At 70.3% G+C, this 56,631-nt stretch carries 51 protein-coding genes, 5 pseudogenes and 1 riboswitch (2 of these 57 running past the window's edge); of the genes and pseudogenes, 33 read left to right on the forward strand and 23 right to left on the reverse strand.

All coding sequences use genetic code 11. The features are described 5' to 3' along the window. Positions 1-1,023: the 3' portion of a hypothetical protein gene (locus OG520_RS37450; protein WP_406016089.1), read on the forward strand. 477 nt of this gene lie to the left of the window's left edge; 1,023 of the gene's 1,500 nt are visible here — the last part of the coding sequence; its start codon lies beyond the left edge, outside the window; it ends in the stop codon at positions 1,021-1,023. 141 nt (positions 1,024-1,164) lie between these two features. Here OG520_RS37450 and OG520_RS37455 read toward each other — a convergent pair whose 3' ends face one another. After that, on the reverse strand, positions 1,165-2,634 hold the full coding sequence (locus OG520_RS37455) for a PP2C family protein-serine/threonine phosphatase (RefSeq protein WP_406016090.1): 1,470 nt from the start codon (positions 2,632-2,634) through the stop codon (positions 1,165-1,167). Positions 2,635-3,024: 390 nt separating this feature from the next. Between OG520_RS37455 and rpmG the strand changes: the two genes are divergently transcribed. After that, entirely contained in the window at positions 3,025-3,189 is a 165-nt protein-coding gene (gene rpmG, locus OG520_RS37460) for a 50S ribosomal protein L33 (protein WP_399331675.1), read from the forward strand. A 192-nt stretch (positions 3,190-3,381) separates the two neighbouring features. On the opposite strand, the gene OG520_RS37465 is transcribed toward rpmG, so the two are convergent. Continuing rightward, complete coding sequence (locus OG520_RS37465) at positions 3,382-4,056, reverse strand: YoaK family protein (RefSeq protein ID WP_406016091.1); 675 nt, start codon at positions 4,054-4,056, stop codon at positions 3,382-3,384. Positions 4,057-4,178: 122 nt separating this feature from the next. Between OG520_RS37465 and OG520_RS37470 the strand changes: the two genes are divergently transcribed. From OG520_RS37470 to OG520_RS37480, 3 genes are all read left to right on the forward strand, one after another. Continuing rightward, positions 4,179-4,916, forward strand: a complete 738-nt coding sequence (locus OG520_RS37470; protein WP_406016092.1) for a tyrosine-protein phosphatase — start codon at positions 4,179-4,181, stop codon at positions 4,914-4,916. Positions 4,917-5,048: 132 nt separating this feature from the next. Then, complete coding sequence (locus OG520_RS37475; RefSeq protein ID WP_406016093.1) at positions 5,049-5,825, forward strand: DUF4389 domain-containing protein; 777 nt, start codon at positions 5,049-5,051, stop codon at positions 5,823-5,825. Between the two features lie 43 nt (positions 5,826-5,868). Further along, on the forward strand, positions 5,869-6,384 hold the full coding sequence (locus OG520_RS37480) for a DinB family protein (protein ID WP_406016094.1): 516 nt from the start codon (positions 5,869-5,871) through the stop codon (positions 6,382-6,384). Positions 6,385-6,460: 76 nt separating this feature from the next. Here the strand turns inward: OG520_RS37480 and OG520_RS37485 are convergent, their stop codons facing one another. Next, complete coding sequence (locus OG520_RS37485) at positions 6,461-7,015, reverse strand: cupin domain-containing protein (protein ID WP_406016095.1); 555 nt, start codon at positions 7,013-7,015, stop codon at positions 6,461-6,463. A 524-nt stretch (positions 7,016-7,539) separates the two neighbouring features. On the opposite strand from OG520_RS37485, the gene OG520_RS37490 reads away from it, so the two are divergent. The 3 genes from OG520_RS37490 to OG520_RS37500 all read left to right on the forward strand — a co-directional run bounded on the left by OG520_RS37490 (position 7,540) and on the right by OG520_RS37500 (position 8,822). Beyond that, the gene (locus OG520_RS37490; protein WP_389982268.1) at positions 7,540-8,055 is read left to right on the forward strand and encodes a lytic polysaccharide monooxygenase auxiliary activity family 9 protein; all 516 of its coding nucleotides are present in this window, start codon (positions 7,540-7,542) and stop codon (positions 8,053-8,055) included. A 111-nt stretch (positions 8,056-8,166) separates the two neighbouring features. Next, positions 8,167-8,502: an alpha-L-fucosidase gene (locus OG520_RS37495; RefSeq protein ID WP_406016096.1), complete on the forward strand. Its 336-nt coding sequence runs from the start codon at positions 8,167-8,169 to the stop codon at positions 8,500-8,502. Next, positions 8,499-8,822 (forward strand): discoidin domain-containing protein, encoded by a 324-nt coding sequence (locus tag OG520_RS37500; RefSeq protein ID WP_406016097.1) that lies wholly within the window; start codon positions 8,499-8,501, stop codon positions 8,820-8,822. Before OG520_RS37495 ends, OG520_RS37500 begins: the two co-directional genes overlap by 4 nt. A gap of 100 nt (positions 8,823-8,922) precedes the next feature. Here the strand turns inward: OG520_RS37500 and OG520_RS37505 are convergent, their stop codons facing one another. Continuing rightward, the gene (locus tag OG520_RS37505; RefSeq protein WP_406016098.1) at positions 8,923-9,642 is read right to left on the reverse strand and encodes a hypothetical protein; all 720 of its coding nucleotides are present in this window, start codon (positions 9,640-9,642) and stop codon (positions 8,923-8,925) included. Between the two features lie 343 nt (positions 9,643-9,985). Between OG520_RS37505 and OG520_RS37510 the strand changes: the two genes are divergently transcribed. Then, positions 9,986-10,645 (forward strand): HAD family hydrolase, encoded by a 660-nt coding sequence (locus OG520_RS37510; RefSeq protein WP_406016099.1) that lies wholly within the window; start codon positions 9,986-9,988, stop codon positions 10,643-10,645. 374 nt (positions 10,646-11,019) lie between these two features. Here OG520_RS37510 and OG520_RS37515 read toward each other — a convergent pair whose 3' ends face one another. After that, positions 11,020-11,142 carry a hypothetical protein gene (locus OG520_RS37515; protein WP_406016100.1) on the reverse strand — a complete coding sequence of 41 codons (123 nt, stop codon included), beginning with the start codon at positions 11,140-11,142 and terminating at the stop codon, positions 11,020-11,022. 455 nt (positions 11,143-11,597) lie between these two features. Between OG520_RS37515 and OG520_RS37520 the strand changes: the two genes are divergently transcribed. The 4 genes from OG520_RS37520 (at position 11,598) to OG520_RS37535 (ending at position 16,384) form a co-directional block, all read left to right on the forward strand. Continuing rightward, complete coding sequence (locus OG520_RS37520; protein ID WP_406016101.1) at positions 11,598-14,132, forward strand: ATP-dependent Clp protease ATP-binding subunit; 2,535 nt, start codon at positions 11,598-11,600, stop codon at positions 14,130-14,132. 293 nt (positions 14,133-14,425) lie between these two features. Then, a complete protein-coding gene (locus tag OG520_RS37525; RefSeq protein WP_399332657.1) occupies positions 14,426-15,205 on the forward strand; it encodes a S1 family peptidase in 780 nt (259 codons plus the stop codon). A gap of 260 nt (positions 15,206-15,465) precedes the next feature. Further along, entirely contained in the window at positions 15,466-16,143 is a 678-nt protein-coding gene (locus tag OG520_RS37530) for a TNT domain-containing protein (protein WP_406016102.1), read from the forward strand. A 7-nt stretch (positions 16,144-16,150) separates the two neighbouring features. Continuing rightward, positions 16,151-16,384: a hypothetical protein gene (locus tag OG520_RS37535; RefSeq protein WP_266424303.1), complete on the forward strand. Its 234-nt coding sequence runs from the start codon at positions 16,151-16,153 to the stop codon at positions 16,382-16,384. A gap of 117 nt (positions 16,385-16,501) precedes the next feature. Here OG520_RS37535 and OG520_RS37540 read toward each other — a convergent pair whose 3' ends face one another. Next, positions 16,502-17,986 (reverse strand): hypothetical protein, encoded by a 1,485-nt coding sequence (locus OG520_RS37540; RefSeq protein ID WP_406016103.1) that lies wholly within the window; start codon positions 17,984-17,986, stop codon positions 16,502-16,504. A 308-nt stretch (positions 17,987-18,294) separates the two neighbouring features. On the opposite strand from OG520_RS37540, the pseudogene OG520_RS37545 reads away from it, so the two are divergent. The 6 genes and pseudogenes from OG520_RS37545 to OG520_RS37570 all read left to right on the forward strand — a co-directional run bounded on the left by OG520_RS37545 (position 18,295) and on the right by OG520_RS37570 (position 27,534). Continuing rightward, positions 18,295-19,472 (forward strand): annotated as a pseudogene (locus OG520_RS37545) (IS30 family transposase). A gap of 796 nt (positions 19,473-20,268) precedes the next feature. Further along, positions 20,269-20,772: a hypothetical protein gene (locus OG520_RS37550; protein WP_399332651.1), complete on the forward strand. Its 504-nt coding sequence runs from the start codon at positions 20,269-20,271 to the stop codon at positions 20,770-20,772. After that, on the forward strand, positions 20,742-22,160 hold the full coding sequence (locus tag OG520_RS37555; protein ID WP_406016104.1) for a hypothetical protein: 1,419 nt from the start codon (positions 20,742-20,744) through the stop codon (positions 22,158-22,160). The genes OG520_RS37550 and OG520_RS37555 overlap by 31 nt, the downstream gene beginning before the upstream one ends. After that, a complete protein-coding gene (locus tag OG520_RS37560) occupies positions 22,157-23,599 on the forward strand; it encodes a VWA domain-containing protein (RefSeq protein ID WP_406016105.1) in 1,443 nt (480 codons plus the stop codon). Before OG520_RS37555 ends, OG520_RS37560 begins: the two co-directional genes overlap by 4 nt. A 30-nt stretch (positions 23,600-23,629) precedes the next feature. Beyond that, positions 23,630-24,742 carry an AAA family ATPase gene (locus OG520_RS37565; protein ID WP_406016106.1) on the forward strand — a complete coding sequence of 371 codons (1,113 nt, stop codon included), beginning with the start codon at positions 23,630-23,632 and terminating at the stop codon, positions 24,740-24,742. Continuing rightward, positions 24,739-27,534: a hypothetical protein gene (locus tag OG520_RS37570; protein WP_406016107.1), complete on the forward strand. Its 2,796-nt coding sequence runs from the start codon at positions 24,739-24,741 to the stop codon at positions 27,532-27,534. Before OG520_RS37565 ends, OG520_RS37570 begins: the two co-directional genes overlap by 4 nt. A gap of 257 nt (positions 27,535-27,791) precedes the next feature. Here the strand turns inward: OG520_RS37570 and OG520_RS37575 are convergent, their stop codons facing one another. Beyond that, positions 27,792-28,229, reverse strand: a complete 438-nt coding sequence (locus OG520_RS37575; RefSeq protein WP_399332641.1) for a GNAT family N-acetyltransferase — start codon at positions 28,227-28,229, stop codon at positions 27,792-27,794. A gap of 149 nt (positions 28,230-28,378) precedes the next feature. Here OG520_RS37575 and OG520_RS37580 point away from each other — a divergent pair, with 149 nt between their 5' ends. Further along, a complete protein-coding gene (locus OG520_RS37580; protein WP_399332639.1) occupies positions 28,379-28,936 on the forward strand; it encodes a GNAT family N-acetyltransferase in 558 nt (185 codons plus the stop codon). A 51-nt stretch (positions 28,937-28,987) separates the two neighbouring features. Here the strand turns inward: OG520_RS37580 and OG520_RS37585 are convergent, their stop codons facing one another. From OG520_RS37585 to OG520_RS37600, 4 genes and pseudogenes are all read right to left on the reverse strand, one after another. Then, complete coding sequence (locus tag OG520_RS37585) at positions 28,988-30,223, reverse strand: MFS transporter (RefSeq protein ID WP_406016108.1); 1,236 nt, start codon at positions 30,221-30,223, stop codon at positions 28,988-28,990. Positions 30,224-30,325: 102 nt separating this feature from the next. Continuing rightward, positions 30,326-30,946, reverse strand: a complete 621-nt coding sequence (locus tag OG520_RS37590) for an MFS transporter (protein WP_406016109.1) — start codon at positions 30,944-30,946, stop codon at positions 30,326-30,328. A 74-nt stretch (positions 30,947-31,020) separates the two neighbouring features. After that, a pseudogene (locus tag OG520_RS37595) lies at positions 31,021-31,218 on the reverse strand (MFS transporter); the annotation flags it as partial. Positions 31,219-31,460: 242 nt separating this feature from the next. Next, the gene (locus OG520_RS37600; protein ID WP_406016110.1) at positions 31,461-31,952 is read right to left on the reverse strand and encodes a GNAT family N-acetyltransferase; all 492 of its coding nucleotides are present in this window, start codon (positions 31,950-31,952) and stop codon (positions 31,461-31,463) included. A 26-nt stretch (positions 31,953-31,978) separates the two neighbouring features. Between OG520_RS37600 and OG520_RS37605 the strand changes: the two genes are divergently transcribed. The 5 genes from OG520_RS37605 (at position 31,979) to OG520_RS37625 (ending at position 36,538) form a co-directional block, all read left to right on the forward strand. Continuing rightward, positions 31,979-32,500, forward strand: a complete 522-nt coding sequence (locus OG520_RS37605; protein ID WP_406016111.1) for a CGNR zinc finger domain-containing protein — start codon at positions 31,979-31,981, stop codon at positions 32,498-32,500. A 248-nt stretch (positions 32,501-32,748) separates the two neighbouring features. Beyond that, the gene (locus OG520_RS37610; protein WP_406016112.1) at positions 32,749-33,153 is read left to right on the forward strand and encodes a serine hydrolase; all 405 of its coding nucleotides are present in this window, start codon (positions 32,749-32,751) and stop codon (positions 33,151-33,153) included. Positions 33,154-33,165: 12 nt separating this feature from the next. Next, complete coding sequence (locus OG520_RS37615) at positions 33,166-34,401, forward strand: GNAT family N-acetyltransferase (protein ID WP_406016113.1); 1,236 nt, start codon at positions 33,166-33,168, stop codon at positions 34,399-34,401. Between the two features lie 182 nt (positions 34,402-34,583). After that, a complete protein-coding gene (locus tag OG520_RS37620) occupies positions 34,584-35,393 on the forward strand; it encodes an aminoglycoside N(3)-acetyltransferase (RefSeq protein WP_406016114.1) in 810 nt (269 codons plus the stop codon). Between the two features lie 422 nt (positions 35,394-35,815). Beyond that, positions 35,816-36,538, forward strand: coding sequence for a VOC family protein (locus OG520_RS37625; protein WP_399332621.1), 723 nt, complete (start codon positions 35,816-35,818; stop codon positions 36,536-36,538). A 118-nt stretch (positions 36,539-36,656) separates the two neighbouring features. Here OG520_RS37625 and OG520_RS37630 read toward each other — a convergent pair. Beyond that, positions 36,657-36,791: pseudogene (locus tag OG520_RS37630) on the reverse strand (hypothetical protein); the annotation flags it as partial. Positions 36,792-36,880: 89 nt separating this feature from the next. Here OG520_RS37630 and OG520_RS37635 point away from each other — a divergent pair. After that, positions 36,881-37,153, forward strand: a pseudogene (locus tag OG520_RS37635) (zinc-binding dehydrogenase); the annotation flags it as partial. Between the two features lie 279 nt (positions 37,154-37,432). Continuing rightward, positions 37,433-39,736, forward strand: coding sequence for an ATP-binding protein (locus OG520_RS37640; RefSeq protein WP_406016654.1), 2,304 nt, complete (start codon positions 37,433-37,435; stop codon positions 39,734-39,736). A gap of 38 nt (positions 39,737-39,774) precedes the next feature. On the opposite strand, the gene OG520_RS37645 is transcribed toward OG520_RS37640, so the two are convergent. Then, positions 39,775-40,242, reverse strand: coding sequence for a hypothetical protein (locus tag OG520_RS37645; RefSeq protein WP_399332619.1), 468 nt, complete (start codon positions 40,240-40,242; stop codon positions 39,775-39,777). 350 nt (positions 40,243-40,592) lie between these two features. On the opposite strand from OG520_RS37645, the gene OG520_RS37650 reads away from it, so the two are divergent. Both OG520_RS37650 and OG520_RS37655 read left to right on the forward strand, forming a co-directional pair. After that, positions 40,593-41,930, forward strand: a complete 1,338-nt coding sequence (locus tag OG520_RS37650) for a sensor domain-containing protein (RefSeq protein ID WP_406016115.1) — start codon at positions 40,593-40,595, stop codon at positions 41,928-41,930. Positions 41,931-41,983: 53 nt separating this feature from the next. Next, the gene (locus OG520_RS37655) at positions 41,984-42,655 is read left to right on the forward strand and encodes a LuxR C-terminal-related transcriptional regulator (protein ID WP_406016655.1); all 672 of its coding nucleotides are present in this window, start codon (positions 41,984-41,986) and stop codon (positions 42,653-42,655) included. Here OG520_RS37655 and OG520_RS37660 read toward each other — a convergent pair. Continuing rightward, the gene (locus tag OG520_RS37660; protein ID WP_406016116.1) at positions 42,639-43,376 is read right to left on the reverse strand and encodes a hypothetical protein; all 738 of its coding nucleotides are present in this window, start codon (positions 43,374-43,376) and stop codon (positions 42,639-42,641) included. The two genes, OG520_RS37655 and OG520_RS37660, sit on opposite strands and share 17 nt — an antisense overlap. A gap of 248 nt (positions 43,377-43,624) precedes the next feature. On the opposite strand from OG520_RS37660, the gene OG520_RS37665 reads away from it, so the two are divergent. After that, positions 43,625-43,858 carry a helix-turn-helix domain-containing protein gene (locus OG520_RS37665; RefSeq protein ID WP_406016656.1) on the forward strand — a complete coding sequence of 78 codons (234 nt, stop codon included), beginning with the start codon at positions 43,625-43,627 and terminating at the stop codon, positions 43,856-43,858. Between the two features lie 658 nt (positions 43,859-44,516). Here the strand turns inward: OG520_RS37665 and OG520_RS37670 are convergent. Beyond that, positions 44,517-45,017 carry a DUF1203 domain-containing protein gene (locus OG520_RS37670; protein ID WP_406016117.1) on the reverse strand — a complete coding sequence of 167 codons (501 nt, stop codon included), beginning with the start codon at positions 45,015-45,017 and terminating at the stop codon, positions 44,517-44,519. Between the two features lie 488 nt (positions 45,018-45,505). After that, a riboswitch (ZMP/ZTP riboswitch) is annotated at positions 45,506-45,591 on the forward strand. Positions 45,592-45,612: 21 nt separating this feature from the next. Between OG520_RS37670 and OG520_RS37675 the strand changes: the two are divergent. Beyond that, positions 45,613-46,021 (forward strand): annotated as a pseudogene (locus OG520_RS37675) (tetrahydrofolate dehydrogenase/cyclohydrolase catalytic domain-containing protein); the annotation flags it as partial. Positions 46,022-46,092: 71 nt separating this feature from the next. On the opposite strand, the gene OG520_RS37680 reads toward OG520_RS37675, so the two are convergent. Further along, positions 46,093-46,680, reverse strand: a complete 588-nt coding sequence (locus OG520_RS37680; RefSeq protein ID WP_399332601.1) for a TetR/AcrR family transcriptional regulator — start codon at positions 46,678-46,680, stop codon at positions 46,093-46,095. Between the two features lie 58 nt (positions 46,681-46,738). Between OG520_RS37680 and OG520_RS37685 the strand changes: the two genes are divergently transcribed. Both OG520_RS37685 and OG520_RS37690 read left to right on the forward strand, forming a co-directional pair. Continuing rightward, complete coding sequence (locus OG520_RS37685) at positions 46,739-47,599, forward strand: alpha/beta fold hydrolase (RefSeq protein ID WP_406016118.1); 861 nt, start codon at positions 46,739-46,741, stop codon at positions 47,597-47,599. A gap of 192 nt (positions 47,600-47,791) precedes the next feature. After that, positions 47,792-48,568: a hypothetical protein gene (locus OG520_RS37690; protein ID WP_406016119.1), complete on the forward strand. Its 777-nt coding sequence runs from the start codon at positions 47,792-47,794 to the stop codon at positions 48,566-48,568. 237 nt (positions 48,569-48,805) lie between these two features. On the opposite strand, the gene OG520_RS37695 is transcribed toward OG520_RS37690, so the two are convergent. The 7 genes from OG520_RS37695 to OG520_RS37725 all read right to left on the reverse strand — a co-directional run. Beyond that, on the reverse strand, positions 48,806-50,413 hold the full coding sequence (locus tag OG520_RS37695) for an MDR family MFS transporter (protein ID WP_406016120.1): 1,608 nt from the start codon (positions 50,411-50,413) through the stop codon (positions 48,806-48,808). A gap of 94 nt (positions 50,414-50,507) precedes the next feature. Beyond that, complete coding sequence (locus OG520_RS37700) at positions 50,508-51,113, reverse strand: TetR family transcriptional regulator (protein WP_399332593.1); 606 nt, start codon at positions 51,111-51,113, stop codon at positions 50,508-50,510. 91 nt (positions 51,114-51,204) lie between these two features. Further along, a complete protein-coding gene (locus tag OG520_RS37705) occupies positions 51,205-52,116 on the reverse strand; it encodes an SDR family NAD(P)-dependent oxidoreductase (protein WP_406016121.1) in 912 nt (303 codons plus the stop codon). After that, complete coding sequence (locus OG520_RS37710) at positions 52,113-53,738, reverse strand: flavin-containing monooxygenase (protein ID WP_406016122.1); 1,626 nt, start codon at positions 53,736-53,738, stop codon at positions 52,113-52,115. The genes OG520_RS37705 and OG520_RS37710 overlap by 4 nt, the downstream gene beginning before the upstream one ends. A 28-nt stretch (positions 53,739-53,766) precedes the next feature. Continuing rightward, positions 53,767-54,720, reverse strand: a complete 954-nt coding sequence (locus OG520_RS37715) for an alpha/beta hydrolase (RefSeq protein WP_406016123.1) — start codon at positions 54,718-54,720, stop codon at positions 53,767-53,769. A 327-nt stretch (positions 54,721-55,047) separates the two neighbouring features. Further along, positions 55,048-56,148, reverse strand: coding sequence for a helix-turn-helix domain-containing protein (locus tag OG520_RS37720; protein WP_406016124.1), 1,101 nt, complete (start codon positions 56,146-56,148; stop codon positions 55,048-55,050). Between the two features lie 433 nt (positions 56,149-56,581). Further along, on the reverse strand, positions 56,582-56,631 hold the 3' portion of the coding sequence (locus tag OG520_RS37725; protein ID WP_406016125.1) for an NUDIX domain-containing protein. The gene runs 454 nt beyond the window's last position; 50 of the gene's 504 nt are visible here — the last part of the coding sequence; the start codon falls outside the window, past its right edge; its stop codon occupies positions 56,582-56,584.

Raw genomic sequence — 56,631 nt, forward strand, 5'->3', positions numbered from 1 at the left:
GACGCGCCACGGATCGACGACCCGTTGTACGCGGACCCGGCCGGTTTCGACCGGTACGAGGCCGCGCCCATCGGATCGGACGAGATCGAGGCGCTCGAACGCTCCGTCGAGGTGTTTCGCGCCTGGGACGCCTCGCGGGGCGGCGGACTCCAGCGCAAGGCCGTGGTGGGCCAGCTCAACGAGGTGGGCGGCATGCTCGCCTACCGCCATCCCGACCATCTCCAGCGCCGGCTGTGGGGTGTCGCGGCCAACCTCGCGGTACTCGCGGGATGGATGTCCCACGACATCGGCCTCGAACCGACCGCCCAGAAGTACTTCGTCATCGCGGCGCACGCGGCGCGCGAGGGCGGCGACCGTCCCCGCGCGGGCGAGGCGCTCTCCAGGGCGGCCCGTCAGATGGTCCACCTCGGCCGTCCCGACGACGCCCTGGACCTGATGAAGCTCGCCAAGTCCGGCTCCGGGGACATGGTGCTGCCGCGCACCCAGGCGATGCTGCACACCATCGAGGCGTGGGCGCAGGCGTCCATGGGCCGCGGGCAGGCGATGCGGCGCACGCTCGGCAAGGCCGAGGAACTCTTCACCTCGGACAAGAGCGATGTGCCGCCGCCGAGCTGGATGCAGATGTTCGACGAGGCGGATATGCACGGCATGCAGGCCCTGGCGTTCCGTACGCTCGCCGAACACGATCCATCGGTGGCGATCGTGGCTCAGCGCCATGCCAAACAGGCGCTGGAGCTGCGGGCCAACGGACGCCAGCGGTCCAAGATCTTCGACTACATCTCGCTCGCCTCGGCATGCTTCATCGCCGACGATCCCGAGCAGGCCGACCGGTACGCGCGACTCGCCCTGGTGACGATGGGGGAGACCTCCTCGCACCGCACCTGGGACCGGCTGCGCGAAATGTACCGGCTCACGGGCCGGTTCGCGGGCTACGCGAAGATCCAGGATCTGCGTGAGGAGATCGAGCTCTCCCTGCCGCAGAGCTCCATCATCAAGCAGCCCAGGCGGTCCTCGCAGATCTGAGACGGGGGCGTCGCGATGAAGGGGCGCCGAACACAGACCGTCCGAACACCGCACCCGTAGGCGGGGCAGCCCTCCTGCGTCATTGCGCCGTGTCCGGTGTTCCGTGTGTCCGAGTGGTTCTGTGCGCGTGCCGCCGTGCTGCTACGCCCCGATGCGGGCGATCAGTACACAGGCGTCGTCCAGGCGCTCGGTGTCGCCGAACTCCGTGATGACGGTCCGCAGGCACTCCTGTGCCGAACGGGCCTGCGCGAACCGAGGTGCCAGAGCAAGCAGCGCGTCCGGGCCCGCACCCCGGTCGCTGTGACGGTTCAGCCCGTCGGTGTGCAGTACCAGCACGTCGCCGGGCAGCAGGCGCACCTCGTCCTGCTCGTACGCGACCCCGGAGGCCGCACCGAGCAGGACCCCGTCCGGTGCGGGCAGCGGCCGCCCCGCTCCGTCGCGGAACAGCAACGGTGCGGGGTGCCCGGCCTGCGCCCAGGCAAGGGTGCCGGTGGCCGGATCGACACGGCAGCACACTGCGCTGCCGAGAGCGGATTGGACGGAGGATTCCAGTAACTGATTGAGGTGCCCCATCAGAGCACCCGGCTCGATGCCGGCCACGGCCATTCCGCGCAGCGCGCCCAGCAGCATCGCCATGGCCGAGGTGGCCTGGATGCCGTGGCCGGTCAGATCGCCGACCGTGAGGACGGTCCTGCCGTCCGGCATTTCCAGCGCGTCGTACCAGTCGCCGCCGATGAGCGAAGTCGACTCCGACGGAAGGTAGTGGGCGGCGATGTCCAGCGCGCCGGGCCCCTGTGAGGGAGGCCGCAGCGATCCCCGCCACGGGGGCAGTACGGCCTCCTGGAGCTCGACCGCCAGACGGTGCTCGGTCCGTGCCCGGTGCTCCCGGCGGCGCAGTGAGTCATGGGTCCGGCGTAGCGCCTGCTGGCTGCGCCGCAGCTCACTGACGTCGCGCAGGACGGCCCACATGGAGGCGGTGCACCCGTCCGAGTCGAGGACGGGCTCACCCATCATGTGGAGTGTGCGCATCCGGCCGTCCGTCCGCAGGATGCGGAACTCACCGTCTATCGGCTTTCCGTCCACCAGACAGTCCGTCACCAAGGAGGTGAGCAGGGGCTGGTCCTCGGGAAGGAGCATGGACGGGAGCTCGTCCAGCGAAAGCGGACCGGCTTCGGGGGACCTGCCGAAGATCTGGAACAGCTCCTCGGACCAGCTGACTTCGTCGGTGAGCAGATTCCACTCCGCGCTGCCCACGCGGCCGATCAGCGATCCTGGTTGCGGATCGTCGTGACGCTCCGGTGCGCCTTCTTCCGCCGAGTCCTGCGCTGCCTCCTGCGCCGAGGCCGCCGCGAGGTGCCCGGAGGTCGGGGACGGCAGGCCCTCCCGGAGCTGTCCCAGGTGCGTGCCGAGATCGTCGAGATGATGGACCGCGAGATCGCAGAGCGCCCGTTGCCAGCGCAGCTGCGGGTCTTCCTCGTCGATCAGCACCGTGTCCCGCCGCACGGCATCCACATCACCACGGAGCCGAAGGGTCCGGTTGATCAGCGCATCGACGGCGTCGCGCTCGGGTGGCTGTGGGGCGGGGCGGTCCGCGGACAGATGGGGCGGCATCTCGTACTCCGATACTGGCGCGGCACGACCAAGTCTGAAAGGTGGACCGAAGACGACTGTGGCACAGCCTGTGGGGGCCCGTAAGGGATTTGGCAACACTCGATGCGTTCTTGCTTCTGTCATATGCCACAGGCTGCACGGGGCGCCGATCCGTCGAACAGCCTTGCTGCCGACGGACGTTGACGCAAGTCATCCGGCGTGTGGGGACGGTTGTGCGCCCGCGCGCGTCGTTCTCGCGTCACGCGCCCGGCCCGATCGGAGGCATATGCGCGGCGTCGCAGGTGCCGGGCGGGAATGCGGTTCGGGTCGGCCGCGTTACAGCACCAGAACGAAAACGAAACCCATTCCCACTGGAGGGGGTGGGATCGGTGCAAGAGTCTGGAGGTGCCCATGGCCCGCAGTGAGTCCCGCCCCGTCGTGACGCTCCGGTCGACAGCCGGAACCGGGCAGAGCTACGTGACGCGCAAGAGCCGTCGGAACGACCCCGACCGTCTGGTGCTGCGCAAGTTCGATCCCGTGGTGGGGCGGCATGTGCTCTTCCGTGAGGAGCGCTGACCGCGGATCTGCCGGAAGGCCTCATTCCGTGCTGTGGATCACAGTGCGGGGTGCGCATTTCCGGGAACGGGAAGCGGTGGTTTATCGTTCACCTATATGTGGATGTCGCGCACCGCGCCCACCCGCAAGCCGCCCCGGCTGGATTCCCCCGATCCGGCCGGGGCTTTCCTCTGCGCCCGAGCTCCGTCGTGGTCAGCCCCCGGACGGCCTTCGGCGCAACGTCTCGACGAGCAGCGCGCCCGCCGCCGACAGCGCGGCCGGCGCTGCTGCCGCGCCCGGCCACAGGCGTACGGCCAGCGCGGTCACGGCCGCGCCCACCACGACCGCGATCAGCCTGCCGGCCACCCAGCGGTCCCGGTGCTCCCACGACCGCAGAGCCGCCCTGCCGACGAGGGCCGTGAGCGTGCCGGTGAAGTAGTTGGTGGGCGTCGCGCGGATACGGCCCTGGATGCCCATGGCCGCGGCGACGAGCCCCAGCAGCCCCAGCCGGTCCCCGTCGGAAGCGACCGGGCCCAGCGCCCACAGCACGGCCCCCGCCGTCAGCAGGACCACCTCGATCAGCAGCGTCACCGGCAGCGGCCACCGCAATCGCTCGTTCATCCACGCGCCGCAGGTGACACCGATGCCGTAGGTGACCAGCGCGGTGATCACCCGCAGCGCCACCCCGTGTTCTCCGGCACCGGTGGCGGAGATGCCGAGCAGTACCAGATTTCCGGTCATCACCCCGGCGAAGACCTGGCCGACGCAGATGAAGGCGAATGCGTCGGCCGCGCCGGAAGCGGCCGACAGAAGCAGCAGGGACCATTCGCCCTGTGGATCGAGCCCGGCGCTGACGGCGGGAGCGGAGGGGCGCGTGGGAGTGGACACGCCTGCATTCTCGGCTCGGGCCCCGCCGGGATCACGACTCGCGGCCCGCACGGCGCGCCGGGGCGGTCCCGTATTGGCGGGGCGCTGACACGTCCCGCCGCATCCCTTTAGAGTCCTCCGTCGTGAACAGACATTTGGCGTTCGAGCGACTGCACAACTTCCGCGACGTCGGGGGCTATCCGGGGGAGGGCGGTCGACCGGTTCGCCAGGGACGGCTCTACCGGTCCGATTCGCTGGGCAAACTGCGTGGCGAGGACTGGGACCGGTTCCTGACCCTGGGGATCGGCACGGTCATCGACCTGCGGTACGACTGGGAGATCGCCGCCAAGGGGCGAGTGCCCGAGGCGCCGGGACTGCGTTACCACCACCTCAGCATCGAGCACCGGCCCTACGACCAGGCCGCACTGGGCCCGGAGGTGGAGACCGGGCGCTTCCTGGCCGACCGGTACGCCGAGGTCGCCCACGACGGAGCCGTCGAACTCCGCCGCGCCCTGGAAGTGATCGCCGCCGAGGACAGCGGACCTGTCGTCTTCCACTGCGCCTCGGGCAAGGACCGGACCGGGCTGCTTGCCGCACTGGTCCTGTCCCTGCTCGGTGTGGCCGAGGACGACATCGTCGCCGACTTCGCGCTCACCGGGCTCGCCACCGAACGGCTCCTGGCCGACTGGCGGGCGGACCACCCCGGCCAGGAACCGGTCTGGCCCGGATACGGCCGGGCGCCCGCAGACATCATGCGGTTCTTCCTGGCCGACCTCGCCGCGGCACACGGCTCCGTCCACGCCTACGCCACCGAATTCCTCGGTGCCGAGGAGGAATTGGTGGAGGCCCTGCGCGGCAACCTGCTCGAACCCACCGGGTGAGTCCGGGTGCCCCGGCCGCGGGCCGGGGCACCCGATCGGCCCGCGGCCGATTGCGGGTCGTTCCCTTCCGGCCCAGCGTGGGGTCACGCCGTACGCGCGATGGCGTACGGATCACCGCCGACGAGGAGCGACATGGCTGACGCCCAGTGGAGTCCGGGCCCGAGGGCATGGATCGCCGGCGAGTGGCTTCCCGTGCTGGACATCGTCGAGCCGCCACGACAGCGCCGGCTCACCGTGCTGGTGCGGTTGCTCCTGCTGATCCCGCACTTCATCGTGCTCTTCTTCCTGCACATCGCGGCCGTGGTGACTGTCGTCGTGGGCTGGTTCGCCGCGTTGTTCCTGGGCCGGCTGCCCGGACCGGTCTTCCGATTCCTCGCCGGATACCTCGGCTACCAGGTGCGGGTCGGCGCGAGCAGCATGCTGCTCGTGGACCGCTATCCGCCGTTCGCCCTCGACCCACCGCCGGACTACCCGGTCCGGATCGAAGTCCGGCCGACCGGCCTCAACCGCCTCGCCGTCTTCTTCCGCCTGATCCTGATGATTCCGGCGGCCGTCGTGCAGAGTCTCGCCCTGGCCGGCTGGTGGGCGGTGGCGATCGTCTGGTGGCTGATCACCCTGATCCTGGGGCGCATGCCCCGCCCGCTCTTCGGGGCAACGGCCGCCGTGCTCCGCTACGAAATGCGCTTCAGCGCCTACGCCCTGATGCTCACCCCGGCCTACCCCAAGGGCTTCTTCGGCGACGACGACCTCTCCGTACCGCAGCAGCAGGCACGCTCCGCCACGCGGCCCCTCGTCATGAGCGGCGCGGGGAAGGGGCTGCTCATCCTGTTCCTGGTGCTCGGGGTGGCCGCCTCCATCACCACATCCACCACGACCACCTGGTCGAACGAGCCCACCGACGGCATGTGAAAACCCTGTTCGGGTTCCACCGCGGACGAGGCATGATCATGCCATGACATGGACAGCACCCGAGGTGACGCGCATACCCGGTTCACTCGTGGCCGGCGAGCGGGAGATGCTCACGGGCTATCTCGCATGGTTCCGCAGCTGCCTGCTGCACAAGTGCGCGGGCCTGACCGGGGAGCAACTCGCCGAACAGACCGTATCGCCGTCGAACCTCACCCTTCTGGGACTGATCCGCCACATGGCGAAGGTCGAACGCGTCTGGTTCCGGGAGCGGTTCGCCGGCCAGGCGTTCGATCCCATGTACGACCCCGAGAAGGGTAAGGACGCGGACTTCGAGGACCTGGACCCGGCCCGCGCGGCCGAGGACTATGCCCGCCTCGTCGAGGAATGCCGGCTCGCGGACGAGATCGTCGCCGAGGCCTCGCTGGACGACACCTTCGTCCATGGCGGCGAGGAGTACTCGCTGCGGCTGATCCACTTGCACATGATCGGGGAGTACGCGCGCCACACCGGCCACGCCGATCTGGTGCGCGAGGGCGTCGACGGTGAGACGGGGTGGTGACGCGCCGCTGAGCCGGGCTCGGCGCGGCCGAGTGCGCCGGAGGGACGGACCCGGCCGAGTCGGGCCCGGCGGTTCGTCATCCGACGTCGGGCCCGTCGCCCAGCACGTACAGCTCGGGCAGATTGACGACGATCGCCTCCTGCGTGCTGCGGGCGATCACCACGACCGCCTCTTCGTCGGTGCTGGGATTCTCCTCGCGATGCGGCACGAACGGCGGAACGAAGATGTAGTCGCCGGGGGAGGCGCGGATCCGGACCTCCTCGGCCACACCGCTCGAATCGTCGAGGAACACGAACTCCGGGTGCCCCTTGATCACATGGATCGCCGTCTCGGAGTCGCCGTGGTGATGGTTGGACGAAGCCGTCCGTGCCGCCACATGGGTCTGGCCCATCCAGATACGCCGCGAGCCGACCCTGCTGCCGCTGATCGCGGCGAACCGCCGCATGCCGCCCGTCTGCGCGGTGTCGCCGTCGAGCGTGTCGGCACGGATGTGGTGGAGCCGGGCGTGCAGCGGGAGTCCTCGGCCGTCGGTGTCGGCGTCCCCGTCGTCGTGGCCGGGAAGATCGGGGTGGAAGGCGTCGCGGCCGGCGGAGCCGGTCGGGCCGGGTGGAGGAGCGGGGTGGGAGGCCATGGCATTCCTGCTCGTCGGGGGCGGGCACGGTCGGCGCCGCACCACGGAGTCCGGCCGGGTCGTGCCGGCCTGCCCCGTGAGTCCGGCACCGCGCGGTCAGAGCGTATGCCGTGCGTCGGCACGGGGCGAGGAGTCGAGCAGGGCGGCGACGTCAGGCGTGCCTGATGCGTCTGCGTGCCTTCGGCCCCGCGGTGCACTGCATCCTCGGCGCCATCCGTGAGGGGCACCCCACCACTCCGCTGCGGCGCGGGCCGGCCACTCGCCGCCGAGCGTGCCTGAGGCGCCGTACGCCCGGTGAACGGCGGCACCGTACGACGCCGACATCTTGACGTGGACGCGTCGATGGGTATGGTCTAGTCCAAGTGCAGTGCCCTGCCGGACGTCCGAGAGTCCCGGGCGTACGCGGCAGTGGTTCCTGCCGTGCCCTTCGCACTTCTTGGCCCCCACACTGGAGAGGCCGGTCTGCCACTGCCGGGCCCCCATAGCCCGCTCGTGTGCGGCGACGCCTCATGTGAAGGAGAAGCATGCACGCGAAAAGGAAGACCGCCGCAGTCATCGGTGCCTTACTCGCACCCGTACTGGTCCTGACCCTTCCGGTTGGTTCCGCCAGTGCCCACGGGTACATCTCGTCGCCACCGAGCCGCCAGGCCCAGTGCGCCGCCGGGACCGTGAGCTGTGGAGAAATCAAGTACGAGCCGCAGAGCGTGGAAGGTCCCAAGGGGCTGACCAGTTGCAGCGGCGGCAACAGCCGGTTCGCCGAACTCGACGACGACTCCAAGGGCTGGACGGTCACCCCGGTCGGCCGCAGCACGTCCTTCCAGTGGGTGCTGACCGCCCGGCACGCCACGAGCACCTGGCAGTACTTTGCGGGCGGGCGGAAGATCGCCGAGTTCGACGACAACGGCGCGCAGCCCGGCGCCACGGTCACCCACCAGGTCGACTTCGGTGGACTGACGGGCCGGCAGAAGGTCCTCGCGGTGTGGAACATCGCGGACACCGCCAACGCCTTCTACGCCTGCATCGATGTGAACGTCGGCTGACCGGCGAGCCCGGCCGGCGGTGCGTCGGAGCCCTCACCCGCTTGTGCGGGGCTTCGGCGCACCGCCGCCGACGTATCGCAGCCGTGATCCGTCGCGTGTGACGAGGGGGTGGTGGTCCCGCCCGAGGGCGGCGACCTCGCCTCCCGGGACGTCCTCACCGCCCACCACCCGAACTGCCTCGCCTGGTATCCGGCGGAGTCGGACGTCTCCATCCGGCCCGGCTGGTTCTGGCACGCCTCCCGGGGCAGCCAGGTGAAGACGCCCGCCAAGCTGCTCGACCTCTACTGCACGTCGGTCGGCCGCAACTCCGTACTGCTGCTGAACGTGCCGCCCAACAGGGATGGCCGGATCAGCGATCCCGGCACCGCCGCGCCGACGTCCTTCGGGCAGACCGTACGCGCCACCTACGGCAGCAACCTGCTGGTTCCCCCGGCGGCTCCCCGATGACGGACGAACGGCTGACCTCCGCGTGGAGCCCGGCCGGCGACGCGCACTCGAAGGAGACGGTCCTGGAGTCCCCGCAACCGGTCACGTTCGACCGGGTCGTGCTCCAGGAGGACATCACCCGCGGGCAACGTGTCGAGTCCTTCGCCGTGGACATCTGGGACGGCACCACGTGGAAGACCGTCGTGCAGGCGGGCACCATCGGGTACAAGCGCATCGAGTACCTGAGCGCGCCCGCCACCGCGTCCAAGGTCCGTCTGCGCGTCCTCGGCGCCCGCGCCAACCCGCCCGTGGCGAAGCTGGGACTGTACAAGGCTTCCTGACCTTCCTCGGCATCGGGCGGAGCGGACGGCTGCCGTTCCGTCCGATGCCGTCCCACGCCGTGCCGTTGCGAACGCCCCGGCGCCACGCAGCCGGGTGCGGCTACGCCGTGGGGCCTTCCCAGTCATGGACACGCCGGGCCTGCGGAACACCGGAGAGGGGCGCGGAAGGGGGCGCGGGAGCGCCGCTGGTGACGTGCCCGGTGCGGGTCCGTAGCCCCGGATCGTCATCGAGCGGCTGCGTGTCGGTCCAGTAGATGCTGAGCATCGTGCGGAGTGTCGTCGGGTGCTGGCCGGGGCCGGTGGGCACGGTCAGCCGGTCGAGATGCTGCCACAGCTCGTGGTCCACCTGCTCGGCGCCGCCGCCGTTGCGGGCATGGACCGCTTGATGGCGTTGGACGGCAACGGCGAGTTCGCGGAGCGTCTCCCGGCTCTGCTGTCCGGCGCTGTGGCTCTGTGCGCGGTTCACATTCCGTTGCTCCTGGCCCAGTTCGGTGATGGCCCGCTGGACGCGCTGGTGGAAGTTCGCGGTACGGCGGCGCAGTGACTCGAAATCGGCACGTGTGGCGAACCATTCGCGCTTGCCGGCCTCGCCCAGGGCAAAGCACTCGATGCGGAACTCCTCGCGCTCGGTCTTGCGGCGGCGCAGGACGCTCGCGGTCCGTTCGTGGACATGCGTGAGGATCTTCCGGGCTCGCGGCAGATTGTCGGGGTGGATGATCGCCGCCCACGTTCTGGCGTCACGGGTGGGCGGGTGAATGTTCGAGGTGAGCAACTGCTCGAATTCTTTGTCGTCGAGCTGCGCGAGGTCCTGGGCGTCCACTACTGGCCTCCAAGCCGGTGTTGGGCGGTATGTGTCCAGCGTGGCGTATGGCAATGACAAGCAGGTAGAAATCCGGAAATAGAACGCGCCAAGGCTGGCGGCTGCAACCGGCCCATTCGTGACGGTGCGTCAGCGAGAAAGATCGCCAGGGCGGCGTACACACCACGGATGCGACGCGATCGACGGGCGGGGATCCGAGAACACGCCGCTCTCGGAAAGGCACGAAGCCATCCTCCGCATGTCCGAAACTGAACCCGACCGAAGCCGCTCACCGGGCGTTTCGCCTCCTCGTGGAGTGGGTCGCCGAACCAGACGGGGGAGAGCCATCGCTAGACTGCCGCCCATGACTCAGAGCCCCGTCGAACTGGTGATCTTCGACTGCGACGGTGTCCTCGTGGACAGCGAGCGGATATGCGTCAAAGTGGACGCGATAGTCACGGCTGACCTGGGATGCCCGTTCACCGAAGCCGAGATCATCGAGCGGTTCGTGGGCTCGTCCGACGAGGTCTACACGGCAGCCGTGGAGGAACGGCTCGGACGACGGCTGGAGAAGGACTGGCAGCGGAAGTACGAGCATCTGTACCGGACGGCCTTCGACGCCGAACTGACCGCTGTCGACGGCATCGCAGAGGTTCTGAACGCGCTCACCACACCTGCCTGCGTCGCATCGAACGGCGACCACGACGGCATCAGACGAAACCTGGAGATCGTCGCCCTGAGCGATCACTTCGCGGGGAACATCTTCAGCGCCCACGACGTCGCGACCGGCAAGCCCGCTCCCGATCTCTTCCTTCATGCTGCCCGTTCCATGGGCGTGGACCCCGGGCGCTGCGCGGTGATCGAGGACAGTGCGTACGGAGTTCAGGCAGCTCGCGCCGCCGGGATGCGGGCCTTCGGCTACTGCGGCGGTCTCACACCGGCCTCGCGGCTCGAAGGACCGGGCACCACCGTGTTCGACGACATGCGTGAACTGCCCGAGCTGCTGGCGGCCGCGACCCACTGAGGCCGCGGCACGTTCGAGCCGGCCGGAGGGCGAGATGCGGGTGCGCCTGCCGCTACCGCGCTCGCGGCGCCCGGTGCGGTACTCGACGATCACGCCGATACGCAGTGCGTACGAGACGAGGGCCACCGCGACCCCCACCACAACCCGTGGAAGGCGCCGACCACCAGCGCGAAGGTGACCGGGACGATGGCGGCCTGCACCAGCATGTGAGCGGTGGGGTGTCCGCGTGGACCCGGGCGCCGCCCCTGGCGGCGCAGTACGCGTACGAGGTGCGGGTGACCACGACGGCGAGCACCGAGGCGAGCAGCGCGTTGTTGAGGAGCATGCCGATCAGGACGTCGGGCCAGTTGGACGGCTCCATGGCGACGAGCGCCTCACTCGCCTCCGCCGCCCAGCGTCCAGGCCAACTTGAGGACGGGCACGGCGAAGACGACCGCCGACAGCACGATGCGGCCGGGGCCGCCCTTGAGATCCTCCGACTTCTCCTTGTCGCTCATGGCTCAAGTCTTGGCGGGGTCCGGGCGGTGGGCGAGGCGGCGGTCGGCTGGGATCGGGACTCAGACGGCGCGGCCGCACCGCTCCCCATGTCCTGCGCCGCTCACCGACGGCAGCGAGGGCAGCGCACACGATGCACGTCCCGGCAGGCACGCGCCGAGTCCGACCGGGCGGTCGGTCCGGGTGTCACCCGATCGGCGTACTCCCGGCCGGTTCGTCACCGGGCCGGCAAGTCCGTGACGCCGTGGTGTGCGCTGACCGCGGGCGATGGGCGAGCTTCCGCGCCGTTGCGTGACGGAGCATGCGTTGGTCTAGTGAAATCACCTGCCCATGGGGGCCACCCGGCGAGCTCGACGAGCCGTGAGCCCCGGGCACCCCGCGTCCGGGTCCGGCGCAGGGCGATCCCGGCCGGCCATCCCTCGCGCGCTCCCCCAACCGCACTCACTGGACGGTGACCATGACCATGTCCTCCTTCGGCTCCCTCGGCGGCCCGGACCCGTTCTCGGAAATGCTCAACCGGTTCTTCGGGATGTCCCCGGCGTCCTCACCGCCACAGGTGCAGCGGGTCCCCATCGGGCGGCTGCTGACCGATTCGGCCCGCGAGCTGATAGGCCGGGCGACCACGCGCGCGACCGACGACGGCAGCCGGGACCTGGACACCGAGCACCTGTTGTGGGCCGCCACCCAGGTGGACCCGGCCCGCACCCTGCTCCAACAGGCCGGGGCGGACCCCGACGAGCTGGGCAAACGGATCGCCGAAATCCTGCCGGGGGAGAGCGCCACTCCGTCCGCGGAGCCGAGCCTGACACCCGCCGCCAAACGCGTACTGCTCCAGGCATACGAGCGCTCCCAGGCAGCCGGAGTCTCCTACATCGGGCCGGAGCACATCCTCGGTGCGCTGCTGGACACCCAGGATTCCGGTGCGGCCAAACTGCTCGCCGCATACGGAACGGACACCGGCAAGCTGCGGCGCGAGGCGGAGAACGCCGCACGGGCCGACGGCACCCCGGCGGCCGGCACGAGCGACACCCCCACCCTCGATCAGTACGGACGCGATCTGACCGAGGAGGCGAAGGCCGGGAAGCTCGATCCCGTGGTCGGCCGGGCCGAGGAGATCGAGCAGACCGTGGAGGTCCTCTCACGGCGTTCCAAGAACAATCCTGTACTGATCGGTGAGCCCGGTGTCGGCAAGACCGCGATCGTGGAGGGAATCGCCCAGCGCATCGTGGCCGGAGACGTCCCCCGTACTCTCAAGGACAAGCGAGTGATCGCGCTGGACCTCTCCGGTCTGGTGGCGGGTTCCCAGTACCGCGGCCAGTTCGAGGAACGGCTCAAGAACGTCATCGACGAGGTCAGCGCCGCCGCGGACTCGACGATCCTGTTCATCGACGAGCTGCACACCGTGGTCGGCGCCGGGGCATCGGGCGAGGGCGCGATGGACGCGGGCAATATGCTCAAACCCGCACTGGCGCGCGGTGAGCTGCATGTCGTCGGAGCGACGACCATCGACGAGTACCGCAAGCACATCGAGAAGGACGCCGCCCTGGAACGCCGCTTCCAGCCCGTGATGGTGCCCGAACCGACGGTCGAGGAGACCATCCAGATCCTGGAGGGCCTGCGCGACTCCTACGAGGCCCACCACCAGGTCCGCTTCGCGGACGACGCCCTGGTGGCGGCCGCAGAGCTGTCCGACCGCTACATCAGCGACCGCTTCCTGCCGGACAAGGCCATCGACCTCATGGACCAGGCAGGCGCCAGGGTACGACTGCGGTCGCTCGGCAGGTCCACCGAAGTCGTCTCCCGCGAGGACACGCTCGCCAAGCTGAAGCGGGAGAAGGACGAAGCGGTCGCGTCCGAGGACTTCGAGAAGGCCTCCGGGCTGAAAGGGCAGATCGCGGAGACCGAGGCCGAACTCACAGGCATCGAGGAACGCCGTGAGGGCGTCATGGACGTCACCACCGCCGACATCGCCGATGTCGTCTCCCGCCGCACCGGCATCCCGGTCACGCAGCTCACCGCCAGCGAGAAGGAGAAGCTCCTCAAGCTGGAGGACGCACTGCACTCCCGCGTGGTCGGCCAGGACGAGGCGGTCACCGCGATCGCGCAGGCGGTGCGCCGCAACCGGGCCGGAATGGGCGACCCCGACCGCCCCGTCGGCTCCTTCCTCTTCCTCGGACCAACCGGTGTCGGGAAGACCGAACTCGCCAAGGCGCTCGCCGAGTTGCTGTTCGGCGACGAGAAACGCATGGCTCGCTTCGACATGAGCGAATTCCAGGAGAAGCACACCGTCTCGCGGCTCGTCGGCGCACCGCCCGGATACGTCGGCCACGAGGAGGCCGGCCAGCTGACGGAGAAGGTACGCCGCCAGCCGTACAGCGTGCTGCTGTTCGACGAGGTGGAAAAGGCCCACCCCGACGTCTTCAACACGCTGCTGCAAGTCCTCGACGACGGACGCCTGACCGACGCACAGGGGCGAACGGTGGACTTCCGCCACACCGTCGTCATCATGACGTCCAACATCGGCGCCCATCGCATCCTCGCCCACAAGGGTGATGTCTCCGAGATCCGCGACGACCTCATGGGCGACCTGCGGGGCCACTTCCCGCCCGAGTTCCTCAACCGCGTCGACGAGACGATCATCTTCCACGGCCTCGACAAGGACGATCTCGGCCGCATCGTCGACCTCATGCTGGACGGCAGCAAACGCCGCGTACGGGCCCAGGGTATGGAGCTGGAAGTCACCGAGGCGGCGAAGAAGCTCCTTGTCGCGCACGGCCACCAGCCGGAGTTCGGGGCCCGCCCGCTGCGCCGCACGATCCAGACCGAACTCGACAACCGCATCGCCTCGCTGCTGCTGAGCGGCGAAGCGGAACCGGGCGACACCATCGTCGCCGACGTCAAGGACAACGCTCTGGTCTGCTCGATCGGCCGCCCGGAGACCTCCGCCGGGGCAACGGCCGAGGCCGGGACCACGACGGCCGCAGCCGAATAGGCCCCGCCGCCCCGGACCACAGGGCTGCCGCGCAGTTCACGCAGCTGCGCGGCAGCCCTGCGCGTCGGGAGGGCTCCGCGACCGGACATGTGCTCGACGCGACGCCGCAGCATCGTACTTGCCGAGGGGCGCTCGCTACGGCACGGGAACTGCCCCGGCAGGCCTCATCGGCTTCCGGGCGCAGAAACGACTCCGACCGGATCGGCCGATCATGGAACCCGCTGCCTGATGTCCCCATCCTCCTCCACACGACGCGCGGTCACCGGCCGCGCAGTGTGCCCCGGGGGGATCACATGCTCACGTTCAACAGGCGTACCGCCGCTGCCGCGCTGGCCGCCTCCGTACTCACCGCGGCCGGGCTCGCGGCCACCGCGACACCGGCCGCCGCCGTCCACGGCGGTCGGAACACCACCGTGGTGGACCATCCGTACGCCATGCTCATAGAGACTCCGGACGGCGAGCAGTTCTGCGGCGGCACCCTGGTGGCTCCCACCAAGGTGCTCACCGCCGCACACTGCATCAAGGACGCGGCCGCGCCCCGCGACCTGTTGGTCATCGGCGGGCGCACCGAGCTGAGCAGCACCAAGGGGACGGTCCGGCACGTCGCATCGGTCAAGATCCACCCGAGGTTCGCCGAGACCACGCTCACCTACGACGCGGCGGTGATCACCCTCTCCAAGCCGATGCCCTACGCACCGCTCAAGTCGGCGGGCCCCAAGGACTCGGCTCTCTACGCCTCCGGAAAGACCGCGAAGACCGTGGGCTGGGGCAAGACCGCCACCGACACCCCCGGAAAGCGGCTGAAATCGGCCACACTGACCCTGGCACCGCTCAAGGGCTGTGCGCCCTTCACCGACCCGGGCGAGTCCGCCGCACTCAAGGTGTGCGGGATCCCGGCCGCCGGGACCCACGACAGCGTCTGCCGTGGCGACTCCGGTGGTCCACTGGTCGCCGGCGGGAAGGTGATCGGTGTGGTCTCCACGGGCAACAAGTACTGCGACGACCAGTACCCGGTCTCCGTCTTCACCCGGGTCAGCGCCATCGCCGCCGGGCTCGGCCTCCCGGTCGCGTGACCCGGTTGACGAAGGGACAGGGCTGTCCCCGCCGCGCGCCCGGTCGTCGATCCCGGCACCCATGAACCAGCGACGGCGCAAGAAGCTCTCCCGGCGGCCGCCATCCCGAAACGGTCGCCCTCCTCGTCGCAGCGGGAGCCACCGCGGAGCCCGACAGGATGGCCGGTTTTCAGCGGCACGACGCGGACGCTGTGGGTGAATGAATAGTTACTCTTCGTCAGTTACCGTGAATGATCTTCAGCACCCGAGGGGACACCTGAATGAACCGCATGCGCAACGTGCTTGCCGTGCTCGGCATCACCGCCGGACTCATCGCGGCCCCCGCCGCGAGCGCCTCGGCGAAGCCGGAGGACCGGTCGTCTTCGTCCAAGGTCCGCCATGAGCCCTGCACCGGTGAGTTCCGCGGCGATGCCCGACTCGGTCCCAAGTGGCTTCCGAACACCCGGTTGGCACCCGTGGGCCCGCTCCTCAAGGGATACAAGCGCACCGGAAACCTGTCCCCGCAGGCCTTCCTGAAGAAGTACTGGGAAGGCCCCGCCGACTCCGGCAGCTGGAAGTACCCGCCCAACGACGGATTCGGTCAGGTCAACGGGCAGATCGACAAGGAGCCGACCAAGCTGCGTCCGGGCCGGCGTCTGGACCGCTTCGGCTCCGAGTACGGCGGCTACCTGGCACCCGCCGGTGACGCTTACGCCGAGCGCGCGCTGCCGCCGCAGAACCTCAACACCCGTGACGCAGCCGTCGCTTGTGACTACCGCGTCTACAAGGTGGCCAAGCCCTTCTGGGTGTGGCAGGGCAGCATCGCCCCGTGGTTCGAGCAGCCGGGCGGCGGTCAGCAGATCAAGCTGGACGCGGTCTTCCTCGACCCGGGCCAGGGTCAGCGGCTGAACGTCAAGTGGTTGCTGGAGCACGACTACCTCACGTCCGCCGGCGCATAGCCTCGGCGTGGACCGCCGGGAGCTGTACGCGGCGCTGAGCCGGGCAGGCGTGGCCGACGGCTACTACCGCATCGAGGGCGTCCACGAACCGGTCCCCACTCCCACGGACTTCCTGTTCCTGCGGCAGGCACCCGACGGGGTGTGGGAGACCGGTGCGTACGAACGCGGCACCTACGAGGTCATCGCACGGCACCCGAGCGAACAGGCTGCCTGCGAGCATCTGTTGCGCCTTCTCCTCTGAGGAGCCGGCGGAGTGGGATGAGCGCCCGCGAGCGAGGTGAGGGCCGACGTCCGATTGGTGATCGGCCCCCGGCGTACGTCCGGCCGCGCGTCCCGCGCGCGACCGGACGTACGGGTGTCAGCTCTCCGTGTGGACGCCGGTCAGCGCCGCACCGAAGTAGCCCTTGGCGTCGCGGACGGTGATTCCGGCGCTCTTGCCGCAGAGGTTGACCGAGCCGCTCAGGACGGGCCCGGAGGCCGAGCCGCGGGCGACCCACACACAGCCGTCGCTGTTCTCGGTGGGCACGCCGACGATCGTCTCGGCCCTGCCGTCCTTGTTGAGGTCGGCAAGGTGCACCGCGGCACCGAACTGGTCCCCGGTCTCGGCGGCGCCCGGCACGCCCGCGGTGTCCTGGGTGTATCCGGCCGCCTTCGCCGTGGTCAGGCCGGAGGCGGAACCGCGCAGCAGCACGGCCGTGCCGGCCGACTTGCGCGTGCCGACCGCCTCCTCGGGGGAGCCGATGAGAACGTCGGCGTAGCCATCGGCGTTCACGTCTCCGATGCTGAGCGACTGGCCGAACCGGTCGGCGTTCTCCGCGACGCCGGGGACCCCCGCCGTGTCCTGGTGGAAGATCTTCGGGCGCTGGGCGGTGGTGATGCCCTGCGCGCTGCCGTACAGCACCTGGATCTCGCCACCGCGGTGCGCCGATCCCGTGCCGCCGGAAAGGGAGTCGTCATCGGCGATGCCGGTGACGAGGTCCCCGTAGCCGTCGCCGTTGACATCTCCGATACGGCCGGAATGGCCGTCGGCGTAGGGGAGTTCGACGGGCCTGGCGCCGAGGCCGTCTTCGCCGGGAGGGCCGTTGTCGATGTACACCGATCCGCGGAGGTCGTCGTCCGAGGGGCCCGGCAGCCAGAACCGCTCCGCCCTGCCGTCGTGATTCACATCGCCCATCACCACGCCGCGGGTTTCGCCCATGCGCCATTCCCGGTAGTTGGAGGCGCCCTTTCCGGTGCGGGAGAAGGGGCCGGTGTACGAGGCCCCTTCGCACCGGGAGCCGATGGAGACCTCCGGGGCGCCGTCACCGTTCATGTCCCCGGTGGCCAGGGACATGCCGAAGCCGCAGTACGTGCGTCCATCCCCGTAACCGGCGGGCGGTGAGATGCTCGCGCCGCCCTTCAGCCCACCGGAGCCGCCCCACACCACGGTCACGGAGCCCCGGCCGTCCTTGCCGCCGACATCCTCGCCCTGCGCACCCACCAGCAGGTCCGCGTAGCCGTCCCGGTCCAGGTCGGCGCTGGCCACGGTCCGGCCGAAGCCGTCCCATGCCTCGGGATCGCCCGGGATCCCGGACGTCGCCTGCGTGATGACGGTCCGGCGCGTGGCACTGACCGAAGAGGCCGAACCGTAGAGAATGACGACCGCTCCGGCCTCCGCCACGCTGCCATTGGCCGCGGACGGAGCACCGACGGCCAGGTCGCGGTAGCCGTCGCCGTTGAAGTCGTCCTGGACGGCTGCGGTGTTGGCTCCCTTGTAGGGGGCTGCGGCGGAAGACGCTGTCGGGACCAGCGGGACGGCAACGACAGCTGTGATCACGGCAGCAGCCGTGACAGATCTGCGCAACGGGACTCCTTGACTCATTGACTCAAGCAACGAAACGTCCCCCTCGACACGGCGGGTTCTAGCGATCCCCGCAACACCCTGGATTTCAGGGAGTTGCGGGGATCGTGGATTTTGAGGAGTTGAAGGCGCGGTTCTTCGAGGCGCTGGACCGGGAGAACGGGAGTGTCTCGGGTGCTGCTCGGGCGGTTGGGGTGAGCCGACACACGGCGGCGGGCTGGGCGCGGAAGGCCGGCGTCCGTGGTCGTGGGAAGACGGGCACCAGTGGGCATCCGGGGCGGGCGGAGTACGACCGGCTTCGCGCGTCGGGGGTGCGACGACGGGATGCCGCGGCGCAGGTCGGGGTCCACGAGCGCACAGCCAAGGACTGGGACCGCGGGATCCGGAAGATCGGCAACGCGCGCCTGCACCCCGATGGGCGAAGGATCGACTACACAACGGGCATGACCAGCACCGTCGCCGTCACGTCGGCGCCCTCTCTTGCGGCAGTCGAAGCCGAGCTGCACCCACGGTTCCTGACGGTGGCCGAGCGGGAGTTGATCGCCGACATGCGTCGTGAGGGCCGCTCACTGCGGGCGATCGGACGGGCACCGGGCCGGCCGGCATCCACCGTCAAACGTGAGATCGATGCCCGTTGCGTCGAGGGCGTCTATCAGCCCCACCGGGCACAGCGGGCCTGGGCGAAGAGCCGGGCACGCCCCAAGCAGTCCAAGCTCGCCCACGACGGTCCGCTGCGCGAGTACGTCGCGGGCAGACTGCAGCAGCAGTGGTCACCCGAGCAGATCTGTCACGCTCTGGTCATGGAGTTCCCCGACGACGAGGGTATGCGGGTGAGTCCGGAGACGGTCTACCAGGCGATCTATGTCCAGGCCCGTGGCGGGCTGCGGCGCGAGATCGCACTCGCGCTGCGCACCGGGCGCACCCGCCGCAAGCCACACCGTGGCCCGGAGCAGCGCACTCGCCGGTTCGTCGACGAGATGGTGATGATCTCCGAGCGGCCTGCCGAGGTCGAGGACCGGGCGGTGCCCGGCCACTGGGAGGGCGATCTGATCGTCGGCCCCCGCAGCGAGAGCGCGATCGTGACGTTGGTCGAGCGTTCCACCCGCTACGTCATGCTCGGGCATCTGCCCGGCGGACACACCGCCGAGGAGGTCCGTGACGTGCTGGTGCCCTTGATCCAGACCCTGCCCGCGCACCTGCGCGGCTCGCTGACCTGGGACCAGGGCTGCGAGATGGCCGCGCACAAGCAGTTCACCGTCGCCACGGGAGTACCGGTCTACTTCTGCGATCCGCACTCCCCTGGCAGCGCGGATCGAACGAGAACACCAACGGTCTGCTGCGGCAGTACTTCCCCAAGAGCACCGACCTGTCCGTGCACAGCGCCGCAGACCTCGAACACGTCGCTCAGCAACTCAACGGCCGACCACGCAAAACGCTCGGCTGGAGAACCCCAGCCGAGCGCCTGCGTGATCTACTGACGACCGCATAGGCCATCAGGTGTTGCGAGGACCCCGAGAATCCGCCCACGCGAGGGGCTCAAAAGGTTGTACGGACCCGGAGCGCCGGGTCGGCGCGACCGTCCCGAGCGCCCGGCGAAGCGCCACAGCCCTTTCTCCTGGGTGGGCAATACGTTCCGATGGTGAACATCGCGACCCGAACGGGTGATTGACCCCTCAGCCGGTGCGACGCCGCGCTGGTGTGCGGCTATCTCTGCTGCTTGTGATCGAGAACTTGCTGCGTGCCGCCACGGCGGTCGCTCTCACCGCCCTGCCCCTGACCATGACGAGCCCGGCATCCGCCGGAGAAAGCCCGGTCGTATCGCGGGCGACCCCATGCGCCGCCGTCGTGGCGCCTGCCGGACATGTCTGTGTGCCCTCGCCGAAGCAGTGCATCACGACGCCGTGCCCCCAGTACGACTTCGTCGCCATCCCGTTCTACCCGCTGCCTCCGGGCGGAGGGATCGTGGCCCCCCGAGGAGCAGCCCGCACTCCCTGACACCTGCCCGGGGCACGGCGCGCTCCGCTTCGCGCCTCGTGCCCCGGGGCCCTCGCGAAGCGGGCCGCACCGTCGACACCCACGCTCAGGGTCCCAGGACGAGTGCCGCAGTCGGCGTGCGGAGCACGGCTCGGGACCGGGGCAGCGGGCTCCACGCGTTTCCGATGCCCAGCCAGGTGCGGGGACCGTCGCGCGTCCGCGACCGGGCGTTGTCAGTGGTCGCAGGTACGTTCGGTCGTGTTCTGCCGTTGTGGCGCGGAAGTCGCCCTGGTGCACAGAGGAGTGGTGCGTTGTCAGACTGGGAGAGGTCGAGCACGGCACGGGTGACAGCACCCGCACGACCGCGCAAGCTGGCCAAAGTCCCGTTCGTCGAGCTGGCCGACGGACGCCTGCAGGGTGTGGTGTCCAGCGGCTCGGACATCGGCCGGGTCTATGTGTCGTCGGTCGCCGCCGGCACCTACACGTTCGCCTGCAGCACCAACAACAACCGGCCGTGCGGCGGTGCGCGGGGGTCTTTCTGCAATCACATCCGGGCCCTGGTCAACGAGGCGGTGCTGCAGTACGGCGCCGAGCGCGTCGCCCGCTACCTGAAAGTCGAGTCTGCTGACGGGGAGCCGAGCGCGCACACCATCACCGCCGGCATGAGCGACGCACGTCCGCCACAGGGCGACAGCAAGGCCGCCGCCCCCGTCTTCAGCCGGTTCCTGCGCCACCTCGCCTACCTCGAACTCACCCCGACCACCGCACCGTTGCCGGAGATGCAGTGGTTCCCGCCGACCAGGGCGGTGGCATGATGCGCACCGACCTGCTCTCGGAGACCATCACCGGGCTCGATGAAGCCCTCACGGCCTTCGACGCCTTCGACCGGGCGCTCGTCGCCGGTCTGCTCCGTCCGCAACCCGACCGGACCGCCGGGCTGACCGGACTCGCCCACGCGGTCGCCGGGACCCCGCTCGCCGCCAGGGTCGCCGAGGCGGCGGAGAGGGCGGCGGGCGGAGCCGCGAGCGAGGACCACTTCGTCGCCCTCGCCGCCGCACGCACCGCACTCCTCGGTTCCGTCCACGACGCACTGATGACCCGCATCGAGGAGGCGACCGGCCGACCCCGCAGCGAGGAGACCGTCCCGTCGCCCACCGGGCAGCAGGCGGCGAACCTGCTCGCCGCCGCCCGCTCCTGGCTGTCCGATCTGGCGCGCTCCGGGTGGCAGGGCATCGACCACGACGTGGTCTCCGGGGCGGCGCCGGTCGTCTCCGCGATGCTTCCGGACCCCGCGCTGCGCCGCCTGGCGACGCTCCTCGACGGATTCGCCGCCGAACTTGCCGCGTCCTGTCCGGGCACGTCCCTGGAGCGGATCCCGGCACGACGCTGGGCCGACCTGTGGGCACGCGCGCTGCTGCTGACGCTGCCCGGTGCGGCCGATGTGCCGGTGACCGGTACGGCCACCGGCCGCCTCCTGCCCCTCGGCGTCGACGTCCATGAACACGCGACCGCCGTACAGGCCCAGGTCCACGCGGTGTTCGAGCCCGCGGACGGTGCGTCGCCCCGCCTGGTGCGTGCCGGAATATCGGTACCGAAGCCCGACACGGTCGTCGGAGCGGGGCTCTGGCAACTGCTCCGCCCTCACATGTCGCTCCTGGCAGCCGTCAGTGAAGGCCGCTCGATGAACCTCACCGACATGCCGGTCACCGCCGAGGGCGACCTGGTCTGGAGCGACGAGCACGCACGCCGGGGCGAGCCCGCCGACGCCTTCGCCACCGCCCGCGTCGCGCTGCCCACCGCCGCCGACGCGGCGACCGCACCCCTGGACCGGCACCCGGCGCGCATCGCCGTCCCCGTGTTCCTGGAGGGCTACGCCGCCCACAAGGACGACGACGCACTGACGTTCACCCTCGCCGGAGAGCCTCTCGCCGTCGACACCGACCGCATTCCGACCGCCGGACCGCTCACCCCCGAGGCCGTCGCGGCATCCGGCGCGTGCATCGGACTGCTCCGCTGGGACGCCGGGACGTACCGCGTCCAGCCCCTGGCCGTCGAGACGACCGTACGGAAGAAGGCTGTCGCGATCCACGCCGGGGGATGGGCCGGCGGCACGACCGACAAGGCCGGAGTCAAGGCCGAGAAGGCCGCCACCGACGCCGTGACCGTGCTGCGGGAGCGTGCGGGGAGGCTGCTGCGGAAATGACGGAGCACACGACGGAACGAACCACCGAGAAAGCGACCCCGCGGACCCCGGAGTCGGACCCCCAGGACAACCGCCGCCAGGTGCTGTACTGGCGGCTCCTCGCCCGGCTCTTCGACCAGGAGGAACAGGGCACGCTGGAATCCGCGAGCCTCGCCGTCGTCGAGGACATCGGCCTGCCCTCCGCACTGCTGGACCCGCAGGTCTCCGTCGACTCGATCGTGCAGCGCCACCCGGAGCTGGTCGCCGAGTTCGACGGCCTGATGGCACGCGCCCCCGACGCCGACGACGCACGCGACCGGGCCGCCGAAGTGCGACGGGCGGCGCTGGTGTCGAAGGTGCTGCTCAACGTCTTCGCCTCCGGCTCGGGCACGGTCACCGCCGGACAGCTGGCGCGCTGGCAGTCCGACGCGGGCTGGCTGGAGCGCGCGCTCGGCTGCAAACCCGGCGAGCTGCGTGGTGGCCGTGCCGGGGGACGGACCGCAGGGCCTGGTGCAAGCCCGACCGGCAGCGGCGGTGGCGGCACGACCCCCGACCTCAGCCGGCTGATTCCGGCCATCGGCCCGGAACTCGGCACGATCGAGGCCGACCTCGTCAAGCGGATGCACCTGCGCGAGGTACTGGCCGACCCCCGGCTCGCCGCGCAGCTGACCCCGAGCATGTCGCTCATCGAACAGCTGCTGCGCGACAAGAACAACCTGTCCGGCGTGGCCCTGGCCAACGCCAAGGACCTGATCCGCCGCTTCGTCGACGAGGTCGCCGAAGTGCTGCGCACCCAGGTCGAGAAGGCCACGGTGGGCGCCCTGGACCGTTCCGTCCCGCCCAAGCGGGTGTTCCGGAACCTCGACCTCGACCGCACGATCTGGAAGAACCTCACCAACTGGAGCCCGGAGGAGGAGCGGCTCTACGTCGACCGTCTCTACTACCGGCACACGGTCCGCAAGACGACACCCCAGCGGCTGATCGTCGTCGTGGACCAGTCGGGCTCGATGGTCGACTCGATGGTGAACTGCACCATCCTGGCGTCGATCTTCGCCGGGCTGCCGAAGGTGGACGTCCACCTGATCGCGTACGACACACAGGCCCTCGACCTCACGCCCTGGGTGCACGACCCCTTCGAGACCCTGTTGCGCACCAACCTCGGGGGCGGCACCGACGGCACGGTGGCCATGGCACTGACCCAGCAGAAGATCGCCGAGCCCCGCAATACCGTCGTGGTGTGGATCTCCGACTTCTACGAATGGCAGACCGAGCCACTGTTCGAGAGCATGGTCGCCATTCACCGCTCGGGAGCCAAGTTCATCCCCGTCGGCTCGGTCACCAGCTCCGGCCGCGGCAGTGTCAACCCGTGGTTCCGCGAACGCTTCAAGGACCTCGGTACGCCGGTGCTCTCCGGCCACATCCGCAAGCTCGTCCACGAGCTCAAGACATTCCTCGCCTAGAGACGTTCAGACGCTTAGAAAGGCCCTGTCATGTCCGACCTGTTGCGCGCCCCCGCCGAGATCAAGTACGCCGAGGAACTGGAGTGGCTCGAATCCATCGACGACAGCCCCAAGCCCTTCTCCTGGCGGCTGTCCCCGAAGATGGTCCGCCTGTTCGTCCTGGGGTCCGAGCGCTCCGACGGCCTGGACCGGAAGATCTCGCAGAAGTGGTACGGCGACCGCAGCTTCGTCGAGCGCTCCATCGTCACGCTCGCCTCCGACCGGGGCCTGCTGCTCATAGGTGACCCCGGCACGGGCAAGAGCTGGCTGGCCGAGCTGTTGTCCGCCGCGATCTGCCGCAATTCCACGCTGGTCGTGCAGGGCACGGCCGGCACCACCGAGGACCACATCAAGTACTCCTGGAACGTGTCGATGGTCATCGCCAAGGGCCAGTCGCGGGAATCGATGATCCCCTCGCCGATCATGACCGCGATGGAATCCGGCGCCATCGGCCGTTTCGAGGAACTCACCCGCTCCACCAGCGACGTGCAGGACGCGCTGATCTCGATCCTGTCCGAGAAGTACATCTCGGTTCCCGAACTGGACAGCGACGGCATCGTCTTCGCCAAGCCCGGCTTCTCGATCATCGCCACCGCGAACAGTCGTGACCGTGGCGTCAACGATCTGTCCTCGGCGCTCAAACGCCGCTTCAACTTCGTCCGCATCCCGGTGGTGACGAACAAGAAGAGCGAGGTGGAGATCGTCCGCTTCCGCACCGAGGAACTGCTGCGCCGTCACCAGATCGAACTGGAAGTGCCGCCGACACTCCTCGACGTACTGCTGCAGAGCTTCGCCGACCTGCGGGCCTCGGCGGCAGCGGCCGGCAGCGACGACGAGAAGCTGGAGTCCGCGCTGTCCACCGCGGAGCAGATCGGCGTGCTCGAGGACGCGGTGCTGCACAGCAATTTCTTCGGCGAGCGTGCCCTGACCGCCCGCACGCTGGCCTCCTCGCTCGTCGGGTCGCTGGCCCGGCGCGAGCCCGAGGACCTGGCCATCCTCAACAAGTACCTGCACGGCGTCGTCGAGCCGCGCAGCAAGGAAGAGGGCGGATCCTGGCCGGAGTTCCTGGAGGGCGGCCGCGACGCGATCGCCACCCTGTCATGAGCAGCACCCACGAGGGGACCTTCGAAGGACTGCGCGCCCAACTGCAGGAGGCCGCCGCGTCGTTCGCCGACGGGCCCGACGCCCTGGAGGGCATCCTCCTCGGCATCGTCGACGACGTCGACCACGCGGTCCGCGAGCCCCTCGAGATCTTCCCCGTCTGCCATCACTCGCCCGCCTCGGCGATCGCGATGGCCCGCCGGCTGCGGGAGAAGCAGCCCAAGGTCGTGTACCTCGAACTGTGCGAGGACATGGCACCGCTACTGACCGAACTGCGCAACTGCAAGCTGCCGGTGGCGGTCCAGTCGTTCGCGACCGAGGTCGACGGCTTCCCGGCCGAGTGGTCCCCGCTGTCGGTGGTCGCACCGATCACCGAGGCCTCCGCCGAGTACCAGGCGATCGCCTACGCACTGGACACGCCGGGCGTCGAACTGGTCCTCGTCGACCGCTCCTCGGACCACGTCTTCCAGTGGGACGCGCGCGGAACGGAGACCGCCGAGCCGGCCGACCCGGACGCACCTCCCGTCGAGGAGGAGGCCGCGCTGCACGGCGACGCCGTCGGCGTGGAGATCGGAGATCTGCGACCGCGCTTCGCCGAGCTGGAGGAACACCTGCTGCGCCACGGCAAGGTGCGGCACTGGTCGGAATGGTGGCACCAGTACGTCGAACTGCCGCTCGGCGACAGCGACCACGACACCTACCGCCAGGTCATGCTTCTGATCGGAAGCCTCTTCCGGCGACTCGCACCGGGCGACCCCCACCGGGTCCGCGTGGACGAGGACCGCGAACGCCATATGTGGACCAGGATGCGCGAGCACCTGGCCGCGACCGGTGCCGATCCTGCGGACTGCCTCTATGTCTGCGGCGCCTTCCACGCGGCCAGCCGCGTGGCGGAGTTCGGCGTGCACGGCACGGACACCTTCGAGATCAGCCCGCCCAGCGCCACCACGTGGCAACACGGCCTGATTCCGTCCAGCCACGCGGCGATCGAGGCGCAATTCGGCCTCGCCGCAGGCTCGGTGTCGATCGCCGCCACCATGTGGGCGAAGAACGTCAGACGTACGCGCGTGGAGCCGTACCGCCTGGCGGGACAGGCGGGCACGAAGAAATCGCGGGCCAGGAAGGCCGCGGCGGATCCCGTACCGGATCTCCCGCCCTCGGACAAGCTCACCGGCTTCCTGCGGCAACCGCCCGCCCTGGACCGGCTGGACGAGGCCGAACTGCTCGGCTGGTCGGTGGAGATCGTGCGCGCTGCGCGCCGCAACGGATACCTCGCCTCCACCGCCGACGCCATCGCGGTGTTCGAGACATCGATCCTGCTGGCCGGAATGCGCGACCGGGCCAGGCCCACGCCGTACGACTTCCAGGACGCGGCCGTCACCTGCATCGAGAAGGACACCGTGCCCGGCCGGCGCGATGTGCGGCGCCTCGTGGAGATCATGATGGGCGGCGACCGGGTCGGCCAGGTCGGCTACGACGCGCTGCCACCCCTGGCCCGCGACGTGCACGACCGGCTCGCCCCCCTTGGGCTGAAGCTCCAGCAGGGGGGTGTGCAACGGGCGTTGCTGGACATCGCGTCCCAGCCGGAACTGGAGCGGTGCTCCGACGTGTTGTGGATGCTGCGCCACCTGATGCCGCAGGGTGCCGCCCGGCCGATCATGGGGGAGCGGAAGCTGGGGGAGCGGCCGATCCAGGAGTCGTGGGACCTCGCGCTCGGCACCTACCAGCGTGCGCTCATCGAGCTCGGCTACGAGGGCGTCAGCATCGAGCAGGTGCTGGAGCAGCGCCTGCGCCGTACGGCGTACGACCGGCGCGCCACCGCGGCGACGGTCCTGGAAGCCGTCGAGGACGCGACACTGTACCTGCGCAGCCGCCGCCTCGCGGAGGAGCTGGGCACACACGCCCTGGAGGTGCTGTCGGCCGAACGCAGCGTCGACGGCGCACCGGAGGTGCTGCGCCGGGTGCGGAGGCTGCTGGCGTACTACCGCACCAGCGAGCCGGTGCTGCCGCCCTGGATCGAGTCCTTCGTCAAAGCCGGATACGCCCACTACTGCACCCTGCTGCCGACGGCGTTCACCGACGACGACGCCACCGTCCGCCAAGTGGCGGCCATGCTGGGTTTCCTGTTCAGCATGGAGAGCCTCGCGCTGTCGCTGGGGTGCGACCGGACCCAACTGGAACTGGCAGTGGTCCAGTCGCACCCGGAGGAGTCGTCGAAGACGGCGCTGCTGTGGGCGGCCCAGGTACAGCTCGGACGTCTCTCCCGCGAGGACCTCAGGGCGAGGTGCGACGAGCTGCTGAGCAATCCCTTGGTGGTGCCCGCCTACCCGCGCTACCTCAGTGGCTTCCTGTACGCGCTGGACCCCGTCCCGGGCCTTACCGACTTCGTGGTGGAGGCGGTGTCGAACGCGTTCGGACGGCTGCCGGACCCGGTGCTCCTGCCGTGGCTACCGACCCTGATCACCACTCTGCGATCGGGCGGCGCGGAGCTGGCCCCCCTGCTGATCCGCGAGGCCGGGCGGACCTTCCCCGGCCGGCTCGCGGCGCTGGACACGTGGGTGCCACCGTGGCGGGCCCGGCCGGAGCCGGAAGCCGCGCATCCGACAGGTCACGCGGCAGGGGGTCACGGCTGCACGCTGCTCGCCGCACACCCGGCGACGTGCGACGCGGTGGCGAGTCTGCTGGGTTGCGAGGGGACGTGGGAGACGGCGGACTCCGGCCCGGCCGGTGTGGCACTGACCGGTCGCCATCCGGATACGGCCGTCGCACTGGAGGCGCTGCTGGCCGGCGCATGACCTCGGAGGGCACAAGCCCACGCAGCGGAGCCGTCGACTGTGGATACCCGGGGCCCACGTGTTGCACCGAGCCGACCTATACATGCCGGCTCGGTGCACCTCCTCGCCGCACCGAGCCGGGTGGGTGATTCACCTCGCTCCGGAACGAGCGCGCCGACTGCGCAACACGGCGGTGCGGGAGGCCCATCAACGGCGATGGTGCGGTTGAATCCCGCGAACGGCAGCGAGCCCGTCATGTGGATCGAGGCCCAGTCTCCCTACGGCTGCACCACAAACCGGTAGACCTTGGAGTCGCGGGCCTGGAATCCCAGGCGTTCGTACAGCCGATTCGCTGCCTGGCGGGACGGACGCGAGGTGAGGTCGACCGTCCGGACCCCGGCCGCCCCGGCCAGGCGCAGTGCCTCCTCCGTCAGCGCCGCCCCCACGCCGTGCCCCCGGGCCGCCTCGTCGACCACGACATCCTCGATGCGGCCCCGTACACCTGATGGCAGCGGAAACATGATCAGCGTCAGCATGCCGACCGCTCGTCCTTCGACCCTGGCCACCAGCAGGGTGTTGGCGTCGCTGCGCAACAACTCGGCCACCGACTCCCGGTCGGGCGTACCGGCCGTCCTCGAAAGCTGGGGCAGAAGGCGAGAGACTGCTTCGACCACTTCGTCGGTCGCCCCGCGGACGACCTCCACCTCGACGCTCATGGGCGTGACCCTACCGACAAGTCCCGCAAGCATGGTGGGAGGCAGGTCGCGAAGATCCGGAGCTCCACCGCGAAGTGCCTGGTCAGCGGCCATTCGGGAAGTCGTGCAAGCTCTGGACGTCGAATCCGGCCGCGTGATTCGATGGCGGGATGACATCGTTCTGGACGGGAAAGCGGATACGCCTGCGCGGTATCGAGCCCGACGACTGGACCGCGTTCATGCGCTTCGCCGAGGACGAGGAGCGGTTGGGAGACGTACTGAACCCGCCTCGTTCCGCGGAGGGCCATCGTGCCTGGGCGAAGGAGCAGGCAGCCGCCAAGTCCGACGGAGACTGTTTCCGGTTGGCGATCGAGGCCGCCGACACGGGGGAAACGGTCGGAGCTGTGGGTTCGTTCCACGCCGACCCGCGGTCGGGCTGGTTCGAGTACGGCATCACGATCGGCGCCGATCACCGGCGCAACGGCTACGCGGCAGAAGCCGTACTGTTGCTGCTGCGCTTCATGTTCGCCGAGCGGCGGTTCCACAGGTGCCAGGCGCGGATCTTCGCGCACAACGAGGCGTCGTTGGCCCTTCACCGTCGGCTCGGGTTCGTGGAGGAGGGACGCCTCCGCGACCATGTGTTCTTTGCCGGCCGGCACCACGATCTCGTCATGATGGGCATGCTCGCCGATGAGTTCGCCCAACTGCATCCGGCGGGCGAACTCTGAGACCGTCCGTCAATCCGGACTCGGTTCCACCCGTCCCGAGATCGGGCGCGTTCAGTCGACCGGTGCCTTGCCGAGGGCTTCGATGTGTGTGGGCCGGGACCGCTGCCGGTACTCCGCCCGGCGGACGGCAAGGGGTGCTACGAGGCCGGTCACGGTGAACAGCGCTCCTACGACGTACCACCCGGGGCGGCCCCAGGTGATGCAGAGCGAGATGAGCAGGCTCGGCCCGAGTGCTTCGGCCAGGCCCGCGCCCAGGCCGAAAACGCCCAGGTACTGGCCGGTGGCGTGCTGCGGTGCGAGGGCGAAGGACACCTCGAAGCCTGCGGCGGAGTGCCACAGCTCACCGATCGTGTGGATCACCACCGCGACCATGAGCAGCGTGGCCGCGGCCCACGGCGGCATCCCCGCGGTCAGCGGGAGCAGCGAGCAGGAGAAGAGGAAGGCCAGGCCCGATCGGCGGTAGGCGCCTGCGCCGGCTGCGGGGGAGTCGATGGCGCGGCCGGCCCGCACCTGAAATGCGATGACGATGAAGGTGTTGACGAGCATGGTGCCCGAAATGAGCCAGTGCGGGGCGGTGATGGCCTCGACCAGCCAGAGCGGAACGGCCACGGTGAGCACCTTGAACTGGATGGCCATGATGCCGTCGAGCGCGGTGATCAGAAGGTAGGGCCGGTCCCGCAGGGCGACCCAGCGAGGGCCGTCGACGACGGGTCCGGGCATGACCGCGGGAAGCAGGACCAGGACGGCCGCGGAAGCCGCGCAGGCCATCGCGATGCCGACGACCAGGAGTTGGTAGGCGGTACGGGTGCCTACCTGGACGGCCCAGCCCGCGAGCAGGGCGCCGAGGGAGACGCCGATGTTGGTGACGGCACGGAGCCGGGCGCGGAACTCCTGCGGCCGGTCCCCTCCGTAATGCCTGATGAGCGGGGAGCGGGCGGCCACCCCGGCGGCCTGTGCCCCGGTGGCCGCGCATACCGCGAGGACGAACGGCCAGAAGCTGTCCACCAGGAGGAAGCAGGCCGTCGCCAGTGCCCGGACGACGAGGGTGATCGCGTAGACGCCCCGTGCGCCGTGTCGGTCGGCGAGATGTCCGGCGGCCATGCCCATGACGAGCGAGACGCATCCGGCGATGCCGAGTCCGATCCCCACCTGGGCGGCCGGAAGGTGAACCGCCTGGGTGAAGTACAGCACCCCGGCGGTCAGATAGAGGCCGCTGCTGATGGTGTAGACGAAGTTCGAAGCGGTGATGACGCGCTGCGGACCGGTATCCGGTATCAGGTGGGGCACGAGGTGGCTCCGCGTTCTGGCCGGCAATGGCGGCAGGGGCAGGGGCAGGGGCAGCGGCAGGCGGCGGAGGCCGGGGTGTCAGCTCTCTAGGGCCGTGCCGTGTCAGGGCGGTGCGGTGACTGCCCCGCATCGAGGCGGCTCGTGACTGCGCCGACGCTCTGCGCCGGCCGAGACGATCAGGGCAACAGCGGTCATCGTGGTGAGGGCGCCCCACGCCGGTACGAAGCTGTGCGTGACGTCCTTGAGCAGGCCGAGCGCGGGCGGAACCACGACGATGGCGATCTGGTTGACGGACATGGCCAGACCGAGGGCGAAGCCGGTCCTGCCCGGCGGAGCCGACTCGGTCACATAGGCGAGCCAGGGGCCGTACCAGCCGAATCCGAAGAACCCGAGCGCCGAGATCAGGCTCGTCCCGGACAACATGATGTTCGCCATGGACGGTTCGCGGAACATCCTCAGCCGGTCCCCGAGCTGCCGCCCGAGCGAGGCACGCGGCGCTTCGCTCTGCCGGACCGCTTGCGCGGGCGGCCTGCGGTAGCAGCCCATGAAGACGGCGGCCCCCAGCAGCGCGACGAGTCCACCGGCCACGAGCGTCGACCGCCAGCCGTGAGCGACCGCGAGGAGGGGGAGCACAGCAGAGGCGAGCGCGGCGCCCAGTGGCAGACCCGCCTGGCGGATGCCCATCGCCAACCCGCGCCGGGAAGCGTCGAACCAGGACGCCACCGATTGCTCCCATCTGGCTGAACGGTGCTGTATCCCGCGCCCACGACCAGCAGGACGCCGAGCAGGGCCCCGTACCCCGGCGCGAGGCCTCCCGCGCACAGACCCACGGCGACCACGCAGGCGCCCATCCCGACGACCCAGCGCTTGTCGTAGCGGTCCAGCAACTCACCCGCCACCAGCAGGCCGACCAACGGAACCAACTGGGCTGCCGAGATCAGCAGACCCAACTGAGCCGTGCTCAGATCCAGGTCCCGCTGAAGGTGGATGCCCATTGCCCCGATGCCCTGCACGAAGAAGCCGGATGCCGCCTGGGTGAAGGTGGCGATGCCGAGGACGATCCAGCGGTAGTGGGAAAGCGTCGCGTATCAACGCTCTTCACCTCCCGCGGCCCGGGACGGCATCACGGATTCGACCGGGACTGGTCCGAGGCCGTGCGGGGTGAGCATGAGCGAGGGTGCGTGGGCATCGGCGTCGGGCAGGTCGCTCCGGAGGAGGCGGGGTGGCGGCTGACCGGTCACGGGCGCCAGTACAGCGACGGGTCGGGGTGGTTGGTGAAGCCGAGCTCGCGATAGAGCGGTTCACCCCCGGTGGAGGCGTAGAGGTCGACTCGGGCGACGTCGCTCTCCCGGAACCAGTCGAGCAGGCCCTGCATGATCGAGCGGCTGTGACCGAGCCGTCGATACGCCGGGTCGGTGACCACACCGATCACCTGCCCGATCCGGCCATTGCGCAGGTGCGGGCCGGGCAGCCGTTGCTCGATCGTGCCGATCCCACAGGCGGCGAGGCCGCTCCCACCCTCCACGACAAGGATGCGTACGGCATCCGCGGCCAACTGCTCCTTCAGCACCACGGCGAGGACGTCCAGCCAGTCGTTGCCTCCCGACACGGGGTCGAAGAAGTCGCCGCCGAGGTTCTCGAACAGCATCGCCCGCAGGCGTACGAGCTCCGCGATGTCGTCCTCCACCGCCTGCCGTACGGCTGCGGGGTCTCCAGTGCGTTGTGTCATGCCGATCAGGTTGGTGTAATGACCTTATGCACCTCAACCCTTACGGCGAGGATGTCGTGAACCTGGCTGCGGATCTGGCCAACCGGCGCCCGGCGACCGCCGAGGAACTCGCGGACCGCTGCCGCGCCGCCGGCCTGGTGGTGGACCTCCCGGCCATGCCGCAGGACCTCGACCGCACCCAGGAGGCGCTGGACGCGTGGGAGAAGGCCGTCGACGCCGATGACGAGCACGAGCGCGCCGAGCTGCTCAACCGGATGTTGGCGGCGGCCGCCGCCTACCCGCGGCTGACCGACCACGCCGGAGACGGCTGGCACCTGCACTACCGCGACGACCGGCAGCCGCTCGGCTCCCTGCTGTTCTCACTGATCTCCGTCGGCACCGCACTGCACCTGGCGGGACGGGGCATGCACCGGCTACGACGGTGTGCCGTGACCGAGTGCACCACGATCTTCGCCGACACCTCCCGCACCGGTCGGCAGCGCTACTGCTCCCAGCGGTGCGCCAACCGCGACGCGGTACGCCGGCATCGCGCGCGAACCGCACCGTGAGCGCATCGGGGCCGCGTGATGAGCCATCGCCCGATCCGGCCGCTCGCGTCCTCACCGCGGAGCGGGTGGCTCGGCGGGCCACTGCGTGCAGCAGGCCCCCTGGCAGGGCCTGCCGCACCCCGTGCGCACCGGCCCGCCCCACCGCAAAGGCGGTGGCCAGCGCCATGGGAGGTGCACTCGCGCGTCCATAGTCTCGTCGGCGTAGGGATCTCACCAAGAGGCCCGACGGACCAGGAGGACCACCGCCGATGACCACCTCACGACGTCACAGCTGCGGATGGCGGAGAGCGAAGAACCTCAGCGGCACTACATACACACCGGACGAGCTGTTGAAGACCGCGATGTCCTTGCCGCCCGGCCCGGCCGCGAAGGACTTGGCGGTCTACTCGAACACGAATTACATCCTGCTCGGGATGCTCATCGAAAAAGTGACGGGCCACCCCGCCCCGGAGGAGATCACCACGCGCATCATCGATCGGCTCGGACTGAAGGAGACTGCTCAGTACGCGCTCCGGGGCCCGTCGTGCGTGCGACGGGCCCCGACCGTTCTGGTGCACGATGCTGCTCGGCGTTCGTTTCATGGAACCGCGGATTCCCGGGCCGTGAACCACAACCCGGCGATAACCCGATGGACGGGACGCCCCGGGCACTGAGACAGTCCGACCGTGACCGCCACCCCCGCATCCCCCGTACCCACCCCCTTGGCCGACGGCCTCGTCCTGCGAGGGGCACGACCCGAGGACCTCGACCAGATCGGCGCCCTCCTCGCGGAACGCGGCGAACCGGCCGACGCCCTCGACCACCGGCTGGTCGTCGAGGATCCCGACGCCGGCTGGTCCGCCTGCGCCGTGGTCGTCGACGGCGACCGGGTCGTCTCCACCGCAACGCTCCTCGACGAAGACGTACGCATCGGCGGCATGCACCTGCCCGCAGGCCAGGTCGAACTGGTCGCCACCGACCGGGAATACGAAGGACGCGGACTCGTCCGGGCGCTGATGCGATGGGCCCACGACCGCTCCGCCGCACGCGGCCATGTCATTCAGGCGATGATCGGAATCCCTTACTTCTACCGGCTGTTCGGCTACGAGTACGCCATCGACATCCCGCCGGCGCTTACCGTGCACACCGCACCGCCCGGCGAGGGAGAACCCGCACTCCGTGCCGCCCGCTCCAGTGACATCCCCGCCATGGCGGCCTTGCAGGAAACGGCCCAGAACCGGTTCGACGTGGCCATGCCGCACTCGGAGGCGCGCTGGCGCTGGCTGCTGGCCCACGAGGCGAGCAACCTCCGGGTCGTGGAGCGCGCCGGCGCCGTCGTCGCCACCGGTCGCACCACGCCCCCCGAAGACGAGGTACTCCTGGCCGAGGCCGCCGCCCTCGACGAGGCATCGGCACGGGAACTGCTCCGCGGTGTCGCCGCGTCGGCCCCCGACAGCCGGATGCGAGTCGTCCACCGGGCCGGCACCGTGACCGCCGCCGCGTGGCAGGAGTTCCTCGTCCACGAGCCGCCCACACAGGCGGAGCAGTACTACGTCCGTGTCCCGGACGTCGCCGCGCTGCTCGACCGGCTCCGGCCGTTGCTCTGGCACCGCCTCACCACAGCCGGGCCGGACCGCACCGGCCGCGACATCGTCATCTCCACCTTCGGCGCCCACTACCGGATCCCGGTCCGGGCCGACGGCCTCGGCCGGGTCGTCACCGGCGGTGCGATGCAGGGACCCGGAGCCGTGGGAGGCGCGGCAGTGGCCCCCGACCACCTGCCCGCCCTGCTGTTCGGCCCACACGGGATCGAGGGGCTGACCCGGATCCGGCCCGACGTCTACGCGAGGGACGAGGAACTGTTCCAGGCGCTCTTCCCGCCGGTCACGGCCGATCTGCTCAGCTACTACCTGCCGTACTAGACCTCTCGGCTACTACCTGCCGTACTAGACCTCTCGGCCTTGCCGTACCAGACCTCTCGGCCTTGCCGTACCAGACCTCTACGACTGCCGTCCCAGACCTCGGAGACAGGCGGCACGACCGGTCCGAGCCTGCGCCGAAATTCGGTGGCCCGGGTGCCTCGACGCCTGGACACTGACTGGTTATGCCTGCCAAGCCTGCAACCGGTCCGATGTGTACCCGGGATTCGCTCGCCTCCGATCTCCGCGCAATGGGCCTGCGCCCCGGTGAGACCCTCCTCGTCCACTCCTCGCTCAGCTCGCTCGGATGGGTCTGCGGCGGTTCCCGCGTCGTCGTCATGGCGTTGCTCGACGTTCTCGGTGACGGCGGGACTCTGGTGGTGCCGACCCATTCCGGTGACAATTCGGATCCGGCGGAATGGGGGTATCCGCCCGTGCCCGAAGCGTGGTGGGCGGACATCCGTGCCTCGATCCCGGCCTTCGACGCACGGACCACTCCCACTCTCGGCGTCGGTGTCATACCGGAGACCGTCCGCAACTGGCCGGGCGCCGTCCGTAGTTGCCATCCGCAGACGTCCTTCGCGGCCGTGGGCCCACGTGCCGCCGCGATCGTGGACGGCCACGCTCTCGACTGCCGGCTCGGCGAGCACAGCCCGCTCGCCCGGCTGGAGGAGGGCGGGGCGCGGGTTCTCCTCCTGGGGGCGGGCTTCGATTCCTGTACCGCGTTCCACCTGGCCGAGTACCGGGTTCCCTCGCCGCAGACGGACAACTCCTTCGCCGTCATGACCCCGCAGGGCCGCAGCTGGGCGACCGTGCGCGAGACCTCGATCTCCGCTGACCGCTTCGACGACCTGGGTGCGGCCTTCGAGAAGGAACGCCCGGTGGTGCGGGCCACCGTGGGCGGCGCGGAGGCCCGGTTGCTCGACCTGGCGGATGCCGTCGCCTACGCCGAGGGCTGGCTGTCCGAGCACCGGCCGCGGACCGCCACGATCTGATCGCAGTGGCGCCGCTTACGGGCAATCCTCACGGCCTTCCGTTGCTGGTGGAGGATGCCTCGATCGGTCGTGGCGCGGGATCGGGCGCGGGAGCCGGGGCGCTGAGGTGCGGGGAAGCAGCCCGGGGTACACGGTTAGATCATGAACTCGGCCCTGCCGACCGCCAGGCGCGTCCGTCACCGACCGGCGGACACCCTGCGACGGTCGGTGACGAGGACAGGGACGAGTTCTTCGGCCATGGGAAACGGCGGCAATGTGACCGCGGAACTCACGGCGGACCATCTCGGCATGGAGGAACCGTTCGCACGGATCGAGGCGCAGCCCGCGGGCCGTAGGCGGCGGCGGGAAACCCGAAGGAGCATCGAATGCCGGCCCTCGGAAGGATCAGGCCCGTAAACGGAGCTCCCTGCTGGGTCAGCCTGATGGCTCGCGATCTGCACGCGGCCCAGGCCTTCTACACGGACGTCATGGGCTGGGAGTTCATCGCCAGCACCCTCGGCAGCAACTTCTGCGTGGCGATGGCGCACGGTCGGCCCGTCGCCGGGATCGGATGCTGCTCTGCTGCTGCCACGAGCCCTCCCGCCGTCTGGACCCCGTACTTCGCGGTGGACGACGCCGACGAGACCGCGGACCGGGTCAGGGAACGCGGCGCCACACTCGCCGTCGGGCCCGTGAAACTGGGGGATGGCCGAGCGGCGATGGCCGCCGACCGGGACGGGGCCGTCTTCGGTTTCTGGGAAGGCACGGCCCTGGCCTGGTCGGTGGGGCAGGGCAGCGCCCCCGCGCGGCTGGACCTGCAGACCCGCCACGCCTTCGAAGCGGCCATCTTCTACGCGGAGGTCTTCGACTGGGCCGAACCGCCCGGCGGCTGCACGGTCGACTACGCACAGGATCACGTCCGCGTCACGCTGGAAGGGCGTACGGTCGCCACCCTGCGCGGCGGAGGTATCGAAACCGCCGCGGACCCCAGGATCCGGCCCCGGTGGAACGTCGACTTCCGCGTCGAAGACAGCGCACGGGCCGCGGCCACTGCCATCGACGCAGGCGGTGAATCGTCATTGGTTCCCGCACGCGACGGCCCTTCGAAGGATTCCTTCATCATCCGTGATCCCGACGGCGCCCTCTTCACCGTGTCCGGCCCATGACGGCAACCCCTCCAGGGCCGATGGGCAATGCCGACCGGGCCCCATCGTATTTCAGGGTTTGCGGGTGCGGCTCCGGAGCAACAGGGCTCTCCGGAGCTGTAGTTGTCGGGTGCGGTCGTCAGTCGCGTACGCGATTCACCGGCCCTTGGCCTTCTTCCGGCGGAGGAAGTACACCGCACCCGCGCCGATCGCGGACGAGCGCGGCGGCGATGCCGGCGATCACCTGGGTGGCGTGGGAACTGCCGGTCTCCGCGAGGTCGCCGTCGGTGGTGGTGGGACCGGTCGGACCGGCGGAGCCGTCGCCGGTCGTGTCTCCGGTCGTCGCCCGGGAAGGCGTGCTGGATGGGGCCTGTGACGGCTCGGTGCTCCCGCTCGCTGTCGGTACTGCGCACCGGCGGCATGATGGCCACGACCGTGCCCAACGCCGCGGCCGACGATGCGGAGCGCGGGGCCGGGCACGGCGTCCGCGTCCGGACCATCGGCGTCCAGGCGGACCATACCGGCATCAAGGCCATCGCGGGCCTTGCCTTCCCCGGCGCGCTGAGGCCGCACATCGAGGCGACGTTCCCGCTGGCGAAGGCCGTCGAAGCGCACACACTGCTCGAGAACGGGCGGGCGACGGGAAGATCGTCCTGCTGGACGACGGGAAGCTCGTCCTGCTGGTCGAGCACGAGAGCGCCGACTGAGCACACGCACGCGGGCAGGAGGCGCGGGCGGACGGGGACGCAGGCGACTCGTGCCCACGCTCCCGTCCGCACCACGGCACACCTCGTACCCCAAACCCTCACAACGCCTGTACATCACCCCATACCTTGGCAACACTCCGAAGTCGCATATCTACACTGTGCTGACATCTCGCGAAGTGGCGAGGTACTTGAGCATCACGGGGGCCCCATGGGATTCGGCTTCGGGCAGCGGCGCAGCGGACAACCTCCTGCCGAGCGGACCAGTTTCGTCGGACGCGCCGAGGAGATCGCGCTGATTCAGGAGGCCTTCCGCGAGGCACGGCTCGTGACCCTGGTGGGGCCCGGGGGCGTAGGCAAGAGCCGCACCGCTCTGCGCGCGGCAGAGGGCCTGCGGGAACGGTTTCCGGACGGGGTGTGGCTGGCCGAGCTGTCGGCCCTGTCCGACCCCGAACTGGTACCCGCGACGCTGGTCACCGTGCTGGGGGTCCCGGAGAACGCCGGGATGGAACCACTGGACGCGGTCGTCGCCCACATCAAGGGGCAGCAGCTGCTCATCGTGCTCGACACCTGCGAGCACATGGTCGACGCATGCGCCGTGCTCTGCGACATCCTCCTGCGCGAGGCCGCCGAGGTGTGCGTCCTGGCCACCAGCCGGCAGCCACTCGATGTGGCCGACGAGCAGACGATGCCGATCGCCCCGCTCGGGGTGGACGACGCCCTGGAGCTGTTCACGCAGCGAGCCGCCCGTGTCCTGCCGGGCTGGACCGTCACCGAATCCAACCGGGCTCAGACGCTGGCGCTCGTGGAACGGCTCGACAGAATCCCGCTCGCGCTCGAACTGGCCGCTGTGCGTCTGCGGGCCGCACCACTGGGGGAGTTGGTGGCCCGGCTGGACCGCCGGTTCGAGGTGTTCACCGGCGGGCAGCGTGCCGCCTGCGCCCGGCATCAGACGCTGCGTACGACCATCGGCTGGTCCTACGAGCTCTGCACTCCGGCGGAGCGCCTGTTGTGGGCACGCCTGTCCGTCTTCGCCGGGCCCTTCGAACTGTCGGCTGCGGAACGGGTGGGCGGGGGCGACGGACTCCCGTCCGATGGCGTCCTGGAGGCGCTGTTCGGCCTGGTGGACAAGTCGGTCGTACAACGGGTCGGCGAGGACGGGGCGTGCTACCGGCTCCTGGACACGATCCGTGAGTACGGCGCCGAACGCCTCGACGAGGAGTGCAGCGCGGCCCGTGTGCGCGGGCGGCACTTCGCGCATCATCGCGACACGGCCCGGCACCTGTGGGACGAGCTGATCACCCCCGCCCAGGCCGAGTTGCACCGAGCGGTGCGCAGCCAGATCGCCGACATCCGGGCCGCCATGAAGTACGCCTTCACGGCCACGGCCACGGCCACGGCCACGGGCAGCGCGGCGGAAGGGCTGAGCCTTGCCGTGCAGCTCGCCCCCCACTGGAGGGCGACCGGCACCCTCTCGGAGGGGCGGTACTGGATCGAGAAAGGGCTCCAACTCGTGCCCGAGGACTGCGCGGAGCGGGCCTGGGGCCTGTTCATGGCCGGAGTGATCGCAACCTGGACCGCTGACCTCGCGGAGGCGCCGACCTTCTTCCAGGAGGCGCGGAGGTCGGCGCTGAACTGCGACGAACAGCGCGTGGCGCTGTTCACGGATCCGTACATCGGAGCGATGCGGGCGGTGTGCGGCGAGATCGACGAGGGACTGGCCGACCTGGAGCAGGGGCGTCGGAGGATCGTCGCCGTGGGCGACTCACTGGGCATCAGCATGGTCCACTACGAAGGTGCGCTGCTGCGGGCCGTGCTCGGAGACACCGACGGGGCCCTGGAACTGTGCGAGATGGGGCTGGCTCATCTGCACGGCACGGGTGATCGTCAGTTCTACGGATCGACGCTCATGGCGCAGGGCCTCGTTCTCTGGCTCGCCGGGCGCCACGAGGAGGGCGCCGACGCGCTGCGGCAGGCGCTGGAGGCCATGAGCGAGATCGGTGACGTGCTGGTCGCCGCGCTCTGCTGCCTGGGCCTTGCCTGGCATGCCGGACAGCAGGAACGCTACGCCAGGGCGGCTTGGTTGCTGGGGTACGCGGAAAGCGCGCGGCGGCTGAGCGGTGACCCGGTGGCCATGCTGATGTCCGTGCTGGAACAGCAGGAGGCGACCCGGAATGCCGTGCGGGAAGCGTTGGGAATCACGGAGTACGAACGCTGGCACGGTGTGGGGGCGCGGTTGTCGGGGACCGAGATCCTGGAGGCGGTGCGGGCGGACACCGACAGGCCCTCGGCGGTGCGGCGCCTGCCCCGCAGCCGGCAGGAGCCCGCGGCGGCCGATGTGCTCACCCCGCGGGAACGGGAGGTCGCCACGCTGGTCGCGCGAGGGCTGTCCAACCGGGAGGTCGCCGAACATCTTGTGATCTCCAAGCGGACGGCGGACACACACGTCGAGCGCATTCTCACCAAGCTCGACATCGATTCCCGTACCGAGATCGCGTCGGTGCTGAAGTCCTGAGACCTGTCCCCGTCGATGACCTTCGCGGCCCACAGCGGCTATCCCATGACTGCGCGGGCCGCGTCGAGAAAGGCCAGTCTGTTGTCCTCCAGGTAGTCGCGCACGCTCTCACCGTCGGGCAGGCCTTCCCACACGGTCCGGTTGAGGTCGAGGAAGTACTTGCGTGCCGCGTCGTGCACGGCCAGCGGAAACTGGATGCGGATCAATCGTTCCGCCACCCAGAGTCTGTTCATGGAGTCTCGGGTGGTGAGGAACCAGGGGGTCGTGTCGTCCCACTCCTGCGGCCGCCTGAAGGCCGCGCGCTCCGCCTCGGCCCCCGCCTCGACGAACCGCTCCAGCAGCGTGAGCCGCTCCGCACGCCGGGCCTCGGACAGGTCGGTCTGCTGCCGCCGCTGCTCCGCCCGCTCAGCTGATCGCTGCGTCGCGAACTGGACGAGGAAGGACAGCGCGCCACCGAGCGCGACGCCGCCCAACGATATGAGTGACACCCAGACTTGACCCGACATGGTGGCTATCGTTCCACGCTGTCGATCTCCGAACGCTGCCTTTCAGATGATCTCCGAGTTGTCCCACCACACGCTCTGCGGTGACGAGCCGGCCGGTTCCGATCAGGCGGCGGGCGACGAGGAGTCCGGCATCGTGGACGTCCGGGCCGGCGTCGCTCGCGGAGGCGTCGGTGACGATCCGGAGTGCGTAGCCGTCGATGACCGCGCAGGACGTCGAGTCGACCCTCGCCATGGTGCCATCGGCCGGACAGCCACATGGTCCGCCGGGCGTTGCCCGTCGTCCGAGCCGCTCGAACCACTCCCGACACGATCGCTCAAAGCCTGGGTGGGAGCGACACTATGCTGTGGGAATGGTGGAGTCGTTGCCTTCCGTGGTCGCGCTTCGGTGGCGGCCGAGTGCCGGGTCCGTCGTTCGCGTCGGGCGCCGCACGCTCGTGGAGTCGCTGTATCTCCTCACCGCGCCGTTGAGCGCCGCTGTCGGTCTGCTGCTGGTGGTCGGCGGCCTGTGCGTCGGAATGGTTGGTTCGTTGTTGCCGAGCGGGTCGCCCATCGCGGTCCGGGCTCTGGCCCTGGCGCGGTGGCCCGGCGATCTGGAGTGGTGGCGGATCGGCAAGGTCCGTTCCCGGGCCGACGGGGCGCGGGACGCGGGCCAGCGGCCGAGGTCGAAGGAGACGGCCGACGCGGCGGACCCGGGGCTGTGGCTCGACCTGGCACACGCGGTGGTGGTGCTCCCCGTCGTGCTGGTCACCTCGGTGGTGACGGCGCTGTGGTGGTTCGTGGGAGTCGCGACCGCGACGTACCCCCTGCGCAGCCAGGTCACGCCCGGGTCGCTGCGGCCCATGACCCTGTACGCGGGCAGCGACCAGTCCCACGTCGCCTTGAGTCTTGGGCTGACATCGCCGTCCGAGCGGCTCGCCTTCGCGATCACGGTCGGCGTACTGCTGCTGCTCACCCTGCCGCTGCTGACCCGGGTGTGCACCGCCGCCCAGGCCGGTCTCGGGCAGGCACTGCTGTCCAACATGTCCGCATTGCATCGCAGGATCAGCGGACTGGAGCAGGAGCGCGACACCGCCCGCGCTCAGGCCGTCGCAGCGGTGACGGCCGAGGCGGTCGCCCTGCGCCGGCTCGAACGCGACATCCACGACGGGCCCCAACAACAGCTGGTCCGTCTGGCGATGGAACTGGGCCGCGCCCAGCACAACTTCGACAGCAAGCCGGAACTCGTCCGGGCCGCACTCGCCGACGCGGTCATCCAGACCCAGGAGGCGCTGGACGAGCTGCGGGCCCTGTCACGAGGCATCGCCCCGCCGGTCCTCGCCGACCGAGGACTGCGGGAGGCACTCTCCGCTCTGGCCGCACGCTGCGTCGTACCCGCCGAGCTCGACGCCGGTCCCCTGAGCCGTCGGCTCGACGCCGCCGTCGAGACGGCCGCCTATTTCGTGGTCGCCGAGGCGCTGACGAACGTGGCCAAGCACAGCTACGCCGGCCGATGCACAGTCGGTATGCGCCACACTGAGGAGGTCTTGCGGATCTGGGTGACGGACGACGGAGTGGGCGGCGCGGCTTTGGCAAAAGGACACGGACTGCAGGGGCTGGCCGACCGGGTGCACGCGGTCGGCGGCCGGCTGCGGGTCGACAGCCCCGAGGACGGCCCGACGACGGTCACCGCGGAGTTGCCATGTCGCTGAGCCCGGACGGACCAGCACCTGAAGCACTGCCGGACGTCGCGCCCCGGGATCCCCTGCGGATCGTCGTCGCCGACGATGCGGTGCTGCTGCGCGAGGGGCTGGTACGCCTGCTCGCCGAGGACGGCCACGACGTGGTGGCGGCGGTCGGTGACGGCCCCGCCCTGGTCGAGGCGGTGCTCGCACACCGCCCGGACGTGTCGGTCGTCGATGTGCGGATGCCACCGACGCACACGGACGAGGGCCTGCGGGCGGCGGTCACCGCCCGCGGACAGCTGCCCGGCGCCCCCATGCTGGTGCTCAGCCAGTACGTGGAGGTGTCCTACGCCGCCGACCTGCTCGCGGACGGTTCCGGCGCCGTCGGCTATCTGCTGAAGGACCGGGTCGCAAAGGTCGAGGAGTTCCTGGACGCCCTGGACCGCGTCGCCCGTGGCGCGACGGTGCTCGACCCGCAAGTCGTCGCCCAGTTGCTGGCCGGACAGCGCCGGGACGACCCGCTGGGCGCGCTGACCGCGCGTGAACGGCAACTGCTGGCACTGATCGCCGAGGGCCATTCCAATACGGCCATTGCCCGGCGACTGGTGCTCTCCAACAGCGCGGTGGAAAAGCACATCGGTAATATCTTCGCCAAGCTCGGCCTACCGCCCGACGACGCCCAGCACCGCCGGGTACTCGCCGTCCTCGCCTACCTCGACGCCTGGCGGCGGCCCCTCACCACCCGCCCTTGAAGAAGGCCAGGAGCGCCGGCGCCGGGTCGGCTGTGGTGGCCGTGTTCGCCACGGCGACAACGATGACGGCCAGCGACAACAAGGCCGACAGGAGACCGAACGACCTGAAGACGCGCCTCGTTCGTCTGTCGGACGCTCCTGTTGTCGCAAACCTCTTCCATGACGCCACGCTCATGCCGACCAGGACGACCGCCACAGTCGTGGCGGCCACGGCTATCACGGCGTGGTACCGGGAGAAGTCGCCGACCATCACCTCGAGAGCAGGCGGAGTTCGGTCACCGGTATTCGGGTAGTCAGCCAGACGCTGTCTGACTTGATCGAGCGTATCGGCGAGTTCTCCGTGGGACGCGTGGATCGGCAGCATGGGCAGCAGTGAGGAAAGAGGCGCTGTCGCGCCCTGGATGTTGGCCATTACCGCCGCCAACGAGCACAGCGCGAGCACCGTGACGGCAGCCCCGGCCGAAGCGAGGGCGGCCCGGCTTCCTGCTTTGAGCCCGCCGGCCCGCAGAAATGCCTTCCAGAGGAGAACGCCGAGCGCGATGAACACGACGAGCAGGATCGCAGCGATCACGGCCTTGACCACGTGGTAGTGGAGCCAATAGTCGACGACGTTCTCCAAGTCCGGAGAGAAGTTCCGGTCGCCGGAACTCCAGTAGTCGACGAACGACTCGGAGAAGCTGTCGATGAGGTTGCGCTGATCGTCGAAGCCGCCGTCCGACATGCTCGTCGCCAATGGGCGGGGGGGCGATGACGAAGGCAGGGACCAGGACCACGGCGAGAGCGACGAGCACAGCGATTGCGCGACCGGAGAGACCTGCGGAGCGCGATTGTCCGTGCGTGCTGGTGGGTTGTGACGTTGTTGTCATGCCGACGACCCTTTCGCGCCGGCGCTCACCCGGTCACTGCGGTCCGCCGCCCACTTGAGGGTGTGGACTGCCACACCTCACGCCATGATCGGCCGGTCAGGCCCTGGTTGTCGGAGCGCGGCAGGCGGTAGATGCCCAGCTCGCCGGACGCGGTCTGCCCGTCGGCGAGTTCGCCGCTGCTGTCGGCATCACGCCCGCCAACATCGCCGTACTGAGGAACGGCCGCGCGAAGGCGGTGCGGTTCACGACGCTCGACGCGATCTGCCGCACGCCGGGTTGTCAGCCCGGCGACGTACTGCACCGGGTACCCGACGACGACGGCGTACACGGCGGATGACGGACAGCGGTTGGCGGTGAGAAGGAAGGAAGGGATAACGGTCGTCTGCCGATGCCTGGTGTCAGTCGGCGTTCGGAGCAGGTGACGCCGACCCGGCCGTACGTATGCCCGTCCCGCCACCGGTACGTATGCCGACGCCAAGAGGGTGACAGGGCTGGACGGCACAGATACGTGTACCGACCTGCGATTCAACGCCCGCCGGGGGGCCGTGCCGTGCGGCAGGCTGGGCATGCCGCTGGGGACGTGGAGTATCTACGCAGCATGGGTGGACGCGGCTGTCGCAGGCCCGAGTGCTCCCACCCCCAGTGGCGCCGGAAACATGTGCCCGCGCTGTCGGCGGTGCAGGCGCATGATTCCGGCTGATCGCACCTTCGGGCGGCTGCTGGTGGCCCGGGGTCAGGTGGCGGGGGAGTGATGTACGCGGACGGTGCTGTTGTCGTCGGCGGTGAGGGCGATGGGCCGGCGTCGTGGCGTCGCCGGCCGAGGAGACCCCAACTGTCGGTGTGCTCACGTCTGTCGCTCGCCGGCCGACAGGTTTGCGTGGCGGGGTGGGATGCGGAACGGGCACCGCATGCACTCCGTCCTGGTGGTGTTCAGAGGCAGACAGTGTTTTTCCGGGCGCTGGGCCCGGCACTCCGTGCTCTCCTCGACACCTCGCCTACCGGCGGCGGATCTCGACCATGAAACAGCCGAACTCCACCGCGCGGACGTGTACCAGGGCCACTTCCGGATCGGAGAAGACCTCGCGCAGTGCGAGGTCCACCTCGGTGGCCCGCGCCTTGGGTATCTCGACGAGTCTCCCGCCGAGGATGTGCCCCTGGGCGTCGTAGGCGCGTAGCACCCGGCGAGCACCGTGCAGTTCGACCGGATAGCCGGGGCCGGCGGTCGGCCCGTCGCACTCCTCGGCGTGGACGAATACCGGGCCGCACTCGTCGTACGGCCCAGGCCGGGCGCCGGTCTCCGCCGCCCAGCGGCGCAACGGCGCGTACGAGACGAGGACGATCCGCTCACCTGCCTCGCTGTGCCGCAGACAGCAGCGCAGTGGGGCACCGCCCTCCGGATCGGTGACGGGTTCCCGGGCGCAACCGGCGTCGTCCTGTTCCCGCAGTTGTTCCAGTACGGCGGGGTCGATGGCCCGTACCTCATGAGTTGTGGTCATGGCTCCAGCATCCGTAGGAGCCCGTCCCGATGCTGGCGGAAATCAGACGTCGCTGGGAGGCGCCGGACCCCGCGAACCGATGCGGCACCGCTCTGGCATCGCCCGCTCGTACCGCCGACACGAGTTGACCGTCGAGTCCGCCCTCGCCCATGATCCCGTCCCCCGATCCGTGATGACGCCGCCCGACAGCGGCCTGGGTCCCGTCCCGCAGGGTCCGGGTCCACCACGCATCCAGGAAACCGGCGACGGACCGTCCCCGCGCGCCGGAAAAGTCACATGGCACCCCGTCAAGACTCCAGCAGGCTGCCCCGGCCGAAGAGAGCGATGCTATCGGGCGACAGCACGATCGCGCCGGCCACATCGGCCGTCCAGGTACACGGACGGGCATTCCCCTTGGCGTCCGGATTTCATGGGCGCGGGCTCGGCGGCGCCCGGGAGCGAGGATTTCGCAGAGGCTGCGCGTGCCGACGTCCGCTCCACTATGGTGACGGCTGGGCCGTGACTGGCGCTGAGGTGGAGTACCACCGGGGAGCGGCCTGACATTCTGTCGATGCCGTGCGCCTGGGCAACTCACTGTGAGGCTCAGGAGTGGCACGTGGCTCGGACGCAGACAGGTCGGCTGATGGACGGCACCGGCCTTGCCCGCCGCATCATCGAAACCAGCTCCGCGACCGCTGCGGAGATCCATCGGTGCACGGGGACGGCCCGGTGCCTTGCCACCGTACTGGTCGGAGAAGATCCGGCCTCGGTGACCTATGTCCGGATGAAGCGCGCCCGGTGCGTGAAGGCGGGTATCCAGTCACTGCATGTGGCCCTGCCCGCTTCGGTCAGCACCAGTGGCCTGATCGAAAAAATCACCGAACTCTCCGATGACCCTCTGCCACTCACGTACCTCCGGCCTGTCCGAGATCGTCCGGCAGGCAGATGTCCTGGTCGCAGCTGTCGGACGACCGCGTTTCCTCACCGGTGCGGACATCAAGCCCGGTGCGGTCGTGATCGACGCGAAGGCAGCAGCACGCCGGATCGGCGCGAGCCGACCGTAGGCTGCGGTTCCTGACGGCCGGGCCGACATCGCTCAGCCGGACTCCAGGGCGTCACGGACGATGGCGGCGGACGCTCGGGCGGCGGTGAGGACCGGGGCCGTGTCGTGGGCCGCTCGGGCGAGCATGAAGGCGCCCTCCAGCAGGGCGATCACCGAGCCTGCGGTGTCCCGGGCGGTGTCCGCCTCGATGCCCGCCCCGGAGTAGAAGCCGGCGAGGGCGTCGATCCACGAGGCGAAAACATCCGCTGTCGCACGACGCAGCCCCTCGTGCGTACTGGCGACCTCCAGGGCCACGGTGGCGATCGGACACGGGTCGGCGAAGTCCAGCTCCCGGAGAGTCTCGGCGGCGCCCGTGAAGGCGGCAGCGGTGGCGGCTGCCGGATCCGCCTCCGGGTCGGCGAAAAGGCTGCCGATCAGCTCCAGGTAGGCGGCTCCGGAGGTGCGGATCACCTCCTCGCCGAGCTGCCCCTTGCCGCCGGGGAAGAAGTGGTACGCCGAGCCGTACGGGGCCCCGGCCTCCGAGACGATCTGCTTCATGCCGGTCGCCGCGTAGCCCTGCCGCCGGAAGAGCTCGGTGGCGGCGATAACAATCCGCTGCCTGGTGTCGCCGGTGGTCCTCATGCCGGATAGTCTCTCACTAGATCGGTCTATCAAGTGACGGTCACGGGGAGGCCAAGCGATGCGGGAGATCGAACTGAGCGCCGGAACCATCGAGTACACCGACACCGGAACCGGCGCCGGGGAAGACGCGGGGGAGGGTGTGGGCGAGACCGTGGTGCTCCTCCACGGGCTCGCTTTCGACGACTCGGTCTGGGACGCCCTCGTGGCGGATCTGCGCGAAGACTTCCGCGTGGTCGTCCCCGTCCTGCCGCTCGGCAGCCACCGCCGAGCGATGCGGCCGTCCGCGGATCTGTCGGCCCAGGGCGTGGCGGACCTGCTCGCCGAATTCCTGGAGCGGCTGGACCTGCGCGAGGTCACGCTGGTGCAGAACGACGCGGGCACGGCCCAGCTCCTGCCCGGCGTACGTGACGAGCGCGTCGCCCGACTGGTGCTCACCTCCTGCGAGGCGCTCGACAACTACCCGCCGGGCATCCAGGGCCGCACCCTGTCGGCCGCGAGTCGAGTGCCGGGGGGCCTGTTCCTGCTCCTCCAGTCCTTCCGGGTGCCCTTCCTGGTGGCGATGCGCAGCTCACTGGGCGGCATGACGGCGCACGGAATCCCGTACGAGCGGGTACGCCGCTGGTACCGGCCACTGCTGACCGACCGGGCCATCCGCCGGGACCTCGCCCGCTTCCTGCGCTCCACGCGCAAGGACACCTATGTGCGGGCCGCCGAACGGCTGCGGCACTTCGACCGGCCGGCGCTGGTGGCCTGGGGCGCGGAGGACCGGATGATGCCGCCCGAGACCGGCCGACGTCTTGCCGAACTGCTGCCGCAGGGGCGATACGTCGAGATCCCCGGGGCCGGAACGCTGGTCCCCATGGACAACCCGGCGGCACTCGCCCGCGAACTGCGCCGGTTCATGGAGGAGAGCGCCTGAGGGCGGGAGGCCTGTGTCTCTCCGCCGGTGCGGGTTGCGCATGCCGTCGGGTCCGGCGCTGATTCACTAGGCTGTACGGAGCAATACCGCGCGGGGAGGGCCCACCGCGCCGCATCGAAGCAGTGCCCGTCGCTTTCCGGGCCGCTGCTCCCGCTTTGCCGGCACGCCCTGGCCCCCAAGAGAGGAAGCACCATGTCCTTCGCTCCCCTCGGCCGGCACAACGGCGAGCACAGCGACTACTGCAACACCAGTCTGTGCTGCCGCTGCCAGCAGCGGAACTGGACGACCCAGCAGGGCAACGAGCGGCTGTGCGGCCTGTGCGCGGCCTGCTGCCGTGAATGCGGCAGGGCACCGGCCCCGCACCTGGACGGGCTCAGCGACGGGATCTGCGTGGACTGCCGGGGGCTGTGCACTCGTTGCCACAGCCCGCTGTCCGACGGAGGCGTCTGCCACTGCCAGCAGTGGAAGCAGAGTCCGGGCAGCGACCCGATCCGCTTCATCATGCAGGGCTTTCCCCAACCACTGCTCCAGGCCCTCGGGCACCGGGTCCCGCGCACCCTGCCCGACATTCTGTTCGAGGAGCTCGAGCGCCGGACGGCTGCCCAACTCCTCGACCGTATCGAAAGGCGCTGGAGCAACCGCTGGTCGCACGCGATCCACGAACGCGACGAGGAGAACCGCCGCCGCTGGGCGCCCCAGGAGATCGCCGAGGCCCTGGTGAGCCCCGGCGCCTGCTCGAACCGGGCATGCGAGGACGGCTACCTGCTCGCCGACGGAGCGCCCTGCCCGTACTGTCAGCGGCCGGCCCACCGCTTCGTCCCGGCCACCGCCGACGCGATCTCCACCTCGGAGCATGCGCGAGCGACCGCCGCGCAGATCCGGCAGGCGCTCATCGGCAACCGCTCCGCCGGAAGGAAACCCAACCGCGGGGCGCAGCCGGGCGCATGGCCGACTCCTCCCGCCGGGTGACACCACAAGGTCGCGAGTCCGTGTCGATCGACGACCGGTGTCCGCCCCGCGGCGAGTCAGGAGCGACCCGCGACCCGCGGTCCGCAGGGAAGAGCCTGGCGCGACCCCGCGACCCCGCGACCCGCAGGGGGAGAGCCTGGCCGCCGTGCGCGCCACGTCCTCACGCGTGCGCCGCGTATCGGGCGTCCGCGGATCGCGGCGGTCACGGCGGCCTGCTCCTCCTGGTACCCGGTGGGCTCAGTGCGCCGGGGTGGCCGGCGACTTCGCCGCGGCGGCGTTCTCCTGCGCGAGCCGTTCCACGCCGCTCTGCGTCTTGAGCGGCTTCTCCTTGATGAACAGCACCGCGATCAGGGCGAGGAACGCGAAGGGGGCTCCGATCAGGAAGACGTCCGCGGTCGCGACCCCGTACGCGTGCTCGACCACCTGCCGGGCCGGTTCGGGAAGCTTGGTCAGGTCGGGGACGCCATGGCCGGCGCCCTCGTTGCCCGCCGCCCCGCCGAAGCCCTTCGCCATCTCGCTCGCCACCCGGTGGCTGAGCACGGCGCCCAGCGCGCTCGTGCCGATCGCCCCACCGAGGCTGCGGAAGAACGACAGCACCGAGGTCGCCGCGCCGAGCTCCGACGCGGGTACGTCGTTCTGGGCCGCCAGCACCAGGTTCTGCATCAGCATGCCGACACCCACGCCGAGTACCACCATGTAGACGCTGAGCAGCCCGAACGAGGAGTCCGCGCTGATCGTGGAGAGCAGGCCCATGCCCGCCGTCATGATGATGCCGCCCGCGATCAGGAAGCCCTTCCACTTGCCCCGGGCGGAGATGATCTGCCCGGCGACGGTCGTGGAGATCATCAGACCGAGGATCATCGGCAGGCTCATCAGGCCCGCGACGGTCGGCGTCTTGCCGAGCGAGATCTGGAAGTACTGGGAGAGGAACACCGTGCCGCCGAACATGGCCACGCCGACCAGCAGGCTCGCCACGGTCGTCAGCGTCACGGTGCGGTTGCGGAAGATGTCCAGAGGGATGATCGGTTCCTGGACCTTGGACTCGACCAGCACCGCGGTGGTCAGCAGGACCACGCCGGCGGTGACCAGGGCGGCGGTCTGCCACGAAGCCCAGTCGAACCGGTTGCCCGCGAGGGTCACCCACAGCAGCAGTGCGCTGACCCCGCTCATGATGAGGACGGCACCGAGATAGTCGATCTTCACCTCTCTGCGGACCGTGGGCAGCTTCAGGGTCAGTTGGAGCAGCGCGATCGCGAGCAGCGCGAACGGCACGCCGATGAAGAAGCACCAGCGCCACCCCAGCCAGGAGGTGTCCACGAGCACACCGCCGATGAGCGGTCCCGCGACGGTGCCGACCGCGAACACGGCGCCGAAGATGCCGGAGTAGCGGCCGAGTTCACGAGGCGGGATGATCGCCGCCATCACGACCTGGGCCAGCGCCGTGAGACCGCCCGCGCCGATGCCCTGCACCACACGGCTCACGATGAGCAGGCCGACGCTGTGCGAGAAGCCGGCGACGAGCGAGCCGACGATGAACATCGAGAGAGACAGCTGGATGAGCAGCTTCTTGTCGTAGAGGTCGGACAGCTTGCCCCAGATCGGGACGGTCGCCGTCATCGCCAGAAGCTCGGCGGTGACCACCCAGGTGTACGAGGACTGGCTGCCGTGCAGATCGGCGATGATCCTGGGAAGTGCGTTGGAGACCACGGTGGAGGCCAGGATGGCCACGAACATGCCGGCCATCAGGCCCGACATGGCCTGGAGTATGTGACGACGCGTCATGGCTGGTGCGGCCTCCTCGGGCGCACCGGCGGTACCGGTTTCGGGTGTGACGGCAGCGCTCATCGGCTGGCGTTCCTCATTCTCTGGATTTTCGGTTGATCGGATGGTGGTCGGGGTGATCGGGTGAAAGCCCCCGGTGGAGGCTCAGGGATGCGCTTCAGTCGTTCAGACCGGCGGCCAGCGAGGCGAACGCCTCGTGATAGATGCTCTGGAACGTGCGGGTACGGCCGGAGGCCACCCAGAGCTCGACGGCGGCGCACACGGCGGCGATCGCCACGTGCGCGAGAAGCCTGGGACGGAGATCGGACTCGGGATCCTGGCCGAGGCGCTCGGCCACGGCGGCGATCAGTGCGCGTTCGTCCGCGCCCCGGGCGGCCAGGAATCCGGACAGCAGTGAAGGACTCGTCCTGAGCACGGCCATCTGGAGCTCCCAGCGTTCGTGGTCCTCCTCGATGTGGGCGAGCTCCTGGCCGATCGCCTCGCGCAGGGCGTTGAGCGCCGTGAGTTCCTCCGGTGCGTTGAGCACCGCCCGCCGGGTCCGCTCGGCGTTGTCCTGGGCGGGACGGGTGATCGCGTCCTCAAGGCACGGGAAATAGTTGAAGAAGGTGCGCACGGATACGCCGACCGCGTCGGTGACCGCTTCCACCGTCACGTTCTCGAAACCGCGGTCTGCGGCCATGCGCAGCGCCGCGTCCGCGAGGGCGTCACGCGTCGCGCGCTTCTTGCGTTCACGCAGCCCGAGAGGCATGTCGGCGGCACTCATGAAGTGCATGCTATGCAAGTTTGCGCGTAGTGCAAAATTCTGCGGGCGGCGGGGGATGATCCCCGCCGCCCGCGCCGACCCGGAAAGCCGCTCAGGGCGTCTCGTGCGCCGAGGCCGGGTACACCACTCCCTCCACGGAGAGGAGTTCGGCGATCCGCTCGGTGAGGTCCTGCGCGGGCAGCGGTCCGCCGTCCGCCGAGCGGATTCCCGGGGTCTCACCCGTCAGCACCCGGCCCACACGGCCGCGCCCCGCGCTCAGCACCTCGCCCGTGACCGGCACCCCATCGGCGAGCAGCGCGGCCACCACCGGCGCGACCGCCTCGGGTGGCGCCTCCTCCCGCATCCGCTCCAGCACCTCGGGCGGTACGCCCCCGGTCGCCGCGGACATCCGTGACCAGGCCACCGGAGCCACGGCGTTGACACGGATGCCGTGCGGGGCCCCCTCGGCGGCCAGTGTCCGCGTCAGCCCCACGATCCCCGCCTTGAGCAAGGAGTACGCGGCGTTCCCCGCCATCCCGTACAGACCGGCCGCCGAGGTGACCAGGACGATCCGGCCCCGTCCGCGCTCCGTGAAGTGGGGCCAGGCGGCCCGCGCCAGCCGCCAGGCGCCGAAGGAGTGGATGGCCGTCATCCGCTCCAGCAGGCCCTCGTCGATCTCGGTGAAGTCCAGCCCCGGCCGGTAGATCCCGGCGTTCGCCACGATGCCGTCGACCGAACCGAACTCGGCGCACGCCAGATCGATCAGGGACTGTGTCCCCTCCACCCCGCTCGCGTCCGCGGTACTGGCCACCGCCGTCCCGCCCGCCGCCCGGACCTCCTCCACGACTCGCGCCGCCGGGCCCGCGTCCCGGCTCCCGGTGCCGTCCGTCGCCGTTCCGAGGTCGTTGACCACGACCCGGGCACCGCGCCCGGCGAGATCGAGGGCGTAGGCCCGGCCGAGGCCCCGGCCCGCGCCGGTGACGACGACGGAGCGCCCGTCCAGCCTCAGGGTGTCCCGCGTCATGCCGACACCTCCGGGCCCAGCGCGAAGCCCCGGTAGCCGGATCGCGCGACCTCCTCGCAACGCTCCCGATAATGGTTGAGCCCGCCCGCGTACGGCATGAACACCCGTGCCTTTCCCTCCACGTTGGCACCCACGTACCAGGAGTTGGCGCGCGGGTAGAGAGTCGTGTCGGCGACCTCGTTGACATGGGCGACCCAGGAATCCTGTGCCTCGGGCCGCGCCTCGATCCGGTCCACCCCGTCCTCGCGCAGCCGTCGCAGGCAGTCCACGATCCAGTCGACGTGCTGCTCCACCGCCCGCACCATGTTGACCAGCACCGAGGGGCTGCCCGGCCCCGTGACCGTCAGCAGGTTGGGGAAGCCTGCCACCGCGAGGCCCAGATAGCTGCGCGGTCCCGAGGCCCACTGCTCCTTCAGGGACCGGCCGCCCCTCCCGCGGATGTCGATGCGGGTGAGCGGCCCGGTCATGGCGTCGTAGCCGGTGGCCAGTACCAGTACCTCCGCCGGGTACGTGCCGGCCTCGGTGCGGACGCCGTCCTCGGTGATCTCCACGAGCGGTTCGGCCCGCAGGTCGACGAGGTCGACGTTCTCCCGGTTGTACGTGGAGTAGTAGCCCGAGTCGACGCAGATGCGTTTGGCGCCGATGGGGTAGTCCAGCGGGACGAGCTTCCGAGCCGTCGCCGGGTCGTCCACGGCGTCCCGGATCTTCTCGCGGACGAACTCGGCAAGGTGTTCGTTGGCCTTTCCGTCCGTCAGCACGTCGGTGAAGACCGACATGATCTCGGTCCCGCCGATGGCCCACTTGCGTTCGAAGGCGGCCCGGCGCTCCTCCTCGCCCACATCGAGGGCCGAGCTGCCGGTGGAGGCGATGTAGAAGCCGGAGAAGCCGGTACGGGCATAGGCGCGCAGCTCCTCCAGTTCCGCCTTGGCCCGCCAGCTCTCCCGGCCCGACAGCGGCCGGTTGCGGGCCGGCAGGCTGTAATTGGGGGTGCGCTGAAATACCGTCAGATGACGTGCCGCCGAAGCGAGTTCTGGCACCGCCTGAATGCCGGAGGAACCAGTGCCTATGACGGAGACGCGCTTGCCCGCCAGGTCCACGCCCTCGTGCGGCCAGCGGCCGGTGTGGTGCACCTCGCCGCGGAAGGCAGCGAGGCCGGGCAGGTCGGGAACGCGGGATGCGGACAGGCAGCCCACGGCGGTGACGAGGAAGCGCGCGCGGGCGCGGCGGCCGTCCTCGGTCGTCAGGAGCCACGTCCTGCTCTCCTCCTCCCATACGGCGGAGGCCACCCGCGTCTCGAAGGAGATCAGCGGTCGCAGATCGAAGCGGTCCGCGACGTGCCTGGCGTAGCGCAGGATCTCGGGCTGGGTGGCGAAGCGCTCGGTCCAGTCCCACTCGGCGTGCAGCTCGGGGGAGAACGAGTAGCAGTAGTCCAGGCTCTCGACGTCGCAGCGGGCTCCGGGGTAGCGGTTCCAGTACCACGTACCGCCGACGTCGTCGCCCGTCTCGAAGGCGTGGCAGCTGAACCCGTGCGTGCGCAACTGGTGCAGGGCGTAGAGGCCACCGAAACCGGCGCCGACGACGAGAGCGTCGTACTCCGGCACGGGGGTTGCTCGGTCGGTCATGTGCGGCTCCTTGCGGGGGAGTGGGTTGTCAGACGGCGAGACCGCGGCGCAGCGCGTCCAGCGCGCCTTCGCTCATGCGGCGGGTCACGGCCGTGTCGGGCACGAAGCCCGCCGCGCCGTGGAAGGTGCCGGGAAACAGGTGCAGCTCGGTGGGGACACCGGCCCGCACGAGGCGCTGGGCGTAGTCGAGGCCCTCGTCGCGCAGCGGGTCGAGGTCGCTGACGGCGACATATGCGGGCGGCAGCCCGGACAGGTCCTCGGCGCGGGCGGGCGCGGCATAGGCGGGTACCGGGGCCGCCGGGTCGCGGTCCGCCCCGAGGTAGGCCCGCCAGCTGTGGACGGCGTTGGGGCGGTTCCACACCGGAGTGTCGGTGAACTCCCGCATCGAGGGGGTCTCCAGGCGGTCGTCCAGCTCCGGGATGTCGAGCAGCTGGAAGCACAGCTCCGGGCCGCCGCGGTCCCTGGCGAGCAGGGCGAGGGCGGCGGCGAGGCCGCCCCCGGCGCTGATCCCGGCGACGGCGATCCGTGCCGGATCCGCCCCGAGGCCGGTGGCGTTCGCGGCGAGCCACTCCAGGGCCGCGTAACAGTCGTCGGTGGCGGCAGGATATGGGTGCTCGGGGGCCAGCCGGTATCGCACGGCGACGACGACGGCGCCGAGTTCGGCCGCCCAGCGCGCCGCGAGGGCCCGGTCGCCGTCCCCCTCCTCCAGGATGAACCCGCCACCGTGCACGTAGAGCACGGCGGGCAGTACCGTCCCGGCCCCCGTCGGACGGAAGACCGCCACCGGAACCTCAGGGGCGCCCGCGGCCCCCGGAACGCGGTGCTCGTTCAGCTCGATGCCCTCGGGTACGGCGAAGGGCGGCGCGGCGGCGCCCATCGCCTCGACGGTGGCCCGCGCGGCGACGGCGTCGCCGACATCGAGGGCGGGCAGCAGGGAGAGCCACGGGGCGAGTTCGGGATCGACGGGCAGGGGAAGGGACACGGGGGCCTCCGGCGGACGACACGGAGCGGCCCCGGACGGAACGAGGGCCGCCCGGGAGAGCCGCTGCTGACGTCCGTCAGTCTGTGTCCGCGGTCCTGCCCACGGCATGCGCCGGATGGCGCGGGAACGGCCCCCGTCCGCGCCGCTTGGCGCCTTGCGCCCGGCGGAAGGAGGGGGAAGGGGGAAGGGGGAAGGGGGGAAGGGGCGCCGGGGTCGACGGCGAACTTCGCCTCCCAGGTGCCCTCGCTCCGCCCCTCCCACGCGCCCTCGCGCGCCGCTCGCGTCGACGGCCCTCCCACGCGCCTCGCGTCACCCGCGTCGACGGCCCTACGCCGGGTTGTCCCGCAGACGGCGCAGGGCGAGGGCCAGTGCGAGCCGGAAGCGGCCCACGGTCTCGCCCAGCCCGTAGCCGAGCGCCGCCTCCGCCCGCGCGACGCGCACCGCCACCGAGTTGTGGTGCAGGTGCAGCTCCCGCGCCGCCGCGCGCAGAGAATCCGTCTGCACCAGGACCTCCAGTGTGGTCAGCAGCTCCGTGCCGCTGCCCGGCTCCGCCGCGAGCGCGTCCAGGACGTCCAGGTCTCCGATGCCGGAGATGGCCGGGCCGGACAGTTCCCTCGCGAGCACCTCGAAGGCGCCGAGCGAGGAGTGGTAGATCGCGGGCTCCTCCACGACCGGGGCCAGGCCCACGTCCGAGCGAGAGGTCCCCGCGAAGCGCAGCGCCCGCACCGCACCCTCCCAGGAGCGCGGTGCCTCGGTCCCGGTGACCTTGGGACCGACCCCGATCCGGAAGCCCGCCGGGGCGAGCAGCCGCTCCGGCAGCGGGCCCGTCACGGCCACCGCGTGCACGGAGCCGAGCGCGGCCGTCCGGCGACGGCCCGCCGAGGCGGGTGGGAGCCTGTCGAGGAGTGGTGTCATCCCCTCCGGGCCCCGACCGCCGTCGACGGCCAGGAGAGTGAGGGGGCCCGAAGGGGCGAGGCCCAGCAGCCGCAGCGCGCGGGCCCGTTCGGGCAGCGGGGCGGTGGAGCTGATGACGGTCTCCAGCAGCGCCGGGTCGAGCGGCACCGCCTTGCTCCCGCGACGGCTCAGCACGGCGTCGCAGGCCAACGCCAAACGCTCCAGGAGCAGTTCGTCGAAGGGCTGCGGGGCACCCTCTCGCGCCAGCCAGGCCCGCTGCCCGCCCCGCAGTTCCCGGACGGCCGCGCCCGGGGGAGGCCCGCCCGGCCGCGTACTGCCGTCCGGCCGGGCCGCGAGACCGTCGGGACCGGGCCCGGCCAGACCGACCGGACACTCGGCGACCCGGGCCGCCATGACCAGTACCCCGTCGAGGCCGAGCCGTTGCTCGACGAGGGTGTCGAAGAAGCCGATGAGCCGCATGGCGCTCTCCGCCCCGGCGTTGAGCCCGGCCAGCCGCAGCACGAGACCCCGCATGTGCCTACCCCGATCTCCCCCGTCGCAGAGGTGCTGTGATCTTGCGACGAGTGTCGTCCACCGCGGCGGGCTGGGGAAGAGGCGCGGCCGGCCGGGGCTCCGGGGAGCCCTGGGACAGGTCCCGAGGTCCCTTCTCGGTGAATCGGCCGACACACGTCTCCCGCCTCGAGTCCTGCGAGCGGCGAACCGCAAGTGCTGCGAGCTGCATACCGCAGTCCTGCGAGCGGTGTACCGCGAGGAAATAGCCGGAGGGGCGCGCGCAGGGCGGTCAGGTCGGCCCGCGCCTTGAGAGCAGTGGCGACAGGGCGCGTGTGCGACTGCGTCCGGTCGGGAGTGGGCCGGCAGGGTCCGCGCGGGACCCGGCTCAGGTTCTGGGACGCTCCGCGGCCCCGTATCCGGCCGAGGCCGAGCCGCACGTCCCCGGATCTTCGGTTCAGAGACCCAGCGGCACCGGCCCGGCGGGAACACCCGAGGCGAGCAATG

The organism is Streptomyces sp. NBC_00984 (genome assembly GCF_045162475.1).
In the GTDB taxonomy this organism is placed as follows: Bacteria; Actinomycetota; Actinomycetes; order Streptomycetales; family Streptomycetaceae; genus Streptomyces.

Excerpts from the sequence above, each read along its gene's own strand:
- rpmG (WP_399331675.1), top strand. The coding sequence starts at position 3,025 with ATGGCCCGCAGTGAGTCCCGCCCCGTCGTGACGCTCCGGTCGACAGCC.
- OG520_RS37705 (WP_406016121.1), bottom strand. The coding sequence starts at position 52,116 with ATGACGCGGGACACCCTGAGGCTGGACGGGCGCTCCGTCGTCGTCACC.
- OG520_RS37500 (WP_406016097.1), top strand. The coding sequence starts at position 8,499 with ATGACGGACGAACGGCTGACCTCCGCGTGGAGCCCGGCCGGCGACGCG.
- OG520_RS37490 (WP_389982268.1), top strand. The coding sequence starts at position 7,540 with ATGCACGCGAAAAGGAAGACCGCCGCAGTCATCGGTGCCTTACTCGCA.
- OG520_RS37525 (WP_399332657.1), top strand. The coding sequence starts at position 14,426 with ATGCTCACGTTCAACAGGCGTACCGCCGCTGCCGCGCTGGCCGCCTCC.
- OG520_RS37625 (WP_399332621.1), top strand. The coding sequence starts at position 35,816 with ATGGCTCGCGATCTGCACGCGGCCCAGGCCTTCTACACGGACGTCATG.
- OG520_RS37515 (WP_406016100.1), bottom strand. The coding sequence starts at position 11,142 with ATGAGCGACAAGGAGAAGTCGGAGGATCTCAAGGGCGGCCCCGGCCGC.
- OG520_RS37480 (WP_406016094.1), top strand. The coding sequence starts at position 5,869 with ATGACATGGACAGCACCCGAGGTGACGCGCATACCCGGTTCACTCGTG.
- OG520_RS37620 (WP_406016114.1), top strand. The coding sequence starts at position 34,584 with ATGCCTGCCAAGCCTGCAACCGGTCCGATGTGTACCCGGGATTCGCTC.
- OG520_RS37580 (WP_399332639.1), top strand. The coding sequence starts at position 28,379 with ATGACATCGTTCTGGACGGGAAAGCGGATACGCCTGCGCGGTATCGAG.
- OG520_RS37680 (WP_399332601.1), bottom strand. The coding sequence starts at position 46,680 with ATGAGGACCACCGGCGACACCAGGCAGCGGATTGTTATCGCCGCCACC.
- OG520_RS37520 (WP_406016101.1), top strand. The coding sequence starts at position 11,598 with ATGACCATGTCCTCCTTCGGCTCCCTCGGCGGCCCGGACCCGTTCTCG.
- OG520_RS37650 (WP_406016115.1), top strand. The coding sequence starts at position 40,593 with ATGGTGGAGTCGTTGCCTTCCGTGGTCGCGCTTCGGTGGCGGCCGAGT.
- OG520_RS37575 (WP_399332641.1), bottom strand. The coding sequence starts at position 28,229 with ATGAGCGTCGAGGTGGAGGTCGTCCGCGGGGCGACCGACGAAGTGGTC.
- OG520_RS37690 (WP_406016119.1), top strand. The coding sequence starts at position 47,792 with ATGTCCTTCGCTCCCCTCGGCCGGCACAACGGCGAGCACAGCGACTAC.
- OG520_RS37530 (WP_406016102.1), top strand. The coding sequence starts at position 15,466 with ATGAACCGCATGCGCAACGTGCTTGCCGTGCTCGGCATCACCGCCGGA.
- OG520_RS37560 (WP_406016105.1), top strand. The coding sequence starts at position 22,157 with ATGACGGAGCACACGACGGAACGAACCACCGAGAAAGCGACCCCGCGG.
- OG520_RS37645 (WP_399332619.1), bottom strand. The coding sequence starts at position 40,242 with ATGTCGGGTCAAGTCTGGGTGTCACTCATATCGTTGGGCGGCGTCGCG.
- OG520_RS37455 (WP_406016090.1), bottom strand. The coding sequence starts at position 2,634 with ATGCCGCCCCATCTGTCCGCGGACCGCCCCGCCCCACAGCCACCCGAG.
- OG520_RS37700 (WP_399332593.1), bottom strand. The coding sequence starts at position 51,113 with ATGAGTGCCGCCGACATGCCTCTCGGGCTGCGTGAACGCAAGAAGCGC.
- OG520_RS37720 (WP_406016124.1), bottom strand. The coding sequence starts at position 56,148 with ATGCGGGGTCTCGTGCTGCGGCTGGCCGGGCTCAACGCCGGGGCGGAG.
- OG520_RS37660 (WP_406016116.1), bottom strand. The coding sequence starts at position 43,376 with ATGTCGGACGGCGGCTTCGACGATCAGCGCAACCTCATCGACAGCTTC.
- OG520_RS37610 (WP_406016112.1), top strand. The coding sequence starts at position 32,749 with ATGACCACCTCACGACGTCACAGCTGCGGATGGCGGAGAGCGAAGAAC.
- OG520_RS37485 (WP_406016095.1), bottom strand. The coding sequence starts at position 7,015 with ATGGCCTCCCACCCCGCTCCTCCACCCGGCCCGACCGGCTCCGCCGGC.
- OG520_RS37600 (WP_406016110.1), bottom strand. The coding sequence starts at position 31,952 with ATGACACAACGCACTGGAGACCCCGCAGCCGTACGGCAGGCGGTGGAG.
- OG520_RS37685 (WP_406016118.1), top strand. The coding sequence starts at position 46,739 with ATGCGGGAGATCGAACTGAGCGCCGGAACCATCGAGTACACCGACACC.
- OG520_RS37475 (WP_406016093.1), top strand. The coding sequence starts at position 5,049 with ATGGCTGACGCCCAGTGGAGTCCGGGCCCGAGGGCATGGATCGCCGGC.
- OG520_RS37510 (WP_406016099.1), top strand. The coding sequence starts at position 9,986 with ATGACTCAGAGCCCCGTCGAACTGGTGATCTTCGACTGCGACGGTGTC.
- OG520_RS37670 (WP_406016117.1), bottom strand. The coding sequence starts at position 45,017 with ATGACCACAACTCATGAGGTACGGGCCATCGACCCCGCCGTACTGGAA.
- OG520_RS37640 (WP_406016654.1), top strand. The coding sequence starts at position 37,433 with ATGGGATTCGGCTTCGGGCAGCGGCGCAGCGGACAACCTCCTGCCGAG.
- OG520_RS37695 (WP_406016120.1), bottom strand. The coding sequence starts at position 50,413 with ATGAGCGCTGCCGTCACACCCGAAACCGGTACCGCCGGTGCGCCCGAG.
- OG520_RS37565 (WP_406016106.1), top strand. The coding sequence starts at position 23,630 with ATGTCCGACCTGTTGCGCGCCCCCGCCGAGATCAAGTACGCCGAGGAA.
- OG520_RS37710 (WP_406016122.1), bottom strand. The coding sequence starts at position 53,738 with ATGACCGACCGAGCAACCCCCGTGCCGGAGTACGACGCTCTCGTCGTC.
- OG520_RS37605 (WP_406016111.1), top strand. The coding sequence starts at position 31,979 with ATGCACCTCAACCCTTACGGCGAGGATGTCGTGAACCTGGCTGCGGAT.
- OG520_RS37570 (WP_406016107.1), top strand. The coding sequence starts at position 24,739 with ATGAGCAGCACCCACGAGGGGACCTTCGAAGGACTGCGCGCCCAACTG.